At 65.6% G+C, this 46,271-nt stretch carries 47 protein-coding genes (1 of these 47 running past the window's edge); 17 read left to right on the top strand and 30 right to left on the bottom strand.

Annotated features, from left to right (window positions below; all coding sequences use genetic code 11):
- The 7 genes from BZF59_RS02675 to BZF59_RS16465 form a co-directional block, all read right to left on the bottom strand.
- A protein-coding gene (locus BZF59_RS02675; protein ID WP_086606687.1) for a spinster family MFS transporter crosses the window boundary here: on the bottom strand, nucleotides 1–1,470 show its 5' portion. It extends 87 nt beyond the left edge of the window; 1,470 of the gene's 1,557 nt are visible here — the first part of the coding sequence; it begins with the start codon at nucleotides 1,468–1,470; its stop codon lies off the left edge, out of view.
- A 52-nt stretch (nucleotides 1,471–1,522) separates the two neighbouring features.
- On the bottom strand, nucleotides 1,523–2,215 hold the full coding sequence (queC, locus tag BZF59_RS02680) for a 7-cyano-7-deazaguanine synthase QueC (RefSeq protein ID WP_086606688.1): 693 nt from the start codon (nucleotides 2,213–2,215) through the stop codon (nucleotides 1,523–1,525).
- A gap of 46 nt (nucleotides 2,216–2,261) precedes the next feature.
- On the bottom strand, nucleotides 2,262–2,684 hold the full coding sequence (locus BZF59_RS02685) for a DUF3617 domain-containing protein (RefSeq protein ID WP_158094260.1): 423 nt from the start codon (nucleotides 2,682–2,684) through the stop codon (nucleotides 2,262–2,264).
- A gap of 86 nt (nucleotides 2,685–2,770) precedes the next feature.
- Nucleotides 2,771–3,670 carry an Hsp33 family molecular chaperone HslO gene (gene hslO / locus BZF59_RS02690; protein WP_086606689.1) on the bottom strand — a complete coding sequence of 300 codons (900 nt, stop codon included), beginning with the start codon at nucleotides 3,668–3,670 and terminating at the stop codon, nucleotides 2,771–2,773.
- Nucleotides 3,671–3,713: 43 nt separating this feature from the next.
- A complete protein-coding gene (gene argF / locus BZF59_RS02695; protein ID WP_086606690.1) occupies nucleotides 3,714–4,658 on the bottom strand; it encodes an ornithine carbamoyltransferase in 945 nt (314 codons plus the stop codon).
- Entirely contained in the window at nucleotides 4,655–5,854 is a 1,200-nt protein-coding gene (locus tag BZF59_RS02700; RefSeq protein ID WP_086606691.1) for an aspartate aminotransferase family protein, read from the bottom strand. The genes argF and BZF59_RS02700 overlap by 4 nt, the downstream gene beginning before the upstream one ends.
- Nucleotides 5,855–5,994: 140 nt before the next feature.
- Nucleotides 5,995–6,774 carry a cold-shock protein gene (locus BZF59_RS16465; protein WP_086606692.1) on the bottom strand — a complete coding sequence of 260 codons (780 nt, stop codon included), beginning with the start codon at nucleotides 6,772–6,774 and terminating at the stop codon, nucleotides 5,995–5,997.
- A 250-nt stretch (nucleotides 6,775–7,024) separates the two neighbouring features.
- Between BZF59_RS16465 and BZF59_RS02710 the strand changes: the two genes are divergently transcribed.
- The 4 genes from BZF59_RS02710 to BZF59_RS02725 are packed head-to-tail and all read left to right on the top strand — an operon-like array spanning nucleotide 7,025 to nucleotide 10,448.
- Nucleotides 7,025–7,456, top strand: coding sequence for a protein tyrosine phosphatase family protein (locus tag BZF59_RS02710; protein WP_086606693.1), 432 nt, complete (start codon nucleotides 7,025–7,027; stop codon nucleotides 7,454–7,456).
- Between the two features lie 12 nt (nucleotides 7,457–7,468).
- Nucleotides 7,469–7,882: a hypothetical protein gene (locus BZF59_RS02715; RefSeq protein WP_245805983.1), complete on the top strand. Its 414-nt coding sequence runs from the start codon at nucleotides 7,469–7,471 to the stop codon at nucleotides 7,880–7,882.
- Nucleotides 7,875–8,834 (top strand): sterol desaturase family protein, encoded by a 960-nt coding sequence (locus BZF59_RS02720; protein ID WP_086606694.1) that lies wholly within the window; start codon nucleotides 7,875–7,877, stop codon nucleotides 8,832–8,834. The genes BZF59_RS02715 and BZF59_RS02720 overlap by 8 nt, the downstream gene beginning before the upstream one ends.
- A gap of 24 nt (nucleotides 8,835–8,858) precedes the next feature.
- Nucleotides 8,859–10,448 carry a GMC family oxidoreductase gene (locus BZF59_RS02725; protein ID WP_086606695.1) on the top strand — a complete coding sequence of 530 codons (1,590 nt, stop codon included), beginning with the start codon at nucleotides 8,859–8,861 and terminating at the stop codon, nucleotides 10,446–10,448.
- Nucleotides 10,449–10,714: 266 nt separating this feature from the next.
- On the opposite strand, the gene BZF59_RS02730 is transcribed toward BZF59_RS02725, so the two are convergent.
- From BZF59_RS02730 to rpmI, 12 genes are all read right to left on the bottom strand, one after another.
- Nucleotides 10,715–12,094 (bottom strand): ammonium transporter, encoded by a 1,380-nt coding sequence (locus tag BZF59_RS02730; protein WP_086606696.1) that lies wholly within the window; start codon nucleotides 12,092–12,094, stop codon nucleotides 10,715–10,717.
- A gap of 13 nt (nucleotides 12,095–12,107) precedes the next feature.
- Nucleotides 12,108–12,446, bottom strand: a complete 339-nt coding sequence (locus BZF59_RS02735) for a P-II family nitrogen regulator (RefSeq protein ID WP_086606757.1) — start codon at nucleotides 12,444–12,446, stop codon at nucleotides 12,108–12,110.
- 181 nt (nucleotides 12,447–12,627) lie between these two features.
- Nucleotides 12,628–13,185, bottom strand: a complete 558-nt coding sequence (locus BZF59_RS02740) for a pyridoxamine 5'-phosphate oxidase family protein (RefSeq protein WP_086606697.1) — start codon at nucleotides 13,183–13,185, stop codon at nucleotides 12,628–12,630.
- Between the two features lie 20 nt (nucleotides 13,186–13,205).
- Nucleotides 13,206–14,075: an alpha/beta fold hydrolase gene (locus BZF59_RS02745; RefSeq protein ID WP_086606698.1), complete on the bottom strand. Its 870-nt coding sequence runs from the start codon at nucleotides 14,073–14,075 to the stop codon at nucleotides 13,206–13,208.
- A 364-nt stretch (nucleotides 14,076–14,439) separates the two neighbouring features.
- The gene (locus BZF59_RS02755) at nucleotides 14,440–15,960 is read right to left on the bottom strand and encodes a peptide chain release factor 3 (protein ID WP_086606700.1); all 1,521 of its coding nucleotides are present in this window, start codon (nucleotides 15,958–15,960) and stop codon (nucleotides 14,440–14,442) included.
- On the bottom strand, nucleotides 15,957–16,709 hold the full coding sequence (locus BZF59_RS02760) for an SDR family NAD(P)-dependent oxidoreductase (protein ID WP_086606701.1): 753 nt from the start codon (nucleotides 16,707–16,709) through the stop codon (nucleotides 15,957–15,959). Before BZF59_RS02760 ends, BZF59_RS02755 begins: the two co-directional genes overlap by 4 nt.
- A complete protein-coding gene (gene pheT, locus BZF59_RS02765) occupies nucleotides 16,706–19,093 on the bottom strand; it encodes a phenylalanine--tRNA ligase subunit beta (protein WP_086606702.1) in 2,388 nt (795 codons plus the stop codon). The genes BZF59_RS02760 and pheT overlap by 4 nt, the downstream gene beginning before the upstream one ends.
- Nucleotides 19,090–20,190, bottom strand: coding sequence for a phenylalanine--tRNA ligase subunit alpha (gene pheS, locus BZF59_RS02770; protein WP_086606703.1), 1,101 nt, complete (start codon nucleotides 20,188–20,190; stop codon nucleotides 19,090–19,092). Before pheS ends, pheT begins: the two co-directional genes overlap by 4 nt.
- 93 nt (nucleotides 20,191–20,283) lie before the next feature.
- On the bottom strand, nucleotides 20,284–21,141 hold the full coding sequence (locus tag BZF59_RS02775; protein ID WP_245805984.1) for a helix-turn-helix domain-containing protein: 858 nt from the start codon (nucleotides 21,139–21,141) through the stop codon (nucleotides 20,284–20,286).
- Between the two features lie 144 nt (nucleotides 21,142–21,285).
- Complete coding sequence (locus tag BZF59_RS02780; RefSeq protein WP_245805985.1) at nucleotides 21,286–22,200, bottom strand: helix-turn-helix domain-containing protein; 915 nt, start codon at nucleotides 22,198–22,200, stop codon at nucleotides 21,286–21,288.
- Nucleotides 22,201–22,331: 131 nt separating this feature from the next.
- The gene (gene rplT, locus BZF59_RS02785; protein ID WP_066531814.1) at nucleotides 22,332–22,691 is read right to left on the bottom strand and encodes a 50S ribosomal protein L20; all 360 of its coding nucleotides are present in this window, start codon (nucleotides 22,689–22,691) and stop codon (nucleotides 22,332–22,334) included.
- 50 nt (nucleotides 22,692–22,741) lie between these two features.
- Nucleotides 22,742–22,945 (bottom strand): 50S ribosomal protein L35, encoded by a 204-nt coding sequence (rpmI, locus tag BZF59_RS02790; RefSeq protein ID WP_086606759.1) that lies wholly within the window; start codon nucleotides 22,943–22,945, stop codon nucleotides 22,742–22,744.
- 381 nt (nucleotides 22,946–23,326) lie between these two features.
- Between rpmI and BZF59_RS02795 the strand changes: the two genes are divergently transcribed.
- On the top strand, nucleotides 23,327–23,791 hold the full coding sequence (locus BZF59_RS02795; protein WP_086606705.1) for a hypothetical protein: 465 nt from the start codon (nucleotides 23,327–23,329) through the stop codon (nucleotides 23,789–23,791).
- On the top strand, nucleotides 23,788–25,110 hold the full coding sequence (locus BZF59_RS02800; protein WP_143738073.1) for a S1 family peptidase: 1,323 nt from the start codon (nucleotides 23,788–23,790) through the stop codon (nucleotides 25,108–25,110). The genes BZF59_RS02795 and BZF59_RS02800 overlap by 4 nt, the downstream gene beginning before the upstream one ends.
- Before the next feature lie 480 nt (nucleotides 25,111–25,590).
- Here BZF59_RS02800 and BZF59_RS02805 read toward each other — a convergent pair whose 3' ends face one another.
- Nucleotides 25,591–26,199 (bottom strand): HNH endonuclease, encoded by a 609-nt coding sequence (locus BZF59_RS02805; protein ID WP_086606707.1) that lies wholly within the window; start codon nucleotides 26,197–26,199, stop codon nucleotides 25,591–25,593.
- Between the two features lie 141 nt (nucleotides 26,200–26,340).
- Between BZF59_RS02805 and gluQRS the strand changes: the two genes are divergently transcribed.
- The 5 genes from gluQRS to BZF59_RS02830 all read left to right on the top strand — a co-directional run bounded on the left by gluQRS (nucleotide 26,341) and on the right by BZF59_RS02830 (nucleotide 29,441).
- Nucleotides 26,341–27,171, top strand: a complete 831-nt coding sequence (gene gluQRS / locus BZF59_RS02810) for a tRNA glutamyl-Q(34) synthetase GluQRS (protein ID WP_086606760.1) — start codon at nucleotides 26,341–26,343, stop codon at nucleotides 27,169–27,171.
- A 24-nt stretch (nucleotides 27,172–27,195) separates the two neighbouring features.
- Nucleotides 27,196–27,426, top strand: coding sequence for an HIG1 domain-containing protein (locus BZF59_RS02815; protein ID WP_086606708.1), 231 nt, complete (start codon nucleotides 27,196–27,198; stop codon nucleotides 27,424–27,426).
- 12 nt (nucleotides 27,427–27,438) lie between these two features.
- Nucleotides 27,439–28,014, top strand: coding sequence for a cob(I)yrinic acid a,c-diamide adenosyltransferase (locus BZF59_RS02820; RefSeq protein ID WP_086606709.1), 576 nt, complete (start codon nucleotides 27,439–27,441; stop codon nucleotides 28,012–28,014).
- A gap of 90 nt (nucleotides 28,015–28,104) precedes the next feature.
- Nucleotides 28,105–28,974 (top strand): 3-hydroxyacyl-CoA dehydrogenase NAD-binding domain-containing protein, encoded by an 870-nt coding sequence (locus BZF59_RS02825; protein ID WP_086606761.1) that lies wholly within the window; start codon nucleotides 28,105–28,107, stop codon nucleotides 28,972–28,974.
- A gap of 83 nt (nucleotides 28,975–29,057) precedes the next feature.
- Nucleotides 29,058–29,441, top strand: coding sequence for a hypothetical protein (locus BZF59_RS02830; RefSeq protein ID WP_086606710.1), 384 nt, complete (start codon nucleotides 29,058–29,060; stop codon nucleotides 29,439–29,441).
- 9 nt (nucleotides 29,442–29,450) lie between these two features.
- Here the strand turns inward: BZF59_RS02830 and BZF59_RS02835 are convergent, their stop codons facing one another.
- Entirely contained in the window at nucleotides 29,451–29,864 is a 414-nt protein-coding gene (locus BZF59_RS02835) for a hypothetical protein (RefSeq protein WP_086606711.1), read from the bottom strand.
- Nucleotides 29,865–29,932: 68 nt separating this feature from the next.
- The gene (gene mutS, locus BZF59_RS02840; RefSeq protein WP_245805986.1) at nucleotides 29,933–32,623 is read right to left on the bottom strand and encodes a DNA mismatch repair protein MutS; all 2,691 of its coding nucleotides are present in this window, start codon (nucleotides 32,621–32,623) and stop codon (nucleotides 29,933–29,935) included.
- A 148-nt stretch (nucleotides 32,624–32,771) separates the two neighbouring features.
- Here mutS and BZF59_RS02845 point away from each other — a divergent pair, with 148 nt between their 5' ends.
- A complete protein-coding gene (locus tag BZF59_RS02845) occupies nucleotides 32,772–35,045 on the top strand; it encodes an NADP-dependent malic enzyme (protein ID WP_086606712.1) in 2,274 nt (757 codons plus the stop codon).
- A gap of 6 nt (nucleotides 35,046–35,051) precedes the next feature.
- Here the strand turns inward: BZF59_RS02845 and BZF59_RS02850 are convergent, their stop codons facing one another.
- On the bottom strand, nucleotides 35,052–35,528 hold the full coding sequence (locus BZF59_RS02850; protein ID WP_158094261.1) for an Lrp/AsnC family transcriptional regulator: 477 nt from the start codon (nucleotides 35,526–35,528) through the stop codon (nucleotides 35,052–35,054).
- Between the two features lie 84 nt (nucleotides 35,529–35,612).
- On the opposite strand from BZF59_RS02850, the gene BZF59_RS02855 reads away from it, so the two are divergent.
- Both BZF59_RS02855 and BZF59_RS02860 read left to right on the top strand, forming a co-directional pair.
- Complete coding sequence (locus tag BZF59_RS02855) at nucleotides 35,613–36,899, top strand: toxin-antitoxin system YwqK family antitoxin (RefSeq protein WP_086606714.1); 1,287 nt, start codon at nucleotides 35,613–35,615, stop codon at nucleotides 36,897–36,899.
- Nucleotides 36,900–36,948: 49 nt separating this feature from the next.
- On the top strand, nucleotides 36,949–37,350 hold the full coding sequence (locus tag BZF59_RS02860) for a hypothetical protein (protein WP_143738074.1): 402 nt from the start codon (nucleotides 36,949–36,951) through the stop codon (nucleotides 37,348–37,350).
- On the opposite strand, the gene BZF59_RS02865 is transcribed toward BZF59_RS02860, so the two are convergent.
- Nucleotides 37,339–37,623, bottom strand: coding sequence for a hypothetical protein (locus BZF59_RS02865; RefSeq protein ID WP_086606716.1), 285 nt, complete (start codon nucleotides 37,621–37,623; stop codon nucleotides 37,339–37,341). The genes BZF59_RS02860 and BZF59_RS02865 overlap by 12 nt on opposite strands.
- Nucleotides 37,620–38,324 carry a tRNA (guanine(46)-N(7))-methyltransferase TrmB gene (gene trmB / locus BZF59_RS02870; protein ID WP_086606717.1) on the bottom strand — a complete coding sequence of 235 codons (705 nt, stop codon included), beginning with the start codon at nucleotides 38,322–38,324 and terminating at the stop codon, nucleotides 37,620–37,622. Before trmB ends, BZF59_RS02865 begins: the two co-directional genes overlap by 4 nt.
- Before the next feature lie 82 nt (nucleotides 38,325–38,406).
- Between trmB and BZF59_RS02875 the strand changes: the two genes are divergently transcribed.
- Nucleotides 38,407–39,228, top strand: a complete 822-nt coding sequence (locus tag BZF59_RS02875) for a helix-turn-helix domain-containing protein (RefSeq protein ID WP_086606718.1) — start codon at nucleotides 38,407–38,409, stop codon at nucleotides 39,226–39,228.
- 194 nt (nucleotides 39,229–39,422) lie between these two features.
- Here BZF59_RS02875 and ctrA read toward each other — a convergent pair whose 3' ends face one another.
- Nucleotides 39,423–40,118: a response regulator transcription factor CtrA gene (gene ctrA / locus BZF59_RS02880; protein ID WP_086606719.1), complete on the bottom strand. Its 696-nt coding sequence runs from the start codon at nucleotides 40,116–40,118 to the stop codon at nucleotides 39,423–39,425.
- 429 nt (nucleotides 40,119–40,547) lie between these two features.
- On the opposite strand from ctrA, the gene BZF59_RS02885 reads away from it, so the two are divergent.
- Nucleotides 40,548–41,078 carry a hypothetical protein gene (locus tag BZF59_RS02885; protein ID WP_086606720.1) on the top strand — a complete coding sequence of 177 codons (531 nt, stop codon included), beginning with the start codon at nucleotides 40,548–40,550 and terminating at the stop codon, nucleotides 41,076–41,078.
- Between the two features lie 29 nt (nucleotides 41,079–41,107).
- Here BZF59_RS02885 and rpoN read toward each other — a convergent pair whose 3' ends face one another.
- On the bottom strand, nucleotides 41,108–42,601 hold the full coding sequence (gene rpoN / locus BZF59_RS02890; protein WP_086606721.1) for an RNA polymerase factor sigma-54: 1,494 nt from the start codon (nucleotides 42,599–42,601) through the stop codon (nucleotides 41,108–41,110).
- Between the two features lie 8 nt (nucleotides 42,602–42,609).
- A complete protein-coding gene (gene lptB / locus BZF59_RS02895) occupies nucleotides 42,610–43,389 on the bottom strand; it encodes an LPS export ABC transporter ATP-binding protein (RefSeq protein ID WP_086606722.1) in 780 nt (259 codons plus the stop codon).
- Nucleotides 43,390–43,629: 240 nt separating this feature from the next.
- On the opposite strand from lptB, the gene BZF59_RS02900 reads away from it, so the two are divergent.
- The gene (locus tag BZF59_RS02900) at nucleotides 43,630–44,019 is read left to right on the top strand and encodes a hypothetical protein (RefSeq protein WP_342744105.1); all 390 of its coding nucleotides are present in this window, start codon (nucleotides 43,630–43,632) and stop codon (nucleotides 44,017–44,019) included.
- A gap of 200 nt (nucleotides 44,020–44,219) precedes the next feature.
- Here BZF59_RS02900 and BZF59_RS02905 read toward each other — a convergent pair whose 3' ends face one another.
- Complete coding sequence (locus BZF59_RS02905) at nucleotides 44,220–44,603, bottom strand: cytochrome c family protein (RefSeq protein ID WP_086606723.1); 384 nt, start codon at nucleotides 44,601–44,603, stop codon at nucleotides 44,220–44,222.
- A gap of 212 nt (nucleotides 44,604–44,815) precedes the next feature.
- Nucleotides 44,816–46,192 (bottom strand): IS1182 family transposase, encoded by a 1,377-nt coding sequence (locus tag BZF59_RS02910; protein ID WP_086606213.1) that lies wholly within the window; start codon nucleotides 46,190–46,192, stop codon nucleotides 44,816–44,818.
- Nucleotides 46,193–46,271 lie beyond the last annotated feature (79 nt).

The following is a 46,271-nucleotide window of genomic DNA, read 5'->3' on the forward strand; positions in this document are numbered from 1 at the left end:
GGATATCGGCGCCACCCCGATCAGCGACAGCACACCGATACGCATGCTCCCGCTCAATTCGGAAATCTGGCCGACCATATAGGGACCGATCGCCAGCCCCACCAAGGTCGTGGCGAGGAAGAAGGACGCGGTCGCCGTTCCCCGCATCCGCGGCAGCACCAGATCCTGCGTGGTTGCCGCCGCCGCGCCCAAGGCCGTCGCCGCAAACATCCCCGCAAGGAAGTTCATCACATAGAAGAGCGTCGCGTTCTCGGTGGTGAACCCGATCCAGATCGGCACGATCGGTGCGAGGATCCCGAACATCACCACCAGAATGCGGCCGGCAGGATTGCGCGATCGCAGCCAGTCCGACATCCGCCCGCCCAGGATCACCCCGAGAAAGCCCGACACCGCCCCGCTGCCCCCGAGCACGAAGGCGAGCTCGGCCTTGGGCAGCTTCAGCACGGTTTCCGCATAGGGCGCGGACCAGAAGGCCAGCGCATAAGCACCGAGCGACACCAGCCCATAGCCGAGCGCCGTGCAGATGAAGGCAGGCGTGCCCCAGATCAGCTTGAAGGTTGCCGGGTCATGCCGCCGCAAGGTCGACGCCCAGGAGAACACGGCATAATAGCCAAACGCCATCGCCGACCACTGCGGCAGATTGCCGGTCAGCCCGATCATCACCACCGCAAGGCCGATCATCGCAGCCGCCATCAGCAGGTTGACGGCAGCTGCCACCGGCCCGCGCCGCAGCGCATGGAAGAATGTGAACGGCGGCAACAGCATCGACAGATCGATGAAAAAGTCATGCAAGGGATGGCGCGCGCCGGGCTTGTCGTGGGGCTGGCGCACCGGCTCGCGCAAGGACGCGACCCAAATCGCCAGCAATATGCCGGGCACGCCGACCGCCAGAAACGCCGCCTGCCAGCCGACAAGACCGGCCATGCCGCCCCCCGGATAGGCCGAATCCCAGACCTGCGAGATCTTCGCCCCGATCAGCAGCGACACCCCGCCGCCGAGGTAGAGACCGGAGGAATAGATCGCGAGCGCGGTCGCGCGCTGACGGGAAGGGAAATAGTCCGAGATCAGCGAATAGGCCGTCGGGCTCGCGGTCGCCTCCCCTACGCCGACGCCCATGCGCGCCAGCGACAGGGTGAGATAGTTGCGCGCAAATCCCGACAGCGCGGTCATCGTCGACCATAGCACCAGCCCGATCGTCAGCAGCCGCACCCGGTGCCAGCGATCCGCCAGCCTCCCAAGCGGCACGCCGAACAGCGCGTAGAACACCGCAAAGGCCGCACCTCCCAGAAAGCCCAGCTGACCATCGCTCAGTTGCAGATCGCGCTTGATGTCGACCGCAAGGATCGAAAGGATCTGCCGGTCGATGAAGTTGAGAATGTAGACCACCACCAGAACGCCGAGCACATACCAGCTATAGGCAGACGCGGGCTCTTCGCTGCGGTCCGGCGCCGCCGTCGTCTCCAGGCTCAATACTGATCCCCTATCCCGTTATGGTTTGGTCCCTGCCCCGCCGAACGGCCGATCAGGCGTTGTAGGCTGTGCTATCGACAATCCCCGCCTCGGCAAAACCCTTTTTCCGCAAACGGCATGAGTCGCACAGCCCGCAGGCCAGCCCCTCGGGCGTCGGGTCGTAGCATGACCAGCTCCATGCAGGGTCGAGCCCCAGCCGCGCGCACTCCGCCGCGATGTCCGCCTTGGTCATGTGCTGGAGCGGCGCGTGGATGGTGAAGGGCGCACCCTCCACACCGGCCTTGGTACCCAGCCTCGCGGTCTCGGCGAAGCTGGCGATGAATTCGGGGCGGCAGTCGGGATAGCCCGAATAGTCAAGCGCATTGACCCCGATGAAGACGTCGCGCGCGCCTGCCGCCTCGGCGCAGGCGGTGGTCAGCGCGAGGAACACCAGATTGCGCGCGGGCACATAGGTCACGGGAATATCGTCACCCACCCCGCCCTTGGGCACATCGATCGCATCGGTCAGCGCCGATCCGCCAAATGCGCGCAGATCGAGCGCGATGGTCGTGTGGCGCGCAAGGCCAAGCTGTGCAGCGATGCGCGCGGCCGATTCCAGCTCCAGCCGGTGACGCTGCCCGTAATCGACGCTGAGCGCATGGACCCCAAAGCCCGCTTCCTGCGCCAGCGCGGCAGTCACCATCGAATCAAGCCCGCCCGAGAGCAGCACCACGGCGAGCGGCTTGGATTGTTGCGCGTCACTCATGACTGCGGCCCTATCACGCGGCAGGGCAAAGGCAATCACCTGCGGCTCAGCACGATCCGGTGCGGCGTGCCTCGGCGGTCATCTGGAACGGCATGCCGCCGTGAATGCCCTGGCTTTCGAGCTGGACCAGAGCGGCGGTCTCGCGCCGGATGCTGGTGCGGCCATAGCCATTTCCAGGGCAGGTATACTGCACCGTCACCCGCGCCGCGCCGTCTTCAACAATGAACTGGCTACACCCGCTTTCGCGGTGCATCAGCTGGATCAGCTCCGCTCCCGACTTCACGCAGATCTTGCGATCCGGCGCGCCGCCGCGCTGCTTGATCGTCCACTCGCCCCGAGCGAGCGTGTCGAGCATCGCAAGGCCATTGCCCTGTGCCAGCGCCGGCACAGCGAGACACAGCACGCCGCCGACGGCGGCGAGGCCTGCGAGTGCCTTGGCACCGATCGTCTTTTGGCTTCGATTGATCATCCCTGTCCTCATGCCAGCTTTCGGCTTCCGCCCATTGCATAATTTGGCCACAACACGGCGAAGTTCGGAAAATTTTCGACCAAGCGTCAAATCGCCAAGGCAAAGCTGCGTGAACAAAAAGCGCAATCGACCGAGATTGTGCCATCGGGCCCGCGCATTTCTTCCTGCTCGTCAGGCGGGAAACGGGCAATGATCGTCTCGTAATGGGCAGCTGAACAGCGGCAGCCGCGTGACAGCACCGTGCCGGGCTGGACGCGCACTTCCTCCTCCTCATGAAACAACCGCCAAGCGATCGCTTCGAGCGAAAGCGCGGGATCGAGCAGCTCGTCATGGCTGATCGTGCCCGCGATCACCGCGACATGCTCCCAATCAGGATGGTCGAGCCGGACGTGCAGGCGCTCGCGCCCCTCCTCTCCATCAGGCAGGTGCTGAATCAGCATCCCGGCGGCAATCCGCCCACCCGCACCCGCGCGACTGGCGACGCGGATCAGCGTGGGGATCTGCTCCGATTGGCTGAAATAGCTCTCGCACGCCTGCGCCAGGCTGTCGCCCTCGAGCGGCACGATCCCCTGATAGCGCTGCTGCGTCTCGGTCTCGAAGGTGATCGCGAGATAGCCTTCTCCGAACAGCGCGGTCAGGCTCGGATTGGCGCCCAGCGTGGCCAGCCGTTCCCCGTCGAAATCGACATAGCCGCGCACGGCTCCGGCGCGATAGTCGCACACCAGCAGCTTGACGATCCCGCCCTGGGTCTGCGCCTGAAGGGTCAGCTGCGCGGTCTCGCCCTTGAGCAATCCGCCCATCAGCGCGCCCAGCACCAGCGCCTCGCCCAGCAGATGCGTGATCGGCGCAGGGTAATCATGCGCCGAGAGCACCTGCTCCAGCACATCCTCCATCCGCACCACACGGCCGCGCGCATTGCGCCCCGGCAGCGTGAAGCCCAGCAGGGTGTCGGAGAAAGTCTCGGCGGTTTGGGTCGTGTCCATCATCCGCCGCCATATGGGGACGGACCGGGCCGGACGGAAGACCCCGTCAGGCCGAGAGCATCCCGAAGCTCCACAGCAGCACCGATTTCTGCGCGTGGATGCGGTTCTCCGCCTCGTCGAACACCACCGATTGCGGGCCTTCGAACACCGCTTCGCTGACTTCCTCACCGACGTGGGCGGGGAGGCAGTGGAGGAACACCGCATCGGGCTTCGCCAGCGCCATGAGGTCGGCATTGACCTGATAGGGCGCCATCGCCGCCAGCTTCTCCTCGGCGTGGTCCTGCCCCATCGACACCCAGGTATCGGTGACGATCACGTCAGCCCCGCGCGCCGCTGCCGCTGCGTCCTGCGTCAGCGTCACCGTTGCCCCGCCCGCGCGCGCCATGGCGACGAAGGCCGGATCGGGTTCGTAGCCCTGCGGCACCGCCACGCGGACGTTGAACTTCATCAGCCCTGCCGCCTCGAGGATCGAGTGCAGCACGTTGTTGCCATCCCCGAACCACGCAACCTCAAGGCCGGGCAGCGCCTTGCCGTGCTCAATCACGGTCAGCAGATCGGCGACGATCTGGCAGGGGTGCGACTTGTCGGTCAGGCCATTGATTACGGGCACGGTGGCGTGGCGCGCCATTTCCTCGATCTTGGCGTGATCGTCGGTGCGCAGCATGATGCCATCGACCATCCGGCTCAGCACGCGCGCGGTGTCGGCGATGCTTTCGCCCCGCCCGAGCTGGCTCGAAGCGGAATCGAGCAGCAGCACGCTCCCACCCAGCTGGCGCATCGCGATGTCGAAGCTGACGCGCGTGCGGGTCGAATTCTTCTCGAACACCAGCGCCAGCACGCGGCCCTTGAGCGGCGCGTCGGCATCGGGCGCACCCTTGGGCAAGCCGGCACGCGCGGCCTTGCGGTCGATCGCGTCGTTGATCATCGCCGCGATGGCATCGCCCCCGGCATCGCCGAGGTCGAGGAAGTGGCGCCAAGCCCCCCCGCTCATGCCGCCTCGGGCACCTTGAAGCTCGCCGCGCCTGCGGACAGCTTGTCAAAGAACTCGTCGATCTCGGCATCGCCGATCACCAGCGGCGGAATGACGCGGATGGTGTTGTCGCCCGCCGCCACGGTCAGCAGCTGGTGGTTGTCGCGCAGGTGCACGAAGAACGGGCGGCTCTCCATCTTCATCTTGAGGCCCAGCATCAGGCCCTTGCCGCGCACCAGCTCGAACAGCTCGGGGTAATTGCCGATGAACTGCTCCAGCCGCGTGCGCAGACGTTCGCCCTTCTCGGTGACCGAAGCGAGGAATTCCTCGTTCGCCACCGCCTCCATCACCGCCATCCCGGCGGCCATGGCGAGCGGGTTGCCGCCATAGGTCGAACCATGCGTGCCGAAAGTCATCCCGCGCGCGGCGTGTTCGGTGGCGATGCAGGCACCCAGCGGGAAACCGCCGCCGATGCCCTTGGCGGTCGCCATGATGTCGGGGGTCACCCCGTAGTGCTCATAGGCATAAAGCTTGCCGGTGCGCGCGACGCCGCATTGCACCTCATCGAGGATCAGCATCAGCCCGTGTTCGTCGCACAGCGCGCGCAGACCCTCCATGAACTCCTGCGAGGCCGGGCGGATGCCGCCCTCGCCCTGAATCGGCTCAACCAGAATGCCCGCCGTCTTGGGCCCGATCAGCGCCTTGGCCGCTTCCAGATCGTCGAAGGGGGCATATTTGAACCCCTCGAGCAGCGGCGAAAAGCCGTGGTGCATCTTGGTCTGGTTCGAGGCGGAGATGGTCGCCATCGTGCGGCCGTGGAAGGCGTTGTGGAAGGTGATGATCTCGAACCGGCCCGCATCGCCTTCGTCACCGGCGTTCTGGTGAAAGGCGCGCGCGGTCTTGATCGCGCATTCGACCGCCTCGGCGCCCGAATTGGTGAAGAACACCGTGTCGCCGAAGGTCGTATCGACCAGCCACTGCGCCAGCTTCTCGCCCTGCGGGCTGCCATAGAGGTTCGACACGTGCATCAGCGTCGCCGCTTGGCTCTGGATCGCGCCGATCAGGCCTTCGTGCGAATGGCCGAGCAGGTTGACCGCGATGCCGCTGGCGAAATCGAGATAGCGGGTGCCGTCCTCGTCGATCAGGTGGCAGTGCTCGCCGCGCACCGGCCGGACACCGCAACGCGGATAGACGGGCATGAGCGCTGAAATGGACATGGGGCTTGCATCCTGAATTGTGAAAAGCGGGGGAAGTCGAAACGCAAATGGCGGCCCTGAACCAGAGCCGCCATCTGCAATCCGTTATTCTCTCGCCAGCCCTGCGTCAAACGGCAGGAGAGGCGGGAAAGAGGCTGTTGTCAGCCTTCGATCGGGGCCAGATTGACGGCGGAATATTTTCCGCGTCGATCGACTTCGAGATCGAATTCGTATTTCTCGCCCTCGTTGAGGGCCGAAAGGCCCGAACGCTCGACCGCGCTGATGTGCACGAAGGCATCGGGCTGGCCATCATCGCGCACGAGGAAGCCGAAGCCCTTCATCGCGTTGAAGAACTTGACCGTGCCGGTCACGCGCTCACCCGTCAGCTCGCGCTGCGGCGCTGCGGGCTTGGCCGCCACCGCAATCACGTCACCAACGATCTGGAGATCCTGCGCCGACACCTTGCCGCCGCGATCCACGAGATTGTACTGGAGCTCCTGTCCTTCGGCGAGGCCTTCAAGCCCGGCGCGTTCGACTGCGCTGATGTGCACGAACACATCTTCGCCGCCGCCATCCTGCTGGATGAAGCCGAAGCCCTTCTGGGTGTTGAAGAACTTCACCGTGCCCTTGCCGGTGCCGACGATCTGGGCGGGCATGCGGCTGAAACCGCCGCCACCACTAGCACCGCCGCCAGCGCCGCCGCGCGGACCGCCGCTGAAGCCGCCACCGCCGCGCGGTGCACCTCCGCCGCCGCCGCCGCCGTAGCGATCACCGCCACCGCCACCGCCGCCGAACCGGTCACCGCCGCCGCCAAAGCGGTCGTTGCCGAAATCGCGGGGGGGCGGAAAACCGTCATTCCCGCCGCCGAACGGATCGAAGCCATCTTCGCCGAAACCGTCGCGCTTGTCGCGGCCGCGCCGGCGTCCCCTATCGTAACCCATAGATCAAAACGTACCTTGCCACACTGCCCGCTCTCCATTGCGCCGATGTCGTGGACAGTGAGCCGCACCGGACGCAGACGCCCCGAGCCCGTGGTCCGGCAGCGCACGCATCCCGAGGTATAGCGCACAATAGCTTGCTTTGCGAACGAAATTACCGGACCGCCCGGTGGCGGGCCGCGCGGGCGCTTGTGCCGGGGGGCGGCTTTGGGCATGACGGGCGCTCACAACCCCCGGTAATGCAGGAGCGTGCATGAGCGATTTTCGCCGCCTCAACGAAAATGTGTTGGTGAGCCCGCAACTTGCGCTAGCCGATATTGCTGCCGCAGCGGCGCTCGGCGTGACGACGATCGTCAACAACCGCCCCGACGGAGAGGAGCCCTCTGCCCCGCAGGGTGACGAAATCGCCGATGCAGCGGCAGCCGCGGGCCTCAATTACGTGGCGATTCCGATCGGCCATTCGGGCTTTTCCGAGCCGCAGGTAATGGCGATGATCGCCGCGATGGAGCAGGCCGAGGGGCCGATTCTCGCCTATTGTCGCTCGGGCACGCGCTCGACCCTGCTGTGGGCGCTGGCAAGCGCGAAACAGGGCGAAGACCCCGAAGCCATCGCCCGCACTGCGGCGCAGGCGGGCTACGACGTCAGCCCGATTCGCGCGATGATCGACATGCTCAGCCAGCGCTGAGGCGCTTTCCCCGTGGACCTGCTGATCCAGACCGCCGGCTCGCTCGTCGCGATCCTCGCGCTGGCGGGGTTGGCGTGGTGGATGAAGCTTGGCGACGCGCCCGCGCTCGACAGCGAAGCGGCGGTGCGGCGGGCTGCCGCCGAGGTGGAGGACGGATTCGATCCCGTCGCCGCCGATTTCGACGGCAAGGCCGCGATCGCCCGCGATGCGCAGGGACGGATCATGGTGATCAAGCGCCACGGCAACCGCTTTGCTGGGCGGGTGCTCGGCCCGCAGGCCCGGGCCGGTGTCTGGCAGGATCCGGGCCACAGCGCGCTGCGGGTCGACAGCGGCGAGCGGCGCTTCGGCACCGTCTTTCTCGATATCCCCGCGCCAGAGACTTGGGCCGAAGCGATCAATCGGCTAAGCGTGGCGCGCGATGCCTGACTTCAACCCCACCCAATATGCCGTGCCGCTGTTCGTGGTGGCGGTGCTGGCCGAGATGATCTGGGCGAAACTGCGCGCACCCGAGGCCTACGAGCCGAAGGACACGCTGGTCAGCCTCGCCTTCGGGCTGGGGTCGACCTTGGCGGGGGCCTTGCTGGGCGGGTTCGCGCTGGCGCTGATGTTCCTCGCCTATGACTGGCGGGTGTTCGATTTCGGTCCCGAATGGTGGGCGGTGTGGTGGGCCTGGCCGCTGTGCTTCGTGCTCGACGATCTGGCCTATTACTGGTCGCACCGCGCCGCGCACCGCATCCGCTGGATGTGGGCGGCGCATGTGAACCACCACTCGAGCCAGCATTACAATCTCTCGACCGCGCTGCGCCAGACCTGGACTGGCAACCTGACCATCGGCATTCTGTTCACGCTGCCGCTGGTCCTGCTCGGCTTCCACCCCGCGATGATCGCGATCTGCGGCGGGTTCAACCTCATCTACCAGTTCTGGATCCACACCGAGGCGATCAAGCGCATGCCCCGCTGGTTCGAGGCGGTGATGAACACGCCTTCGCACCACCGTGTCCACCATGCGACCAACCCGCGCTATCTCGACACCAATTACGCGGGCGTCTTTATCGTATGGGACAGGATGTTCGGCACCTTCACCCCCGAGGTCGATGACGAACCGATCCGCTACGGGATCGTCAAGCAGCTCGGCAGCTTCAACCTGCTCTGGGCGGTGTTCCACGAATGGATCGGGATGCTGACCGACATCTGGCGCGCGCCTTGGAAGCACAAGCTCTCCTACCTGCTGCGCGAACCCGGCTGGAGCCACGACGGCAGCCGCGAAACCAGCGACATGATTCGCGCAAAGTGGGAGGCTCGGCTCGGCGCAGCGGCACCACCCCCAGTTTCGGTAGCTGATCGAAACGCGATTGCGGGCAGCGCCGAAGCTGCCTAGTCTCTCCGCCCAAAGGGAGAGATCATGGAAAGTTTCGACTACATCGTCATCGGCGGTGGCAGCGCGGGCAGCGCTGTCGCAGGGCGCCTTGCGGTCGACGGCACGCGCCGGGTCTGCCTGCTCGAAGCGGGCGGACGCAACGACAACATCCTCGTCAAGACGCCGGGCTTCATGCCCTTCCTCCTCAAAAACGCGAACTACCGTTTCGAGACCGTCCCACAAAAGGGGCTGAACGGGCGAGTCGGCTATCAGCCGCGTGGGCGGGGCCTTGGCGGCTCTTCGGCGATCAACGCGATGGTCTATATCCGCGGCAACCGCTGGGATTACGACAATTGGGCGGCGCTGGGTTGCACCGGCTGGGCCTATGACGACGTGCTCCCCTACTTCCGCCGCGCCGAGGCGAATGAGCGCGGCGGCGACGATTTTCACGGCGCGGGCGGCCCGCTGTTCGTCGAGGACCAGAAATACGCCAACCCCACCAGCCACGCCTTCGTCGATGCCGCCGCCGCGCTGCAGCTGCGCACCAACAGCGATTTCAACGGCGCGCGGCAGGAGGGCTTCGGTCTCTATCAGGTGACCCAGCACAAGGGCGAACGCTGGTCGGCGGCGCGCGCTTACGTGGAGCCGATTCGCGAACAGGGCAATTTCGCGGTGCGCAACAATACGCTCGTGGAAAAGCTGGTGATCGAGGACGGGCGCGTGACCGGCGTCCAGATCCGGCGTGGCGGCAAGAGCGAAACGCTGCTGGCGCGGCGCGGGGTGGTGCTGAGCGCGGGGGCGTTCAATTCACCCCAGATCCTGATGCTCTCCGGCATCGGCCCGGCAGAGCATCTCAAGGCGCACAGGATCGATGTGGTGCTCGACAAGCCCGCGGTCGGCAGCGACCTGCAGGATCACATCGACTATGTCTCCGGCTGGGAGACCGATAGCGACGTGCCGCTGGGGCAGACGCTCAAAGGCACGCTCAAGATGGCCGCGGCGATCCTCGAGCACCGCCGCAAGCGGACGGGCACGATGACCACGCCCTATGCCGAGGCTGGCGGCTTCTGGACGGTGATGCCCGATAGCCCCGCGCCCGACGTGCAGTGGCATTTCGTCCCCGCCGTGCTGGAAGATCACGGGCGCGAGAAGGTGAAGGCGCACGGCTTCTCGCTCCACGCCTGCGTGCTGCGCCCCGAGAGCCGCGGCACGGTCCGGCTGGGCTCGCCCGATGCGGCAGCGGCGCCGGTGATCGACCCCAACTTCCTCGACGACGAACGCGACATGGCGGTCTTGCGCGCAGGCGTGCGCCTGTCGCACCGCATTGCCGAAGCGCCGCCGATGCAGGCCTTCGGCCCCAAGGATCGCCATCCCGTCGACCTCAATGACGATGCCGCGCTCGACGACCTGATCCGCAGCCGCGCGGACACGGTCTACCACCCGGTCGGCACCTGCCGCATGGGCGCCGATGCCGATGCGGTGGTCGACTCGACGCTGAAGCTGAACGGGCTCGATGGCCTGTGGGTGGCCGACGCGAGCATCATGCCGAGGCTCGTCAGCGGCAACACCAACGCGCCCAGCATCATGATCGGCGAAAGGTGCACGGACTTCGTGATGGCTGCGGAGCGGAGATAGGCTTCTCACACCCCGTCATTGTCGCGCTGTAACGGCCCGAAGGGCCGCAAGGGCGACCGCCCGCCCGCAGGCGACCCGGCGCGAAGCGGCGGAACCTCGCCGAGGACGCTCGCCCGGATGGGCGAGCGCAACACAAAAAAAGGCCGGAGAGCTTTCGCTACTCCGGCCATATTCAGTTTGTTCGTTCGCAGGAGGAACAAGGTGAGGCGGGGGGAGGGGAGAGGGAGAGAGAGGTTCCTCCCCCCGCCAAGCTGTTGAAGGGGCGCTTAGTTGTAGGCGCGCTCCCCGTGTTCGGAGATGTCGAGGCCGTTGACTTCGGTCTCTTCGTCGACCCGCAGACCAACGGTGGCCTTGGTGATGAAGCCCGCGATCAGGGTGCCGACAGCAGCCCAGGCGATCGCGACGAGCACCGCGATGATCTGGGTGGTGACCTGCGTGCCCATCACGAAGTCGTCACCGCCCGGTCCGCCGAGCGCCGGCGAGTAGACGATGCCGGTGCCGATCGCGCCGATGATGCCGCCCACGCCGTGGATGCCGAAAGCATCGAGCGAGTCGTCAACGCCGAGCTTGGCCTTGACCTTCGAGACCACGAAGAAGCAGATCACCGAAGCGACGATCCCGAGCAGGATCGCACCGAACGGGCCGGAGTTGCCCGCCGCCGGGGTGACCGCGACGAGACCGGCGATCACACCCGAGCAGAAGCCCAGCGCCGAGCCCTTGTGGCCCGCCAGCTTCTCGGCGACCATCCAGGCGAGGCCGCCCGCCGCCGTTGCGACGAAGGTGTTGATCATCGCGAGACCAGCGGTGCCGTCGGCTTCGAGTTCCGAGCCGGCGTTGAAGCCGAACCAACCCACCCACAGCAAACCCGTGCCGACCATCGTCAGCGTCAGGCTGTGCGGCGGCATCGGCTCGGTCGGGTAGCCCTTGCGCTTGCCAAGCATGTAGGCGAGCACGAGGCCCGAGACGCCCGCGTTGATGTGCACCACAGTGCCGCCCGCGAAGTCGAGCGCAGCCGGAACGTCGAGTCCAAACATGCCGCCTTCGAACAGAAAGCCGCCGCCCGCCCACACCATGTGCGCGATCGGGAAGTAGACGATCGTCAGCCAGATGGTGACGAACATCATGGTCGCCGAGAACTTCATGCGCTCCGCCGTCGCGCCGAGGATCAGCGCGGCGGTGATCGCAGCGAAGGTCATCTGGAAGCTCACGAAGACATATTCGCTGATGACTTCATCGCTGAAGGTCGCAGCGGTGGTGTCGGAGGTGACCGAGGAAAGGAAGTAACTTCCGGTCGAAAAGAACTGGCTCAGCGCGCCGGTCGATTCGGGTCCGAACGCGAGGCTGTAGCCCCACATCACCCAGATCAGCATGGCAAGACAGGCGGTCGCGCCGATCTGCGTCATGGTCGAGAGCATGTTCTTCGAGCGGGTCAGGCCGCCGTAGAATAGCGCGAGGCCCGGCAGGATCATCATGAGCACGAGGATGGTGGAGGTCATCATCCACGCATTGTTGCCCGGATTGGGAACGGCAGGCGCCGCCTCTGCGGCAGCGGCGGCGGCTTCCGCCACCGGGGCGGCGAAGGCGGGTGCGGCGAGCATCGCCATCCCGGTCGCCAGCGCTGCACCCTTGAAGAGAATGGATTTCATCGAATTGGCCCCCTTACAGCGCGGTTTCGCCGGACTCGCCGGTGCGGATGCGGGTCGCCGAGGCAAGATCGAGCACGAAGATCTTGCCGTCGCCGATGGCTCCGGTGTTGGCGGTCTGCTGGATGGTTTCGACCACCTGCGCGGCGATATCGTCGCTGGCAGCGATCTCGAGCTTCACCTTGGGAAGCATGTTGGTGGAATATTCGGCACCACGGTAGATTTCTGTCTGACCCTTCTGGCGACCGAAGCCCTTGACCTCGGTGACGGTCATTCCGGCAATGCCGATCCCGCTCAACGCCTCACGAACGGTGTCGAGCTTGAATGGTTTGATGACGGCGATGATGAACTTCATCTTTGGCCCCTGTTGCACCGGATTGTTTCCGGCCACCGGGATCACAGCAACAAGCGTGCCAAGACAGTGTAACGTGATTGACGCAAAGGAATCGGCGCATTTCTTCGCACCTGCGGAAAAATACCTGCCTAATTTTTAGGCGCGTGATTAACGATTGGGCAATTTTTGCGCCGCTCGCGCCTTATTCGCCCGCGATGAAGCGGTCGGTGGCGCGGGTCGGCAACCCGTCGATGCTGCGCGTGCGAGTGGCCATCTTGGCCTCCCACTGGGCGGGATCGGACTGGCGGTGCGCCTTTTTGAGCGTCTCGCGCTCACCCTCCAGCGCCATGAAGGGCACGCCCCAGCCGCAGGAGGACTGCACGCTCTCGACCGCAATGTCGAAGATCTGGCGCGTTCCCGGCATCAGCGTGAAATGCGCCGCCAGCGCCTCCCACTCGGCATCCTGCGGCAGGACGGGCCGCCCGCGCCCGTAGATGCGCAGGATCAGCGGGGGTCGCTGGAAGTTGCAGAACATCACCGTGATGCGGCCGTCGGCGGCAAGATGCGCATGAGTCTCGTTTCCCGATCCGCCGAGATCGAGATAGGCGACGCGGGTGGGAGAGAGCACGCGGAAGGCGTCATAGCCCTTGGGGCTGAGATTGATCCGCGCATCGGCCGCCGCGGTCGCGACGAAGAATACCGGCTGCTCGGCGATCATCGCGATCTGCTTTTCGGTGAGCGCCTCGGTAAAATCGGCCATCGGGCGCTCCTTTCAAGCGGTCAGAGGAAATCGCGCAAGGTTGTGATGAAGCGGTCGAACTGGTCGTGGTGGAGCCAGTGGCCCGCCTTTTCGAACTCGATCACGCTCGCGGTCTTGAAGTGGGCGATCCGCCCATCCTTCTCCGGGTTCGAGGCCCAGCTATCCGCCCCGTAGAGCAGCAACGTCGGGCAGGTGATTGCACCCCACAGCTGTTCGATGAACTCGTCGCCGATGTCCTCGACCGGCCAGACGTTGAGGTGCGGATCGAACTTCCAGCTATAGGTGCCATCCTCGTTGCGGTTGACCCCGTGGACGGTGAGGTGGCGCGCCTGTTCCTCGGTGAGGTAGGCGTTCTCCTCGATCATCCGGGCGAAGGCAGCCTCGATGCTCTCGTATTTGCGCGGGGTGCGCCCGGCGGCCTTGCGCTTCTTCTCGATCCATTCGGCTAGGCGTTCGGGATAGGGCACCGCGCGCTGTTTCTCGCGCCATTCGGGCGAGGGGCCGAGGCCCTCGATCGCGACCAACTTGCTCACCATCTCGGGGAAGGCGCCCGCATAGCGCAGCGCGACGTTTCCGCCCATCGAATGCGCCACCATCCTGACCGGGCCGACGCCCAGTTGGTGGATCAGCTGGGCGAGATCATAGACCATGTCGCCCGCCGAATAGACCCCGTCCGAAACCCAGTCGCTGTCGCCATGCCCGCGGTGGTCCATCGCAATAACGTGGTAATCCTCGCGCAGCGCCTCGGCGGTCCAGTCCCAGCTGCGCGCATGATCGCGGCCCCCGTGCACCAGCACCAGCGGCGGCTTCCCGCGCCCGCCCCAATCGAGGTAGTTCAGCTTGAGGCGCTGCGAGATGAAGCTTTGCGAGGTCGGGCCAGTGTCGTGCATGAAGGCCTATTGCGGGACCTCAAACGAAGACGCAAGATCAGTTCAAACAACCAGCCAGCTACGGAGGCAGGCAACTATGCATGTTAGCTTATTCAGCAAAGGTGCGACTACCGAGGAGGTTCGGTCGGCGCTGCGCCGTGACTACCGCTCCGACAGCTTGAAGGTACGACTGCTCGATCTACTCTTCGTCGGATCGCTTCTGTTTTTGGCAAGAAATCAGCCACTTGAAAACTTGGTTGCCGTACTGTTAGCTGCGTTTTCGGCCCTAACGGCAGTGCGCATTTTCATCGACCAGAGTGCGAGAAATTTCTTCCTTCATCGTCTGGATTGGGAGGACAACAACTCCCGCTAGCAGTCGGCGCTATCATCGCTCCTTGGTCGCCGAGAAGGTCAGCTCGGGGTTCTTTTCGACCTGATAGCTGACGTCCCACGGGCTCTTGGCCATGAACACCATGTCGCCATCGCGGTCCTTGGCCACGTTCGCGCGGTTGAAGCTGGCGAAGTCATCGAGCGCCTTGGCATCGCCCTTGATCCAGCGCGCGGTGGCGAAGGGTGAGGGTTCGAGCACGGCTTCGACCTTGTATTCGGCCTCCAGCCGGCTGATCAGCACTTCCAGCTGGAGCTGGCCGACCACCCCGACGATGTGCGCCGAGCCGATCTCGGGGTAGAACACCTGAATGACGCCCTCTTCGGAAAGGTCATCGAGCGCCTTCCTCAATTGCTTGGTCTTGGTCGGATCGCGCAGCTGCACCCGGCGCAGGATTTCCGGCGCGAAGTTGGGCAGGCCCGTGAAGCGCACCTGATTGCGCTCGCTCAGCGTATCGCCCACCCGCAAGGTGCCGTGGTTCGGGATGCCGATGATGTCGCCAGCTTCCGCCGTGTCCGCCAACTCGCGGTCCTGCGCGAAGAACAGGATCGGCGAATGCACCGCGATCGGTTTGCCGAGGCCCGACGGCGTCAGCTTCATGCCGCGTTTGAAAGTGCCCGAAACCTGCCGCATGAAGGCGATGCGGTCGCGGTGATTGGGGTCCATGTTGGCCTGCACCTTGAAGATGAAGCCGGTGACCTCGTCGCGGGTCGGCGGGATCTGCTCCTCGCCTGCGGGTTGTGGACGCGGCGGGGGCGCAAAGCGCGCGATGGCGTCGATCAGCTCGGTCACGCCGAAATTCTTCAGCGCCGATCCGAAATAGACCGGCGTCAGATCGCCGTGGCGGAAGGCCTCGAGGTCGAATTCGGGATACCCGCCACGCGCCAGCTCGATCTCGTCGGCGAAGCGCTGGGGGATTTCCGCGGTGTCGCGGGTGCCGAGGAATTCGCGGCTCGGGCCTTCGGGGCGGCTGACGGTCTCGGTCGCGAAATCGAGCAGGCCTTCGAACTCACCGCCCATGCCAATTGGCCACATCTGCGGGGAGACATCGAGCGCCAGCATGTCGGCGACCTCGTCCAGCGTCTCGAACGGATCGCGGCCCTCGCGGTCGACCTTGTTGACGAAGGTGATGATCGGCACGGAGCGAAGGCGGCACACCTCGAAAAGCTTGCGGGTCTGCGGCTCGATGCCCTTGGCCGCGTCGATCACCATGACGGCGCTGTCGACGGCGGTAAGCGTTCGGTAGGTGTCCTCCGAGAAATCCTCGTGTCCCGGCGTGTCGAGCAGGTTGAAGACGATCCCGTCCTTCTGGAAGGTCATCACGCTCGACGTGACCGAAATGCCGCGCTGCTGCTCGATCTTCATCCAGTCCGACCGCGCCCGCCGCGCCTGCCCCCGCGCCTTGACCTCGCCCGCAAGGTGGATCGCCCCGCCCTGCAGCAGCAGCTTTTCGGTGAGCGTGGTCTTCCCCGCGTCAGGGTGCGAGATGATCGCGAAGGTGCGGCGGTTGGAGGTCACTGTGTGTCGCGTGCGACGCGGAAGCCCGCGAAGTCCTGGTTGACCGGCATCAGTTCGATCCGGTTGATGTTGAGATGCGGCGGCAGGCTGGCGATCCAGCCGATGGTGTCGGCGATGTCCTCGCCGGTCATCGGGTTCACGCCGCGATAGAGATCGTCCGAGGCCTGCTGGCTGCCGGTGCGCACCACAGTGAACTCGGTCTCGACCATCCCCGGCTCGATGCTGGTCACACGCACGCCGGTGCCGTGGAGGTCCGCGCGCAGGGCGAGCGTGAAGTGGTTCGCGAAGGCCTTGGACCCGGCATAGACGTTGCCACCCGGATAGACGTAGCTCCCCGCGACCGAGCCGATGGCGATGATCGCGCCCTTGCGTTCGATTAGCCCCGGCAAGAGCTTGCGGGTCAGCACCACCATCGCGGTGATGTTGGTGTCGATCATCGTCTGCCAATCGTCGAGATTGGCGTTCTGCGCCGCCGAAAGCCCCTGCGCGAGGCCCGCGTTGTTCACCAGCAGATCGATGTCGCGGAAGCCCTCGGGGAGGCTCGCCAGAGCAGCATCAAGCGCGTCGGTGTCGCGGACGTCGAAGCACAAGGGCAGCACCTTGTCCGCGCCCAACTCCGCGACCAGCGCGTCGAGCCGCTCCTGCCGCCGCCCGGTGGCGACGCAGCGCCAGCCGTCCTTGACGAGGCGGCGCACCGTGGCGAGGCCGATTCCGGCGGTCGCGCCGGTGACGAAAGCAGTCTTGGTCATCCGCGCAGGCTCCCACCCAGCTTGGCCGCAGCGGCCACCACCTTCTCGGCGATGGCCTTCAGCTCGGCATCCTTGAAACTCGACTCACCCGGCTGGAGCGTGACTTCGATCGCGATGGACTTGTGGCCCTCGGGCACGCCTTGCCCTGCGAAGACGTCGAACACACGCACGCCGGTTATGCTTGCCTTGTCCGCGCCCTGCAACGCGCGCGCGAGATCACCCGCCGCGAGGGCAGAGGGGACGAGGAAAGCAAAGTCGCGGGTCACGGCCTGCAGCGCGGGCGGGGTGAAGCCGGCGCGCGCGAAGGCGGCGTTCTTCTTCGGCGGGATCGCGTCGAGGAACAGCTCCACCGCCGCGATCGGCCCGTCGGCATCGAACGCCTTGAGCGTCGCCGGATGCACCATCCCGAAGCGCGCCAGCACGGTCTTGGGGCCGAGCCTGAGGGTGGCGGACTGGCCGGGGTGGAACTGCGCACCTGCTTCCCCCATCACCATCAGGTTCGCCACCGGAGCGCCCGCCGCTTCGAGCAGCTGGAGCGCCAGCGCCTTGGCGTCATAGGCGTCGAAACCTTGCGCCTTGCCACTCTGCCATCCGCGCGGCGTTTTCTCGCCCGCCAGCACGATGCCGAGCGTCGGCTTTTCGTCGCTGAGGCCGTCTTGGCCACGGAAATAGCGCCGCCCGATCTCGAACAGGCGTGACGCCGCCGCGCCGCGATCGGCATTGCGCTTGGCCGCCATCAGCAGCCCCGGCAGCAACGAGGGGCGCATCGCCTTCATGTCCTCGCTGATCGGATTGGCGAGCACCCACAGCGGCTGGTCGCTGGCGAAGTGCTCCGCCGCCCACGTCGGGAGGAAGGACCACGTCACCGCCTCGTTGAGCCCGCTCGCAGCCGCCGCGCGGCGCAGACCGCGCTCGAGCTTCTGCTGCGGCGTGGCGGTGGGGCGGGCGACGCCTTCCACGCGGGGGAGCGCGACGCTGGCAACCATGTCGAGGCCGTGGATGCGCACGACTTCCTCGACCAGATCGGCGGGGCCTTCGATATCGTGGCGGCGCAGCGGACAGGTGACCTGCCAGTCGGCGGATACCGTGAATCCGAGGCTTTCGAGGATGCGCTTCTGCTCGTCCTCGGGCACCTCGACACCGCCAAGGCGCGCGGTCAGGCCGGGGTCGAAGGCGATCACCTTGGCGTCGGACGGCGGCGAACCGGCGCGCACGACCTCGCTCGCCGTGCCGCCCGCCAGTTCGACGATAAGGCCGGTCAGCAGATCGAGGCCCTGATCGAGAAATTCGGGATCGACCCCACGCTCGAAACGGGTGCGCGCGTCGGAGGACAGCCCCAGCTTGCGCCCCGTCGCGCCGATGCGGGCGGGATCGAAGTATGCGATTTCGAGCAGCACATCGGTGGTGTCGTCCTGCACCCCCGAATGCTCGCCGCCCATGATCCCGGCGATGTCATGCACCTGCACGTCATCCGCGATCACGACCATTCCGCTGTCCAGCGTGTAAGTCTTCTCGTTGAGCGCCAGTACCTCTTCGCCGTCCTTGGCACGCCGCGCCACCACCGCGCCTTGCAGCTTGGCGAGATCATAGACGTGCGCCGGACGCCCGTAGCCGAGCATCAGGTAATTCGTCAGATCGACCAGCAGCGAAATGGGGCGTTGCCCTGCGCTCTTCAGCCGCTGTTGCAGCCAGTCGGGCGAGGGGCCGTTCTTAACGCCCTTGATCACGCGCCCGTAGAACGCCGGGCAACCCTCGGGATCGTCGGTGCGAATTTCGACTGGGCAGGCCCCCTCAGCCGCGAACGACGGCATCGCGACCGGCTTCATCGTCCCCAGCCCCTTGGCCGCAAGATCGCGGGCGATGCCGTAGACGCCCATGCAGTCGGGGCGATTGGGCGTCACCGCGACCTCGATCACCGGCGAGGCGCCGTGGTAGCTCGCGAAATCGCTGCCGACCGGCGCGTCCTCGGGCAATTCGATGATCCCGTCGTGATCCTCGCCCAGCTCCAGCTCGCGCACCGAGCACATCATGCCGTTCGATTCGACGCCGCGGATCGCGCTCTTCTTGAGCACCATGCCGTTGGCGGGCACCACCGCGCCGGGAAGCCCCAGCACGCCCTTCATTCCAGCGCGCGCATTGGGTGCGCCGCAGACGACCTGCAGCGGATCGCCCTCGCCTGTGTCGACGGTGAGCACCTGCAGCTTGTCGGCATCGGGATGGCGCGCGGCGGTCAGCACGTGAGCAACGCGGAACCCTGACAGCTTCTCGGCCGGGTCCTCGACGCCCTCGACCTCAAGCCCGATGGCGTTGAGCGCATCACAGATTTCGGCGACGGTGGCGGTGGTCTCGAGGTGGTCCTTGAGCCAGGTCAGCGAGAACTTCATGCGCGCGCTCCCACACCGGCGGAAAGTGTCGGCTGGTCGAAGGGCGAGAAGCCGTAATGCGCCAGCCAGCGCGGATCGCCGTCGAAGAAGGCGCGCAGGTCGTTCATCCCGTATTTGAGCATCGCGATGCGATCGATCCCGAGGCCGAAGGCGAAGCCCTGCCACTCGGCCGGATCGAGCCCTGCGAATTCCAGTACCCGCGCGTTGACCATCCCGCTGCCGCCCAGCTCCATCCACGCATGGCCCGGCGCATCGCCGCGCCCGCCGACGACGCGGCGGCCGCCTTCGGTGGAATAGCCCACGTCGACCTCAACGCTCGGTTCGGTGAAGGGGAAGTAGCTCGGGCGCAGGCGCAGGGTGATATCCTCACGCTCGAAGAAGGCCTTGAAGAAGGTCTCCAGCGTCCACTTGAGGTGGCCCAGGTGGATGTCGCGGTCGATCACCAGACCTTCGACCTGGTGGAACATCGGCGTGTGCGTGGCGTCGCTGTCGCTGCGATAGACGCGGCCCGGCGCGATGATGCGGATCGGCGCGCCCTGATCGAGCATGGCGCGGATCTGCACCGGCGAGGTGTGGGTGCGGAGCAGGATCTCGCGGCACTCTCCGGTCTTGTCCGGGAAGTAGAACGTGTCGTGCATCGCCCGCGCCGGGTGGGTCTCGTCCATGTTGAGCGCGGTGAAGTTGTGCCAGTCGTCTTCGATCTCCGGCCCGGTGGCGACCGCGAAGCCGAGGTCGGCGAAGATTTCCGCCAGCTCGTCCATCACCTGACTGACCGGATGCACCGACCCCTTGGGCGCGACCTGCGCGGGCAGGGTCAGGTCGATCCTCTCGCGCGCCAGCTGTTGTTCGAGCGCGGCGGCTTCCAGCGCAGCCTTCTTCGTCTCCAGCGCCTCGGCGATGCTCGCGCGGGCGGACTGGATCGCGGGGGCGGCGGCGGTGCGCTCCTCGGGGCTCATCCCGCCCAGCGTCTTGAGCGCGAGGCTCACCCAGCCCTTTTTGCCGAGCGTGTCGAGCCGCTGCGTCTCAAGCGCGTCGAGGCTGTCGGCCGCAGCAATCGCGGCCAGCGCGGCCTCGGTCTGGGATGTGATGTCGGTCATGGTCTCGGGCGATCTCTCGCAAAGGGAAAGGGGCCGCCGCCCGCTAGCGGCAATTCACGCGATTTGCAAAGCGGCAGTCGGCGATCGGGCCGCTCAGGATGCGTGGGCCGCAGCCGGCGCATGGAGCCCCTGCACCGCCTCGCCCGCTACCGCCTTGCGTGCCTGCGCCGCCGCCGCCAGCAGTGGCTTGTCCGCGCGCGCATAGGCCGAGGGGCTCATCCCCATGAACCGCCGGAAGTCCCGCACGAAGTGTGGCTGGTCGTGATAGTGGCTGTCGAGCGCCCCGAGCCATGTCAGCGAGGGATCGAGCATGAAGCGCGCGAGGCTCCGCAGAAACCGCTGGCGGCGCAGCAGCAGCTTGGGCGGAAAGCCGAAGACGCGGGCCGACAGCCGCTCGACCGAGCGCGTGGTGACGCCCATTCGCGCGGCGATATCGGCCACGGTGACCACCTCGGGATCGAGCAGCGCAGCGTTGAAGGTGGCGATGGCCTCTTCCTGCGCGGGACACGGCGGCAGCGCGGCGGCGAAGACCTGCTCGAGATGCGTTTCGATCAGGGCCAGCTCCTCGGCAAAATCGCCGCTGCCTGCCGCCAGCGCGCGCGCCAGCGGGACGAAGGCGGCGAACAGCGGGTCGGCCGCGCCATCGACGAAGCGGTCGGCATAGTCGCTCGCGGGGGCGGCAAACAGCCGTGCCCAGCCCATAGGCAGCAGCCCGATCCCCCAGCTGTGCCCCGACCCCATCCGGAACCGCATCGCCCGGCTGGTGGGGCCGGTGACGGTGAAATCCGGGCACGCGCGCGGCTCTCCCGGCCCGATTGCCGATTGCGCCCGCCCGGCGCTCAGGAAGCGCAGATTGACCCATTCGGGATGAAGCGCATCCGCCAGCCACGGCGTGCGCGCCGGACAGACCACATCGGTGCGGTAAAAGGTGGTGATGTAAGGGCGCAGCATCGGCGCCGGCAAGGCAAACCGCAGCTGCACCGCATGGCCCGACATTGCATGCATCGTGACAAACCCCCGACACCGCTCTTACACCGTGGACAGGCCGGAGCAACCGGCAAGCGCGTGCCTAGGGGATCACGCGCGGTGCCGCGATTACCGCGGCGGCGCGGGGGGATCGAGGGTCTGCGCGGCGCTGCCCCACACCCGCGCGCGGGCCTCCATGAAGGAGGTCAGGATCGGGTGGTCGAGCGCGGCATATTCGCTGGGGTTCATGGTCATGAACTCGCGGAACTCGCGGGTGAACTGCGCCTGATCGTGGTAGAGGGCGTCCATCGCCTCGGTCCAGCGGCTGCCGCGCTGGAGCATGTAGGTGCTGAGCGAGCGCATGAAGCGCTGGCGGCGCATCAGCAGCTTGGGCGCAAAGCCGAAATAGCGCATGCACAGCCGTTCCAGCGTGCGGATGCTCATCGCGCAGGCATCGGCGAGATCGTGCACCGCGGCATGCTCGCCCTCGACCAGCTCGGCATGGACGCGGCGGATGCGGGCATCGTCACGCGTCGGGCGCATCCGCTGGCGCATCGCGGCGACGATCGCGGCGAACTGTTCCTCGCGGTCGATCTCGGGGTTGCACAGGGTCTCGGTCAGCCCCGCGAAGTGGCGGAAGACGGGGTGCGACGCGCCGTCGGTGATCATGTTGGTGCAGGCGCTGGCATCGGCATCGAAAAACCGCGCCCAGCCAAGCGGCAGGAACCCCACGCCCCACATCTGCACCGAAGGCATGGTGAAGCGGCACGGCAGCGCGCTCGCCCCGGTGGCGACGAAGGGCGCATCGGCGATCCGCGTGTCCCCGATCTCGGCCGCAGGCGCGCCGCCGCAGAAAAACCGGATATTGGCCCACTCGGGCTGGAGATAGTCGACCAGCGGGCCTGCGCCCGGATCAATCGTCAGCGTCATGTGATAGAAGGTGGTGAAGCACCCCTCGAACTCCGCGGGCGGTTCGCGGAATTCGGCGATCAGCCGGTAGGCCGATGGCGGCACTGTGCCGTTGGTGTGCGCCCTATCCCCCATGGCGTCAAATAGCCGGAGATGACGCGGTTATACAAGGGCGGTGACGGTTTCATACAAGCCGGACAGCAAAAGGGCGGGTGCCCGAAGACACCCGCCCCTTGCGTATCAGTGGCTTGTGAGCCCGCGGCGGCTTACGCCGGCAATGCGGCCTTCGCCTGAGCGATCACGGCCTTGAAGGCGCCGCCTTCGTTCATCGCGAGATCGGCCATCGCCTTGCGGTCGAGCTCGATCCCGGCCAGCTTGATGCCGTGCATGAACTGCGAATAGGTCAGGCCTTCCATGCGAACCGCAGCGTTGATGCGCTGGATCCAGAGAGCACGGAAGGTCCGCTTCTTCACCTTGCGGTCGCGGTAGGCATATTGCCCGGCCTTTTCGACCGCCTGACGGGCGATGCGGATGGTGTTCTTGCGGCGACCACGATAGCCCTTGGCCTGGTCCAGAATCCGCTTGTGCTTGGCGCGGGTGGTAACACCCCTTTTGACGCGTGCCATATCAGTATATCCTTATCTTGAGGATGCGCAGGGCCGAAGCCCGTCTCGCATCAATCGAGCCCGTAGGGCGCCCACTTCTTGATCGTCGGCGTATCATGCGCCGACAGGACGGAAGTGCCGCGGTTCTGGCGGATATACTTCGCATTGTGGCTGATCAGACGGTGACGCTTGCCAGCGACGCCGTGCTTGACCTTGCCAGTGGCGGTGAGCTTGAAGCGCTTCTTCACGCCGCTCTTGGTCTTCAGCTTGGGCATTTTCATCTCCTGAGTGAGACACGTCGGAACCGGCCATGGCAGCCCTTGTCGCCAGGCTGGCTGATTGATTCGTGTCAGTGAAGTGCGCGCGCTTAGGCGGGCGGGCTGCGAAAGGCAAGGGGTTGGGTGCGCGGCGAGCGATCCACGCGGTGCCGTGGAGCTTTCGGGAAGCCGGGCCTGGATAGCGATGGGCCGCTTGTGGGGTGGAAACCGGCAGCGGCACCTTTCCGTCTTGCCCTTCGCCGAGCAGCACGATTGCCTGTTCATACATACTGGTTGCCGGGACCCCGGGTTTAAACTGATAACCCATTGGAACTTCCACGACTTGCACCGCTTAAGCTGATCAGAACAGATTGTGTTCTGCTGTCGTGGAGTACACTCATGAAGAATGTCGTTCTGCTTGCATGCACAGCCTTCATGCTCGTTGCCTGCAATGAAACCCGCTCTCCGCCCGATCCGCGACCTTCGGATGATTCTTCGGCAAGCGACAGGATGGAGACCGCCGGCAGTTTGAATTCGTCAGCAAAAGCGGATGTCTTCATCGCACGCTATCAAAGCGATCCCGGCATGCCCGAGGCATTGCTGACGGGTTCGCTTGAAATCTCGGACGGCTGTCTGGTCTTCAACGCCGGCGGCGTGCCCTCGCTTGCGCTGCTTCCCCCAGCGGCGCGTATGGATGCCGAGGCCAACGAGATCGTCATCGGCACCGAGCGAGTCCCGCTTGGACGAGAGATGCAGTGGGGCGGCGGCAACGTGCCTGCGGACAGCCCCATGCTCGCAAAACTGGTGTCTACACCGCCTCCTCAATGTCCCAAGGACGCCACAATAGTCGGAGAAGTCCAATGAAGCGCATTGTCTCTGTTTCATCCTGTCTCGCATTGACTGTGGGGCTAGCCCTCCCGGCTTCTACCGCTCTGGCGCAGGATTTACCGGCACCGCCACCCGATGCCCGCGGTGTCGATCAGCCTGCACCGGTCGCCTCAGCGACGAACCCCGCCGTCGACTATTTGCAGAAGCGATTTGGGATCAGCCAGGCCGATGCGATCGAGCGGTTGGAGGTTCAGCACCTTGTCACCAGCCAGCTCGGCGGCGATCCGGGTAAGCCTTACGACGATGTCTGGCTAGAACACGAGCCGCAGTTCAAGGTGATCGTCACTTTCACCGACAAGTCCGATCGCACGGTGTTCGTGCAGTCGCTCGATCCCAAGCTGCGCAAATATGTGCAAACCCGCGTCGTGTCGAAAACTCGCAAGGAAAACGAGCAGGCACTTGAGCTGGTTGCCGGGGTCCTGAACAATGCGGGGCTCAAATTCGACGCGGGGTTTTATCCGCGGACGCAGAAGGTGATCGTGACAGTCGCGTCCAATCAGGACGCCCAACGCGCCAGAGGCCTCATCCCGAATGATTTGAACGGGCTGATTCAGGTCAGGGTTGGCCCATTGGTGATGAACGAACAGTCGACGGCACCGGTTGGCGCACAGACCGGCGATTTTGCCCAAGGCGGAATGACCATTCACCATTCATTCCCTGACCGCGAGGAAGGCCAGCCATGGTGCACAGTCGGTTTCGGTGTGACCTACGACAACGGCAAGCAGGGCATCGTGACCGCCGGCCACTGTGGCCCGCCGCTGCATCTTTACATCGTTGACCACTACATAAGGCTCGGCGATCCTGTCGTGCCGCTGAGCCAGAGCTTCAACGGCATATACGACTACGCGATCTATTCGGTCGGCAGTGCATCGGTGCGCAACCTCGTCGAATACAAGGACTACAACGCCATCCCGCAATTCCCGGATCGAGGCACGTTCCGGGTGACCAACTGGATCAGCGGCGGTTCGGCCCGCGTGGGATATGCAACCTGCAAGTCGGGTTTCACGACCGGGATAACCTGCGGTGAGGTGCTCAGCACATTTGTCGGTTCGGGCACAAATTACGGCTACGTCGAGGTCGGGAACTCGATTCAGGAACGCCTGAGCAAGCCGGGTGATAGCGGAGGGCCTTGGTTCTACTACATAAACGGATCAACGGATGTGTACGCCATGGGCATTCACAGCCGCGGCATCCCGCGTGGAACGACCTGTTCGAAGGAGGCCTGCCGGGCATACTACATGCCGATCGATCGCATCTGGGCGCACAACACGTCGGTCCGGCCGAAAACGAATTGATCCTCACATTCTCTCAGTGTCGCCCGGGGTCTTGCTGCGCAGGCTCCGGGCGACGTCAGAATGGCGTTCAGACCTCGGAAACCACCGGGAGTCCGCGCGGTCTGCGCAATAACCGCCCAGGGGTTCGACAATCGGCGCCACCACCGTTGCTGACCCCGCCCACACGGTGTCGGCTTCAAAACATTCCTGATCGCGCGCGAATTGACCAAGGTGGGGTCGCTTCCCAAACGGCAGCCCCTGCCAGACCCCGCGCGATTGCCGACATTTCCTACACGGCGGTAGGACATTACGATCTGGCACGGCTCTTTTTCATCGTTGTGCCCGGCCTGCGAGGCCGTTGAATCCTCAAGGTGCGAATCAAGCCCGGGCTCCCCTGTCCGTCCGCTTCACGGAATGCGGCTTTAGTCAATGAAACCATTGATGAAAAAGCACACTTCCAAAGCGGACACGGTGTCCGCTTTGTAACGCTTAAGGCGCGTTCTAGGCCTCCAGCTCGACGTCCCAGTACAGCCAGTCGCGCCAGGTTTCGTGGAGGTAGCCGGGCGGGAACTGCTTGCCGGCCTGCTGCAATTGCCACGAGGTCGGGCGGATCGGGGCCTGGTGGAGGCTCATGCCCGCCTGTTTGGGGGTGCGCCCGCCCTTCCTCATGTTGCAGGGCGCGCAGGCGGTGATGATGTTCTCCCACGTCGTGCGCCCGCCCAGCCGGCGCGGGGTGACGTGGTCGAAGGTCAGGTGATCGTGGCTGCCGCAATACTGGCACTGGAAGCGATCGCGCAGGAACACGTTGAAGCGGGTGAAGGCGGGAAACTCGCTCTGCTTCACATATTGCCTGAGCGCGATGACGCTCGGGATCTTCATGTCGAGGCTGGGCGAGTGCACCTCGCGCTCGTAGCTCGCAACGATGTCCACCCGGTCGAGAAACACCGCCTTGATCGCGGTCTGCCACGGCCACAGGCTGAGCGGGTAATAGGACAGCGGCGTGTAATCGGCGTTGAGCACCAGCGCCGGACAGGCCGAGAGATTGCGGGTCGGATCTTCCTCGATCCCGCGGAACTTGGCCGCTTTCTCGATCAGTTCGGCATTGAACACGGGTGCGTTCCTCCCTGATTGGCTGCATCCTGACGTGACAGGAGAAAGAGTCAAACCCATTACAGGGCGCATATCCACAGGGACACGATGTGGAGAGCCTGTGGATAGCGCGAGGATATGTCCTGTGGCATGGGCGAGGCGATGAATGGCGTCCCACCTCCCGTGACCCGTTTTGCACCCAGCCCCAACGGGCGGCTGCATCTGGGGCACGCGCTCTCGGCGATCGTCGCGCATGATCTGGCGCGCGCCAGCGGCGGTCGGTTTCTGCTCAGGATCGAGGATATCGACGGCCCCCGCTCGCGCGCCGAACTGGCCGAGGAATTCCGCCGCGATCTGGCGTGGTTGGGGCTGACATGGGAAGAGGTGCCCGCGCAATCGACCCGCCTCTCCAGCTATGCCGCCGCTGCCGAGGCGCTGCGGGCGCGGGGCCTTATCTACCCCTGCACCTGCACCCGCAAAGAGATCGAGGACGCGGGCGCGCGCCCCGGCCTCGAGGGCCTGATCTACCCCGGCACCTGCAAGCACCGCGCCCCCGATCCCGCGCGCCCCGCGGCATGGCGGCTGGATGCGGCCAAGGCGCTGGCGGAGACTGGCCCGCTCACATGGGAAGATGCGCTGGCGGGGCCGCAACAGGTCGACCTCTCCGGACTCGGCGATGTGGTGCTGGTGCGCAAGGATCTGCCCGCTTCCTACCACCTCGCCGTAACGCTCGACGATGCCGCCGACGGCGTGACGCTGGTGACGCGCGGCGCCGATCTGTGCGCCGCCAGCCACGTCCACCGCACCCTGCAAGCGCTGCTCGGCTTGCCGGTGCCACGCTGGCATCACCACCCGCTGCTGATGGGCGCGGACGGCGAAAAGCTCGCCAAACGCCGCAGATCGCCCGCTCTGGCAGAGCGGCGCGAAGCGGGTGAGGACGGGCAGATGCTTGCCGCACAACTCAGGGTGCAACATTTGGCACTTGGAACCTGAAGCCCGCGCGTCCATTTAGGAGACATGAACTATGTCCTCGTACCCGTTCTGCTCGTCCTCATGGGGCTGGTGGCCTTTTCGCTGATCAAGGGGATCATTGCGTTCCTCAAGACCACCAAGATCGACCTTGAGACAGGCGAGAGCGAAACCGCGACCGACATGCAGCTCGCCCAGAACAAGGCGATGTTCGCGCGCATCAAGTATCAGGCGCTGGCGATCGTCGTGGTGGCGATCATCATGGCGGCCTCGCGCTAGAGCCCTTTCACGATGGTCAGGCTGAACCGCATCTACACCCGCACCGGGGATGACGGGACGACGGGTCTCGTCGACGGCTCGCGCTGTCCCAAGCATTCGGCGCGGATCGCCGCGATGGGGCTGGTGGACGAGGCGAATTCGGCGATCGGCCTGGCGATCTGTGCCTTGCCCGGCGAGACCGAGCGTGCGCTTCTGACCCGCGTCCAGAACGACCTGTTCGATCTCGGCGCTGACCTTGCGACCCCGGCGGCGGACGGCGACTTTGCCCCGTCGGAAATGGTGCTGCGGATCGTCCCCAGCCAAGCCGAATGGATCGAACAGCAGATCGATGCGCTCAACGAGCGGCTCGAACCGCTCACCAGCTTCGTGCTGCCCGGCGGGAGCGAGGCGGCGGCACGCGTCCATGTCGCCCGCGCGACCACCCGCGCGGCCGAACGCGCGATGGTGGCGCTCGCCGCGCAGGACGCGGTCAACCCCGCGGCACTCGCCTACATCAACCGGCTGTCCGACCTGCTCTTCGTGCTCGCCCGCGTGGCGAACGACGATGGCCGTGCGGATGTGACGTGGGTTCCCGGTAAGAACAGGTAGCGCGCTAATCGCTAGCCAGCCGTGCGCTTCCTCGCTAGGGCGGCGTCTTTGCTGCACTTGCGAAGGACACGCCTCCCCATGACCAGCCCCATGCGCAACATCGCCGTCATTGGCGCCGGTCAGATGGGCACCGGCATTGCCCAGACCGTCGCCGCCCATGGCATGAGTGTCATGATCGCCGATATCGACCTCGCCCGTGCCGAAGCCGGGAAAGCCAATGTCGAGAAGGCGCTCGCGAAGCTGATGGGCCGCGGCAAGATCGAGGCGGACGAGGCCGAAAAGCTGCTCGCCCGCATCACGCCGGTCGCCGATTACGCCCCTTTTGCCGACGCCGACCTCATCATCGAAGCCGCGACCGAGCGCGAAGAGATCAAGAACGCGATCTTCGAGAACGCGGGCAAGGTGCTGAACGCGGACGCGATCATGGCGTCGAATACCTCCTCGATCCCGATCACGCGGATGGCGAACCACTCGCCCGATCCCAAGCGCTTCATCGGCCTGCACTTCTTCAACCCGGTGCCGGTGATGGGCCTGATCGAGGTCATCCCCGGCCTCGCCACCGCGCAGGCCACCACCGACGCCGTGACCGCCTTTGCGCGGGGCCTCGGCAAGGAAGTGGTGCTGAGCCAGGACGAGCCCGGCTTCGTGGTCAATCGCATCCTGCTGCCCATGATCAACGAGGCCGTCTTTGTGCTCGGCCAGTCGACCGCGGGGATCGAGGATATCGACAAGGGCTGCCGCCTCGGCCTCAATCACCCGATGGGGCCGCTGCAACTCGCGGATTTCGTCGGGCTCGACACCTGTCTCGACATCATCAAGGTGCTCTACAAAACCACCCGCGACAGCAAGTATCGCCCCGCGCCGCTGCTGGTAAAGTATGTCGAGGCCGGGTGGCTGGGCCGCAAGACCGGGCGCGGGTTCTACGATTACACGGGCGAGGCGCCGGTCCCGACCCGTTGACGGTCGCGCGGGACGGGCATTCCGGCGCAGCTTCGGCAACATTTCCTGCTGTGGGCACTTGAGCCTGCAGAAGGAGAATTCCCATGAGCCATTCCGACACCACCGTGCCCGGCCATCCCGAAGGCCTGCCGCCCGAAGCGCGCAATGCCGAACAGGAAATGCGCGGCAAGCAGGCGCAGGATGTCGCCGCCGATGCGCAGCGCGAGGAAAGCCACACCTCCGGCCCGACCGAGAGCATCAAGCCCGAAGGCAGCGGCATGGAGGTCGCCCCGGCGAGCAAGGGCGATCTGATCGACGAGATGCGCCGCATGGAACGCAGCGGGCAGATCGACATGTCCGCCTATGCCGGCGAGCCCAATCACGACGATGAAGCCAACGCCTATGGCCGCGACACCACCGACAATGATGACGACGAGGAAATGGTTGCGGACGGCGAGGAACTGGTCGAGCGCAAGCCCGCCATCTGATCTTTCGGACTAGTTCGGCTCAATCGTCATCTGGCGATCGGTGATCACCGGTTCGGCGGGCTGGTCGTCGCCGATCTGCGCGCCGGGCGCCAGCGGGGCGGTCATGAGATCGTGCCCCGGCGGCGGCGGGCCCTTTTGCACCACGGTCTTGAGCTGGCGCCCGGTGGCTTCGTCATCGGGGTTGAAATCGCCGAACACTTTGGGTTCGGGCGCTTCGGCCTTCGGCTCGTCGCCGCCGCTGTTGCGCTCGGCAAATTCCGCCGCATCGCTGACGATGCTGGCACGCTGCGCTTCGAGATTGTCGACGGCGCGAATCAGCAAGCCGTTATCCTCCGACGTGCCGACCATCGAGACGGCACTGAACAGGATCATCGCGGCGAAGGCGAGCGCGGCCTTGCTGTTCTGGAAAACGGCCTTGTACATGACCGTGAGAATAGCCGCAGCACGGTTAACTCTTGGTTGAAGCCGCGCGCGATTCTGCAGCCCGCTTGTCAGGGCAGCGCGCGCTTCCAGTCATAGAGCAGATCGAGCGCCTCGCGCGGGGTCAGCGCATCAAGATCGGCGTTGCGCAGCGCCTCGGCAAGCTGCTGCTCGGGCGAGGCGGGCGCAGGCTCGGCCGCCAGCGCGGCGAAGAGCGGCAGATCGCCTAGTCCTGCCGCAATCCCCCCGGTCGCCGCGCGGGTCGCCTCAAGCTTCTCGAGCACTGTTTTCGCACGCGCCACCACCGGTGCGGGCACCCCGGCCAGCCGCGCGACGGCGAGACCGTAGGAGCGATCCGCCGGACCATCGGCAAGCTCGTGCAGCAGCACCAGATCGCCCTGCCATTCGCGCGCGCGGACGTGGTGGAGGCTCAGCGCCTCACAGGTCTCGGCGAGGCGGGCAAGTTCATGATAATGCGTGGCAAACAGGCAGCGGCAGGCGATCTGCGAGTGCACCGCTTCGGCCACCGCCCAGGCGAGCGCGAGGCCATCGTAAGTGGACGTGCCGCGCCCGACTTCATCAAGGATCACGAAGCTGCGGTTCGTGGCCTGCGCCAGAATCGCAGCGGTTTCGACCATCTCGACCATGAAGGTCGAGCGCCCCCGCGCCAGATTGTCCGCCGCGCCCACCCGGCTGAACAAGCGGTCGACGAGGCCGATCCGCGCTGCGCTGGCGGGAACGAAGCACCCGGCCTGCGCCAGCAGCACGATGAGCGCGTTCTGCCTGAGGAAGGTCGATTTGCCGCCCATGTTCGGCCCGCCGATCAGCCACAAGCGGTTGTCCTGCGCGAGGCTGCAGTCGTTGGCCACGAACCGCTCGCCGGTCTTCGCCAGCGCGGCTTCGACGACCGGATGGCGTCCGGCGGTGATGGCGAGGCCCGCATCCTCGGCAATGGCGGGGCGGCACCAGTCGCCCTCCGCCGCGCGCTCGGCATTGCCCGCGCCGACATCAAGCCGGGCGAGCGCGGCGGCGGTCGCGGCGATGGCTTCGCGGGCTTCGACCACGGCGGCGACCAACTCCTCGAAATGCGCTTCCTCCGCCGCTAGCGCATGGCCCCCGGCCTCGGCGATGCGGGCGGCTTCCTCGTGCAGTTTCAGCGAGTTGAACCGCACCGCGCCGGCCATGGTCTGGCGGTGGGTGAAGCCGCTTTCCGGGGCCATCAGCGCATCGGCATGGCGCGCCGGCACTTCGATGAAATAGCCCAACACGCCGTTGTGACGGATCTTGAGCGAGGCGATCCCCGTTTCCTCGCGGTAGCGCGCCTCCATCGCCGCAATCGCGCGGCGCGCATCGCCCGAGGTGGCGCGCAGCTCGTCAAGCGCCGCGTCATAGCCATCGGCGATAAAGCCGCCGCCGCTGCGTTCCGTGGGCGGCGAGGGCACCAGCGCGCGCGCCAGCCAGTCGGTCAGCGCGCCGTGGCCGGTGAGGCGAGCGATCACCTGATCGAGCAGCGCGGGCTTGTCTGGCGCGGCGGAGAGCCAGTGGTGGAGCCGCATCGCTTCGCTCAGACCATCGCGCAGCTGGCCGAGATCGCGCGGTGAGCCTCGGCCCGCCACCACCCGGCCGAGAGCACGGCCCAGATCGGGAATGGCGCGCAGAATGTCACGCAATTGCGCGCGCTCGATCGGGCGATCGCGCCAGAACTGCACCAGCGCCAGCCGCGCCTCGATGGCAGCGGCGTCCAGCAAGGGCGCGGAGAGATCCTCGGCCAGCAGCCGCGATCCCGCGCCGGTCACGCAGCGGTCGACCGCACCGATCAGGCTCCCGGCCCGCCCGCCCTGCGCCGATTCCAGAATTTCGAGGCTGCCGCGCGTCGCTGCATCCATCGCCATGGTCCCGCCGCTCTCGCGCACCACCGGGGGCAGCAGCAGCGGCAGGGTGCCGCGTCCGACATGGTCGAGATAGCTCACCAACCCGCCCGCCGCAGCCAGCATCGCGCGGGAAAACGCCCCGAAGGCATCGAGCGTCGCGACGCCATGCAGGGCCTTCAGCCGCTCGGCCCCTGCATCGCTGGCGAAGGTCGAGCGCGGGCGGTGGATGACCATGTCGCGAGTCCCCGCGAAGGCGGGGACCTCAGTGAATGTCTCGCCCTCCGGCCTGAGGTCCCCGCCTTCGCGGGGACTCGCTTCCGGTAGAATGATTTCGCTCGGAGAAATCCGCGCCAGCGCCGCGCCCAATTGGTCCGCCGCGCATTCCTCCAGCACCATCGCACCGGTGGAGACATCGATCGCGGCGATTCCCACCGTGCCGCGCAACTCCGCCAGCGCGACCAGCACATTGGCGCGGCGCGGTTCCAGCAGGGCTTCCTCGGTCAGCGTGCCCGCCGTCACCAGCCGCACGATCGCGCGCCCGACCAGCGCTTTCGACGACGGCGTGCCTTCGCGCTTGGCGCGCGCCTTGGCCTCGTCGGGCGTTTCGACCTGTTCGGCGATCGCCACCCGGCAGCCCGCCTTGATGAGGCGCGCAAGGTAGCTCTCCGCCGAATGCACGGGCACCCCGCACATCGGGATCGCCTGCCCGCCATGCTCGCCGCGCGTCGTCAGCGCGATGTCGAGGATCGCGGCGGCGCGTTTCGCATCCTCGAAGAACAGCTCGAAGAAATCGCCCATGCGGTAGAACAGCAGCGCATCGCCCGCCTCTTCCCGCAGCGCGAGATATTGCGCCATCATCGGAGTGGGTTTGGGATCGTCGCGCGCGGCCATGCGCATCGCCTAGCGCCTCGCGGGGCGATTCGGAAATCTCGACTGTTGCAGCTTTCCCCCGACCCCTTGCGATTTCCGGCCTATCGCATCGCGCCACGCGGCGCTAAGCGCCAAGCGACGTTACGGATTGCAAGAGGGATCAGGCACCATGGCCGACGAAAACGGCACGCAAAACAAGGGCGGCTTCACCGCGCGCGAGGCGCTGTTCTACCACGAGACGATCCGCCCCGGTAAGCTCGAGATCGTCGCCACCAAGCCGATGACCTCGCAGCGAGACCTTAGCCTTGCCTATTCGCCGGGCGTCGCCGTGCCGGTCGAAGCCATCGCCGCCGATCCCTCGCTCGCCGCGCGCTACACCGCCAAGGCGAACCTCGTTGCAGTGATCTCCAACGGCACCGCGATCCTCGGGCTGGGCAACTTGGGCGCGCTCGCCTCCAAGCCGGTGATGGAAGGCAAGGCGGTGCTGTTCAAGCGCTTCGCCGACGTCGATTCGATCGATATCGAGCTCGACACCGAAGATCCCGAGGCCTTCATCAACGCCGTCGCGCTGATGGAGCCGACCTTCGGCGGCATCAACCTTGAGGATATCAAGGCCCCCGAATGCTTCATCATCGAAGCCGCCTTGCGTGAGCGGATGAAGATCCCGGTGATGCATGACGACCAGCACGGCACCGCGATCATCACCGCCGCGGGCCTGCTCAACGCCTGCCACCTCACCGGGCGCGACATCCGCGACGTCAAGGTGGTGGTCAACGGCGCGGGCGCGGCCGCGATTGCCTGCACCGCGCTGATCAAGGCGATGGGCGTGCGGCACGACAATGTCATCCTGTGCGACCGTTCCGGCCCGATCACGCCGGGCCGCGAGGGGATGGACCAGTGGAAGAGCGCCCATGCGGTCGAAACCACCGCCACCAGTCTCGAAGAGGCGCTGGTGGGCGCGGACATCTTCCTCGGCCTGTCGGCGGCAGGCGCGCTGAAGCCCGACTGGGTCCGGCGCATGGCCGACAAGCCGATCATTTTCGCGATGGCCAACCCCGTGCCCGAAATCATGCCCGACGAAGCCAAGGCCGTGCGCCCCGATGCGATCATCGCCACCGGGCGCAGCGACTTCCCCAATCAGGTCAACAACGTGCTGGGCTTCCCCTTCATCTTCCGCGGCGCGCTCGACGTGCAGGCGACCACGATCAACGAAGAGATGAAGGTCGCCGCCGCCCAGGCCATCGCCGAATTGGCCCGCCAGCAGGTGCCCGAGGAAGTGGCAAGCGCCTATGGCAAGAACCACAAGTTCGGCACCGACTACATCATCCCCGCCCCCTTCGACCCGCGCCTGATCGAGGTGGTGTCCTCTGCGGTGGCCAAGGCGGCGATGGATTCCGGCGTGGCGCGGGCGCGGATCGAGGATTTCGAGGCCTACCGGATGCAGCTGCGCAGCCGCCTCAACCCCACCACCTCGGTGCTCAGCGGCGTCTATGAAGTCGCCAAGTCGAACCCCAAGCGCATGGTGTTCGCCGAGGCGGAAGAGGAAGTGGTGCTGCGCGCCGCGATCCAGTACCGCGATTTCGGCTACGGCACGCCCATCCTCGTCGGACGCACCAAGGCCGTGCTCGACAAGCTGCACCAGCTTTCGGTCAGCGATCCCGGCAGCTTCGAGATCCAGAACTCGGCCGATAGCGAGCATGTGCCGGCGATGGTCGCCTATCTCTACAAGCGGCTCCAGCGGCGCGGCTTTACCGAGCGCGACGTGCGCCGAATGGTCAATCAGGAACGCAACGTCTTCGCCGCGCTGCTGGTCGCGCTTGGCCACGGGGACGGGATGATTACCGGGATGACCCGCACCTTTGCGCAGACCGTGCGCGAGGTGAATCTGGTGCTCGATCACAAGGAAGGCGCGCTGCCTTTCGGCATCCACATGATGATCGGCAAGAACCACACCACCTTCCTCGCCGACACCACGATCAACGAACGTCCCAACGCCGAAGAACTGGCTCACATCGCCAAGGAAACCGCAGCCGTGGCGCGGCGCATGGGGCACGAACCGCGCGTGGCGTTCCTCAGCTATTCGACCTTCGGCAATCCGTCGGGCCAGTGGCTCAACAATATCCGCGAGGCGGTGGCGATCCTCGACCGCGAGGATCCGGGCTTCGAATACGAGGGCGAAATGGCCCCTGACGCCGCGCTGAATCCCAAGGTGATGGCGCTCTACCCGTTCAGCCGCCTGTCGGGCCCGGCCAACGTGCTGATCATGCCAGGGCTGCAATCGGCCAACCTCTCGGCCAAGCTGCTGCGCGAACTGGGCAGCAACGCCACGATCGGCCCGATGCTGCTGGGCGTGGAGAAGCCGGTGCAGATCGTGCCGATGACCGCGACCGTGCCTGACGTGCTGACGCTGGCAGTGCTGGCGAGCGCGGGCGTGGTGGGGTGAGGCGGCTCAGTCGGCCAACGTGATCGCGGTCGAGAACTTGATCCGCGAATAGACGACGTGTGACGTGCAGCGGCGGATGGCTGGATCGGACAGGATATTGTCCTCCAGCCACGCTTCATATTGCCGCATGTCCATTACGCGCACGTGGAGGATCATGTCGGCCTCGCCCGTGACGCGGTAGCATTGCGCGACGGCATCGTCGTTCTGGAACCTGCGCTTGAGCACGTCATAGCGGCTCGAATGCTCCTCGTTCATCGTCACAATGACGATGATCTCGATCCCGCCGTGGTGATGGCTGAGCAAGGCGACCTCGCGCTCGATCACGCCATCCTCACGCAGCCGCCTGATGCGCCGGCGAACGCTCGATTCCGAACTTCCGACCCGCTGGGCGAGCTCTGCGACGGGCTGCGCGGCATCATGTTGCAACTCGGACAGAATCGCCCGGTCAAGCCTGTCGAGATGGGTTTGGCGTTTATCGGTCATGATTCCAGAGCATATGACCATTTCCGATCATGAACAGACCAATTTTGCGCACCATGATGGCTGGCGCTCTGCTATTTCAGAGGCATGAAGCCAACACACAGATGCGCCGCCCTCGCTATCGCCGCGCTTGTCATCGCCGCGCACGCCGGTGCGGGCGAGTACAACCCGGTGCTGACCCCCGTTCCGGGCGATCCCTCGGTCACCGCCGAGATCACGCAGCACGACAATGGCCGCATGGCCAAGCGCGCGTTCCGGAAGAACGGCAAGCTCGACGGGCTGTTTCAGGAGTGGGACGCGGACGGCAACCTCACCCTCGTGGCCGAATGGCGCGAGGACAAGGGCGAGGGGGTGTGGATGTATTTCCACCCCAACGGAATCGTGCGCGAGCGTTCCTATGTCACGCGCGATCTGTGGGACGGCCCGAGCGAGGGCTGGCACGCCAATGGCTTGAAATCCTTCGAGGGCGAATTCGATCTGGGCGTAAAGCGCGGGCCCTTCCGCTACTGGAATGAACAGGGGCAGGCCTTCGGACCCTCGGTCGATCTGGTCGCACAAGGTGCATCGCCGCGCATCATTCTCGCCGGCTTCTTTCCGCAGGGTTTCAACGCCTGGGACGTGACCTTCAGCATCGACCTCGAGACGATGTTCGTCGGCACCGGCGATGACGACGGCGAGAACCGCCGGATCATGATGCGCCAATGGCGCGGCAATGCATGGTCCGCGCTGGAGCCAGCCCCTTTCGCCGATCTCAGCGCTGCCGAGGGCACGCCGGTTTCCAGCCATGACGGCGAATATGTCTATTTCAGCAGCGATCGCCACAAGGCCGAGGAGCCGGGTAACACCACCCGCGATCTCTACCGCGTCTCGCGCCGCTCGGGCTGGAAGCAGGTGGAGCGGATCACCGCCACACCGGCTTACGGCGAAGTGTCTCTCACCACCGCCGCCAACGGCACCGGGGTCATGTGGACAGACCGCAGGCTTGATGGAGAGGCGCGCATCGGCCTCTACGAAGTGGCCGTGGGCAGCGACGCTGGCAGCTTCCGCATCCTGCGCAACCTCAACGACCTGCAAACCGGCGACAGCTCCGGCGAGGCCTACCCCGTTCTGGCGCCGGACGGGTCTTTCCTGCTGTTTTCGAACTATGATCTGGCAGGCGCCGACACGAAGGAGGACATGTACATCACCCTTCGCGAAGGCGATGGCTGGTCCGCGCCCCGCGCGCTCGGTGCGCCGCTTTCGACCCGGGGCAATGACAGCGCGGTACAGGTGATCGGCGGCAACACGGTGATTTTCGGCCAATCGGACGAGCAGGGGACGCGCTTCTACGCGATGCCGGTGACTTCGCTGCTGGAATTGGGGATGCAGCCCTGACCGCCGCCATGCCTTGTGGCCCGGCGCTGGCGATAGCGAGGGCTGCGGCGTGATCCGCCTCGCTGGCGCGGGACTTGCCTATTGGGCGCTGATCTTCGCGCTGGGGTTTGTGCTGGGCACCATCCGCGTGCTGTGGCTCGCGCCGCTGGTCGGGCTGGTGCCCGCGACCGTGATCGAGCTCCCGATCATGCTGACCGCCAGCTGGTTTGCATCCGACTGGCTGGCGCAGCGGTTTGGGATTGCGACCGGCGCTGAGGCGCTGGCGATGGGCGGCATCGCCTTTGCCTTGCTGATGACGGCGGAGTGCGCGCTGGCGGGGGTGCTGGCAGGACAGACCCCGCCCCAGTGGTTCGCAGACCTGCAAGAGCCACACGCGCTGCTGGGTCTTGCCGGGCAGGTGGCGTTTGCGCTGATGCCGTGGTTGCGGGTGCGCGGCAGGTCAGGCCGGTAAGGGCGACATCGCACCGCCGAGCAATCCAGCCGCAGTGAAGCCGAAGATCAGATAAAGCACCGCCCGTCCATAGGTACGCGAGGATATGGTGCCTAACGCCTGCGCATCACGCAGCGCGAATGCGCCCATGACCATGATCACCCAGCGCAAGGGCAGGATCGGCAGCACGTCGGTGAAATCGCCAGTCAGGTGCGGAAGCACAGCAATCACGATGTCGAACGGGATCGCGGCCAGCACAAACCAGCGCCAGTGCCGGACCATCGCAGCTTTCATCCCCGCCGCCGGAACCGGAAGTACCACACCTCGTGGCCGTAGACCGTCCGCGCCTTGTGTTCGTAGCGCGTCTCGGGCCAGCCGGAGGGGCGCACCTGCCAGTCTGACGGCTTCTCCACCACCCATTCGAACAGGTCGGTGTGGCGCTGCATCACCATCAGCGCGTGGCGCAGATAGACCGCGTGGTCGGTGCCGAAGCGGAACTCGCCGCCGGGCTTCATCTTCTCGGCAAACAGCCGCACCGGGCCGTCGTTCATCATCCGCCGCTTGGCGTGGCGGGCCTTGGGCCAAGGATCGGGGTGGAGCAGGTAGAGCATCGTCAGCGAGGCCGAGGGGATGCGCTGGAGCACCTCCAGCGCATCGCCATGATGCAGGCGGATATTGGCGAGGCGCTGGTCGGCCACATGGGTCAGCGCCTGCGCGACGCCGTTGACGAAGGGCTCGGCGCCGATGAAGCCGTGGTCGGGCAGCAGATCGGCGCGGTAGGCGAGATGCTCGCCCCCGCCGAAGCCGATCTCGAAATGCAGCGGGCGGGCATCGCCGAACAGGCCCTCGCTCGTCACCGGGCCTTCCGTGGGCACAGCGATCTGCGGCAGGAGATTGTCGACCAGCGATTGCTGATACTTGCGCAATTTCTTGCCGACCGACCGGCCATAGAGCCGCGCGATGGTGGTCGGATCGCCTTCCTTGAATGCCGTCATGGTGCGGGCGCTTGGCACGCAGCCCGGCGCGGCACAAGAAAATCGTGCTGGACGTTGGCGCGGCCTGTGGTGATCAGAGGCCATGTCCACCCTGCCGCCCCTTTCCCCTGCCGCGCTGTCCGACAAGGAGCGGGAGATCCTGCGCCTGCTGGCGGGCGGGCACACGGTGAAGTCGATCGCGGCGCAGCTCGGGCGGTCGGAAGCCTCGATCAACGAGCGGCTGCGCGAAGCGCGGCGCAAGACCGGGGTGGGCAGCAGCCGCGAGCTGGCGCGGCAATTGGCGGCACAAAAAATCTGGGACGACGAAATCGATCTGTCGCCGCTGGCCTCTTCGGCCGAGGATTCGTCCGTGCCCCGCAAATCGGGGTTCGTATGGACGAAAGGACGAATCGCCATGGCTTTCCTGCTTCCCGCCGCCGCTCTGGGCCTCGCGCTCGCTGCCGGCACCGCCACCCTGCCCGAGGCGGCCCAAACCGCGCAGACCGCGCAGACCGCGCAGGCAACCTCGCCGCTGGCCGGGCGCTGGTCGCTCGATGTCGCGCGGCTGCCCGAAGACGAACGGCCGGCTGCGGTGACGATCACTTTCACGCCGCAAGCCGACGGGCGGATGCACACGCTGGTCTGGATCGAGAACCGCGACGGCGGGATGATCAAGGCCGAATCGACCGCTGCACCCGATGGCGTGGCGGTGCCGGTGGGCGGGAACTTCGCCGAAATCGATTCGGTCGCGCTGCGTCAGCCTGCGCCCGATACGCTGGTGATGACGCTCGCCAAGGGCGGCGAGCGGGTGTCGACCCGGGTCTACACCGTCGCGAAGAACGGCCAGAGCATGACCGAGACGATCATCTGGGCCAACGGCGAAATGCCCGAGCCCAAGGCGCTGGTGTTCAACCGCATCGGCTGAAACGCGAACGCCGGGGGCCAGGTCCCCGGGCGTTCGACAAGGGCAAAGCTGGATCCCCGCCTGCGCGGGGATGACGTGGAGGGGAAGGCATCGGCCCGAAGGGCCGCAAGGCCGACCGGCCGCCCGCAGGTGCTCGATCCTGCAAGGATCGAAACGCACCGAGGACGAGGGCCCGGATGGGCCCTCGCAACCAGTTACGCCGCTTCGACCACCGTTTCGTCGTCGCGCAGCACGTAGCCGCGGCCCCAGACGGTCTCGATGTAGTTCTCGCCGCCGCAGGCCAGCGAGAGCTTCTTGCGCAGCTTGCAGATGAACACGTCGATGATCTTGAGTTCGGGCTCGTCCATCCCGCCGTACAGGTGGTTGAGGAACATTTCCTTGGTCAGCGTGGTGCCCTTGCGCAAGCTGAGCAGCTCGAGCATCGCATATTCCTTGCCGGTCAGGTGCACGCGGGCGCCATCGACTTCGACGGTCTTGGCGTCGAGGTTCACGGCGAGCTTGCCGGTGCGGATGACCGACTGCGAATGGCCCTTCGAACGGCGCACCACCGCATAGATGCGGGCGACCAGTTCTTCGCGGTGGAACGGCTTGGTGACGTAATCGTCAGCGCCGAAGCCGAAGGAGCGGATCTTGGAGTCCATCTCGGAGATGCCCGAAAGAATCAGCACCGGGGTCTGCACCTTGGCGACGCGCAGCTTCTTCAGCACATCATAGCCGTGCATGTCGGGCAGGTTCAGGTCGAGCAGGATGATGTCGTAATCATACAGCTTGCCGAGATCCAAACCCTCTTCGCCGAGATCGGTCGAATAGACGTTGAACCCTTCGGTCGTGAGCATCAGCTCGATCGCCTTGGCAGTGGTGGGTTCGTCTTCGATCAGCAGAACGCGCATTGCAGCCCCCGTAACTTTCGGTGTCTTCCCCGTGGTAACCTCGCCTTAGGAGAGGTTGCCGTCTGTTAACCACGCCACTTCTCACCAAAAAAGGTTAATAAGATGTTTAAGGCGTTAACGTTTTGAAGTGAGTCTTTCGAGTCACACCCCCGGCAGGGGCAAAACCGCCACAGGTATAAAGCTTTACACTCGCCCTGCCCACTGCGGGAAAGTGCTAAGATGCGCCTGCGCGTTTCTCGGCCCTGCACGGTTTGGGGCGCGGTTCCGGCCCGATAAATCCATGATCCTGATCGGGGCGGGCCGCCGGCAAACATGACAGGCCTTGTCACTAGGGTGCCGTCAGCGGGAATGTTATCGCGTCCGAAAGATCGGCGGAGAACCTTCATGAAAAGCTTGCGAGCAACTTGCACAGCCATTGCGGTCGCGGCGATGACCATGGCTCACCTGCCACCGGTGCGCGCGGCTCAGCAAGCAGACGGGGTGCTGTATTCCATATCGCGGGCAGAGCATCGGCTGGCCGTGAAAAAGCGCGAAGGCAGCGTTGGTGTCTGCGAACTCGGCATCCAGTCCAATGCGGCCGGGGGCGAATTTGCCCTGACCATCAGTCAGAACCAATACGGCCGCACGATGATGGTGCTCGGCGGCGCGAAAACCCTGTTCCGGACCGTGACATTTGCAGTGCCGATGCAGCAGGATGAGCTCAGAACATTCACGCTGAAGACGCTTGGCCCGGCCAAACCGGGAATTTCTCGGGTGATTCTGAAAACCAATGCCAGCACGGACGATTTCTATGTCGGGATCGGCGGCCTCAGTGCCGACAGCCGCACGGCCCTGCTCAAAGACGCCAGAAGCTGGGATCTGTTCGACAAGGAAGGCGTGCTGCTCCACAGTTTCACCCCGCCCGCGGTGCCACTGGCCGAGGCGCTCGCGGCGTTCGAAAGCTGCAACACCTCGTGGTGATCCGTCACCGGTGCGAATCGGACGGCGCTCTATAGCCCTGCCAGCTTCTTGGCCCTGCGCCGCTCCGCGCTCGATCCCAGCCCGATCGCCTCGCGATATTTGGCGACCGTGCGCCGGGCGAGGTCGAAGCCTTCTTTCTGAAGCATTTCGGCGAGCTGCTGGTCGGACAGGATATTCTTCACCGTCTCGGCATCGATCAGCGCCTTGATTCGCGCCTTGATCGCCGCGCTCGATGCACCCTCGCCGTCGGCTGACGCGACCCCGCTGGTGAAGAAGTATTTCAGCTCGAAGGTCCCCCGCGCGCAGGCGAGATACTTGTTGCTGGTGACGCGGCTGACGGTGCTTTCGTGCATCTCGATCTGCTCGGCCACCTCGCGCAAGGTGAGAGGGCGCAGTTCGGCAACGCCGCGGCGGAAGAAGCCGTCCTGCTGCTTCACGATTTCGGCGGCGGTCTTGAGGATGGTCTTCTGGCGCTGGTCGAGCGCGCGAATCAGCCAGTGCGCATCGGCCAGCTTCTCCTTCAGCCAGCCTTGCGATTCCTTGCTGGTCGACCCGGCATTCAGTTCCACGAAGTAGCCGCGGTTGACGATCAGCTTGGGCAGGGTGTCTTCGTTCAACGCGATGTCCCAGCCCCCGGCGGCATTGGCGGTGACGAGGATGTCGGGCACCACCGTGCCAGTATCGCCGGGTGCGAAGGCGAGGCCGGGCCGCGGGTTGTAGCTGCGCAGCTCGCGCAGCATGTCGGCGAAATCCTCGTCATCGACGCGGCACAGACGCTTCAACCGCTCCACCTCGCCGCGCGCGACCAGATCGAGGTTGTCGATCAGCGCCTTCATGCAAGGGTCGTAGCGATCGGCCTCGCGCGCCTGGATCGCGATGCATTCGGCGAGATTGCGCGCGCCCACGCCCGAGGGGTCGAGCGACTGCACCAGTCGCAATCCCGCCTTGGCATCGAAGACATCGACCCCGAGATCGTCGGCCACTTCCTCGAGCGGGAGGGTGAGATAGCCCGCCTCGTCGAGCAGCCCGACGATGTGGCGCGCGGTGGCGAGCGTGCGCGGGTCGCTGGCAGCTGCGCCGAGCTGGCCTTCGAGGTGCTCGACCAGCGTGACCTCGGCGGCGCGCAGCTGTTCCCAGTCGGGCAGGTCATCGAAGTCGCCGCCAGAGCCGCTCGCCGCGCCCCATTCCGCATCGCGCATCGAAGGCCCCGCGCCGTCGCCCGTATCGAAATCGCGGTCGACCGAGCCGAGATCGAGCGGCGCGTCGCTCTCACCCCCGCCCGCCAGCATCAGCTGATCGGCAGTCGCTTCCTCGCCTGCGGGCGCGGCAATCTCGATCCGCTCGGGTTCGCCCGGGTCGGAAGGCCCGCCGGTGTCGAGCAGCGGGTTGGCCTCCAGCGCCTCGGCGATGAAGGTCTCGATTTCGAGGTTGGAGGCCGCCAGCAGCTTGATCGCCTGCTGCAACTGCGGCGTCATCACCAGCGATTGCGTCTGCCGGATATCGAGGCGGGGGCCGAGCGCCATCGCAAAAGCTAGAGCGTGAAGCTCTCACCGAGATAGAGCCGCCGCACGTTCTCGTCCGCGACCAGTTCCTGCGGGCTTCCGGCGAACAGCACCTGCCCGCCGTAGATGATGCAGGCGCGGTCGACGATATCGAGCGTCTCGCGCACGTTGTGATCGGTGATCAGCACCCCGATGCCGCGTCCCTTGAGATCGCGGATCAGGTCGCGGATGTCGTTGATCGACAGCGGGTCGATGCCTGCGAAAGGCTCATCGAGCAGCATGATCGAAGGCTTGGCCGCCAGGGCGCGGGCAATCTCGCAGCGCCGCCGCTCCCCGCCCGACAGCGCCATTGCGGGCGACTGGCGCAGGCGGGTGAGGCCGAATTCGTCGAGCAGCCGCTCCAGCTCGGAGGCACGGGTGGCCTTGTCCGGCTCGACCATCTCGAGGACGCAGTCGATGTTCTGCTCCACCGTCATGCCGCGAAAGATGCTGGTTTCCTGCGGGAGGTAGCCGAGCCCGAGTATCGCGCGGCGATACATCGGCAGCTTGGTCACATCCTCGCCATCCATCAGGATCCGGCCCGAATCCGGCTTCACCAGCCCCATGATCGAATAGAAGCAGGTGGTCTTGCCCGCCCCGTTGGGGCCGAGCAGGCCGAGCACTTCGCCCTTCGCGACGTTCAGCGAAATGTCGGTCAGCACCGCGCGCTTGTCGTAGCTTTTGGCGATCGAGATCACCTCAAGCCCGCTGCCGATGGGCTGGACGGGAGCGGGCGCTGTGGCCTGTTCAGAGAGGGTGGTGGTGCTCATCGCCTGCCAGCTTTAGCAGCCTTGGCCCGCCAGAAAAGGGGCAGGGGCTGTTTGGCAGGATTTTTGCTTAGCCTGCCGCAGCGGAACCCGGCGCAATCAAACCCGCTGCAATTCCCGCAGCTTGGCCTGCGCCTGATGCGCCAAACGCAACAAAATGGCGGAATTCCGCGGCTCCTTGCAAGGTTGGGGAAGCTTTGCGATACTGCCGGCATCACAAAAGACCGTTGGGGAGCGGCGCATATGGTCAATTTGCACAAGCGTGGAGCAAAGGGTGTCGGCAGCGAGGCGCTGCCCGCCGAAGGGGCGCGCGACTGGCGCAAGGCGATGAGCGATCATGTCGCCTATGGCCTGCTGGTCTATACGGGCTTGCAGATCTTCGTGACGGTGAAGGCGCTGGCGGAAGGCTCCTCGACCCTGCTGCCCTATCTCGCGCTGGTGGTGCTGGTCGCAGGGATCATCCCGGTGTGCCGCTGGTTCGAAAAGCGCTGGGCAGTGCTGAATGATGCCGAGGCGGTCGATCAGACCTATGCCCCTGCCTTCCGGCGCGACGTGGCGACGCTCTGGGCGCTGGCGATCGGCCTGCCCTTCGGCCTGACGCTGATCTTCAAGATGTTGCTCAGCTTCATCTGATCGCGGGCCTTCGGGTCGTCGGAAGATTACCGGAGAGGCAATTCAGGTTCTGGCCGTGTTTCCTGACTGTGGAGACACAGGAGACACTGTCAAAGGTTAGAAAACCTCCCGGTCGCAGGTGTGCCACGAGCCCGGGAAGCGGGCTGACGATCCGAAAGAGCGCCGCGCACGCTAGAGCACTCTCCCGCACGTAGGAATGCTCACTCGTCGGGCACGTAGCCTGCCTGGCACAGGGTCACCATGTAGCGCGCGATCTGGTCGATCTGGGCGCGTGTCAGGGTGAAATCCATGTCCTCGGGGTAATTGTGCGCCTCGCTGAGCCAGTCGGCGAGCGACTTTTCCGACAGCTCCCGCCGGTTGGCGATCGCGGCAAAGCTGGGCGAGGCCGGATTGGGCGAGAGGAACGGCGGCTCGACCGCATGGCACCCTCCGCACGCGCCCTCGACAAAGGCGGGCGCACGGGTGTCGACCGAGGGCGACGTGCGCTTGCCGAGCATCGGCGGCGGATTGTCGGTCCCGGGCGCGGCACAGGCGGCCAGCGCGAGAAGGGCAAGCGGGGCGAGGAGGGTGAGGGGCTGGGTCATGGTGCCTCTATCGGCCCTTTGCGGCCAAGAGTCTTTGATCGGAATCAAATTTGAAGCGCACCCCTGGGAAGATATGCGGGAACCAGTGGCCGCAATCGGGTGGTCGGGCGTCAGTCGCGAATGGCCGAAAGTGGGTGGATTGTGTTGAAAAACCCGGCGCTGAGATCGGCGCTGGCGCGAGCCTGAGCGGCGCTCTGAGGCTTCGCCCCCGCTTATGCGGGGGCTGTGGTGGCTGGCATGGGGATCAGCTTGGCCATTTTCCGGAGGTTTTGGGCGGTGGCTGCGAGGAGGAACTCGTCTCTTGCGCCGTTTGGACCTCGCAGGCGCAGGCGATCCATCCTGAGGATGCGCTTGAGGTGCGCGAACAGCATCTCGACCTTCTTGCGCTGGCGGCGCGAGACCAGATAGGCGTCGGTCGTGGCGATATCGCGGGCCAGATCACGGGCGCCCTCGTGGACTGAACGCAGGATCTTGCGCGCTGGTTGGGTCGGGCAACAGCGCGGCTTGAGAGCGCAGGCACTGCAGTCGAGCTTGCTGGCGCGGTAACGCAACATGCCGTTCTCATCGACGAACGGACGTTCCTCGCGATAGACCTTCTGCCTCTGGCGCAGCCGCTTGCCAGCAGGGCAGATATAGCTGTCATCCTCATGGTCGAAGGTGAAGGCCGAACGCTCGAAGGTATCATCGCGGCGGGCAGACTTGTCGAACACAGGGATGTGCGGCTCGATGCCGCGCTCCTCGACCAGCCAGGACAGGTTCCTTGCATCGCCATATCCGGTGTCGCCCACGAGCCGCTCGGGCCAGAGGCCGAAGCGCTCCTGCGTCCGGTCGATCATGCGGCGCTGGGCGGTCACCTCGGCCTGACGGATGGCGGTGGTCGCCTCGACATCGACGATCACTGCGTTCTGGAGATCAATGAGGTAGTTGGTGGCATAGGCGAAGAAGGCACGCTCGCGGCTTGCCGCTGTCCAGCGTGCGGCCGGATCGGCCACCGCCAACTGCTTGGGCGGCACCGGGGTTGCGCCCCCGAAGGCCGCATCGTCGAGCACAGCCAGATACTCGCGAACGGCATGGCTGGTGGCCGGGTCCGGCAAGCCATCGGCCTGATCGACGGCATGCTGGCGGTTCACATCGGCGCGCACGAGGCTGCCATCGACCGCGAACCCTTCACCGCCGACCAGTCCTTCGGCGATGCAGCGCGCCACGGTCGTCTCGAACAGCTGGCGCAGCAGATCACTGTCGCGGAAGCGACCGTGACGGTTCTTCGAGAAGGTCGAGTGGTCGGGCACATCGCCTTCCAGCCCCAGGCGGCAGAACCAGCGATAGGCGAGGTTGACATGCACCTCCTCGCACAGCCGCCGCTCGGACCGGATGCCCATGCAGTAGCCGATGATCAGCATCCGGATCATCAACTCGGGATCAACTGACGGTCGTCCGGTCGAGCTGTAGAAGGGACGCAGATGTTCGCGAATGCCCGACAGGTCGACGAACCGATCGATCGAGCGCAGCAAATGATCCTGCGGAACATGCCGCTCCAGGTTGAAGCTGTAGAACAGGGCCTCCTGCGCCACCGTCCGCTCACCCATCATCCGACCGTCTCCGCTTGTCTGCCAAGACATAGAATCAATACTTTAGCCCGATTGCAAGGAGGAGTTTTTCAACACAATC

It is taken from the genome of Erythrobacter donghaensis, assembly GCF_002155425.1.
In the GTDB taxonomy this organism is placed as follows: domain Bacteria; phylum Pseudomonadota; class Alphaproteobacteria; order Sphingomonadales; family Sphingomonadaceae; genus Erythrobacter; species Erythrobacter donghaensis.

Excerpts from the sequence above, each read along its gene's own strand:
- queC (WP_086606688.1), bottom strand. The coding sequence starts at position 2,215 with ATGAGTGACGCGCAACAATCCAAGCCGCTCGCCGTGGTGCTGCTCTCG.
- BZF59_RS02685 (WP_158094260.1), bottom strand. The coding sequence starts at position 2,684 with ATGATCAATCGAAGCCAAAAGACGATCGGTGCCAAGGCACTCGCAGGC.
- hslO (WP_086606689.1), bottom strand. The coding sequence starts at position 3,670 with ATGATGGACACGACCCAAACCGCCGAGACTTTCTCCGACACCCTGCTG.
- argF (WP_086606690.1), bottom strand. The coding sequence starts at position 4,658 with ATGAGCGGGGGGGCTTGGCGCCACTTCCTCGACCTCGGCGATGCCGGG.
- BZF59_RS02700 (WP_086606691.1), bottom strand. The coding sequence starts at position 5,854 with ATGTCCATTTCAGCGCTCATGCCCGTCTATCCGCGTTGCGGTGTCCGG.
- BZF59_RS16465 (WP_086606692.1), bottom strand. The coding sequence starts at position 6,774 with ATGGGTTACGATAGGGGACGCCGGCGCGGCCGCGACAAGCGCGACGGT.
- BZF59_RS02710 (WP_086606693.1), top strand. The coding sequence starts at position 7,025 with ATGAGCGATTTTCGCCGCCTCAACGAAAATGTGTTGGTGAGCCCGCAA.
- BZF59_RS02720 (WP_086606694.1), top strand. The coding sequence starts at position 7,875 with ATGCCTGACTTCAACCCCACCCAATATGCCGTGCCGCTGTTCGTGGTG.
- BZF59_RS02725 (WP_086606695.1), top strand. The coding sequence starts at position 8,859 with ATGGAAAGTTTCGACTACATCGTCATCGGCGGTGGCAGCGCGGGCAGC.
- BZF59_RS02730 (WP_086606696.1), bottom strand. The coding sequence starts at position 12,094 with ATGAAATCCATTCTCTTCAAGGGTGCAGCGCTGGCGACCGGGATGGCG.
- BZF59_RS02735 (WP_086606757.1), bottom strand. The coding sequence starts at position 12,446 with ATGAAGTTCATCATCGCCGTCATCAAACCATTCAAGCTCGACACCGTT.
- BZF59_RS02740 (WP_086606697.1), bottom strand. The coding sequence starts at position 13,185 with ATGGCCGATTTTACCGAGGCGCTCACCGAAAAGCAGATCGCGATGATC.
- BZF59_RS02745 (WP_086606698.1), bottom strand. The coding sequence starts at position 14,075 with ATGCACGACACTGGCCCGACCTCGCAAAGCTTCATCTCGCAGCGCCTC.
- BZF59_RS02760 (WP_086606701.1), bottom strand. The coding sequence starts at position 16,709 with ATGACCAAGACTGCTTTCGTCACCGGCGCGACCGCCGGAATCGGCCTC.
- pheT (WP_086606702.1), bottom strand. The coding sequence starts at position 19,093 with ATGAAGTTCTCGCTGACCTGGCTCAAGGACCACCTCGAGACCACCGCC.
- pheS (WP_086606703.1), bottom strand. The coding sequence starts at position 20,190 with ATGACCGACATCACATCCCAGACCGAGGCCGCGCTGGCCGCGATTGCT.
- BZF59_RS02775 (WP_245805984.1), bottom strand. The coding sequence starts at position 21,141 with ATGCTGCGCCCTTACATCACCACCTTTTACCGCACCGATGTGGTCTGT.
- BZF59_RS02780 (WP_245805985.1), bottom strand. The coding sequence starts at position 22,200 with ATGGGGGATAGGGCGCACACCAACGGCACAGTGCCGCCATCGGCCTAC.
- rplT (WP_066531814.1), bottom strand. The coding sequence starts at position 22,691 with ATGGCACGCGTCAAAAGGGGTGTTACCACCCGCGCCAAGCACAAGCGG.
- rpmI (WP_086606759.1), bottom strand. The coding sequence starts at position 22,945 with ATGCCCAAGCTGAAGACCAAGAGCGGCGTGAAGAAGCGCTTCAAGCTC.
- BZF59_RS02795 (WP_086606705.1), top strand. The coding sequence starts at position 23,327 with ATGAAGAATGTCGTTCTGCTTGCATGCACAGCCTTCATGCTCGTTGCC.
- BZF59_RS02800 (WP_143738073.1), top strand. The coding sequence starts at position 23,788 with ATGAAGCGCATTGTCTCTGTTTCATCCTGTCTCGCATTGACTGTGGGG.
- gluQRS (WP_086606760.1), top strand. The coding sequence starts at position 26,341 with ATGAATGGCGTCCCACCTCCCGTGACCCGTTTTGCACCCAGCCCCAAC.
- BZF59_RS02815 (WP_086606708.1), top strand. The coding sequence starts at position 27,196 with ATGAACTATGTCCTCGTACCCGTTCTGCTCGTCCTCATGGGGCTGGTG.
- BZF59_RS02820 (WP_086606709.1), top strand. The coding sequence starts at position 27,439 with ATGGTCAGGCTGAACCGCATCTACACCCGCACCGGGGATGACGGGACG.
- BZF59_RS02825 (WP_086606761.1), top strand. The coding sequence starts at position 28,105 with ATGCGCAACATCGCCGTCATTGGCGCCGGTCAGATGGGCACCGGCATT.
- BZF59_RS02830 (WP_086606710.1), top strand. The coding sequence starts at position 29,058 with ATGAGCCATTCCGACACCACCGTGCCCGGCCATCCCGAAGGCCTGCCG.
- BZF59_RS02835 (WP_086606711.1), bottom strand. The coding sequence starts at position 29,864 with ATGTACAAGGCCGTTTTCCAGAACAGCAAGGCCGCGCTCGCCTTCGCC.
- mutS (WP_245805986.1), bottom strand. The coding sequence starts at position 32,623 with ATGGCCGCGCGCGACGATCCCAAACCCACTCCGATGATGGCGCAATAT.
- BZF59_RS02845 (WP_086606712.1), top strand. The coding sequence starts at position 32,772 with ATGGCCGACGAAAACGGCACGCAAAACAAGGGCGGCTTCACCGCGCGC.
- BZF59_RS02850 (WP_158094261.1), bottom strand. The coding sequence starts at position 35,528 with ATGACCGATAAACGCCAAACCCATCTCGACAGGCTTGACCGGGCGATT.
- BZF59_RS02855 (WP_086606714.1), top strand. The coding sequence starts at position 35,613 with ATGAAGCCAACACACAGATGCGCCGCCCTCGCTATCGCCGCGCTTGTC.
- BZF59_RS02865 (WP_086606716.1), bottom strand. The coding sequence starts at position 37,623 with ATGAAAGCTGCGATGGTCCGGCACTGGCGCTGGTTTGTGCTGGCCGCG.
- trmB (WP_086606717.1), bottom strand. The coding sequence starts at position 38,324 with ATGACGGCATTCAAGGAAGGCGATCCGACCACCATCGCGCGGCTCTAT.
- BZF59_RS02875 (WP_086606718.1), top strand. The coding sequence starts at position 38,407 with ATGTCCACCCTGCCGCCCCTTTCCCCTGCCGCGCTGTCCGACAAGGAG.
- ctrA (WP_086606719.1), bottom strand. The coding sequence starts at position 40,118 with ATGCGCGTTCTGCTGATCGAAGACGAACCCACCACTGCCAAGGCGATC.
- BZF59_RS02885 (WP_086606720.1), top strand. The coding sequence starts at position 40,548 with ATGACCATGGCTCACCTGCCACCGGTGCGCGCGGCTCAGCAAGCAGAC.
- rpoN (WP_086606721.1), bottom strand. The coding sequence starts at position 42,601 with ATGGCGCTCGGCCCCCGCCTCGATATCCGGCAGACGCAATCGCTGGTG.
- lptB (WP_086606722.1), bottom strand. The coding sequence starts at position 43,389 with ATGAGCACCACCACCCTCTCTGAACAGGCCACAGCGCCCGCTCCCGTC.
- BZF59_RS02900 (WP_342744105.1), top strand. The coding sequence starts at position 43,630 with ATGGTCAATTTGCACAAGCGTGGAGCAAAGGGTGTCGGCAGCGAGGCG.
- BZF59_RS02905 (WP_086606723.1), bottom strand. The coding sequence starts at position 44,603 with ATGACCCAGCCCCTCACCCTCCTCGCCCCGCTTGCCCTTCTCGCGCTG.
- BZF59_RS02910 (WP_086606213.1), bottom strand. The coding sequence starts at position 46,192 with ATGATGGGTGAGCGGACGGTGGCGCAGGAGGCCCTGTTCTACAGCTTC.